We start from the raw sequence: 56,444 nt of genomic DNA, 5'->3' as shown, positions 1-56,444 counted from the left end.
TGCTCGGATCCGGCAGACCGGCCTTGGCGGCGACGGTGATTTCGCGTGCAAGCTTGGAGAACATCTTCGACCGGATGGAGTCCTGCCGACCCTTGCGGTGCATGATGTTCTTGAACTGTGAATGGCCAGCCATGGCACCCCTTCATCGCGTAATATGTCTGGAATGGCGGGCTTATAGGCACGAAACCGGGCGCGTTCAAGAAAAAAGCGGATCGACACACCATTGCCGCCGGCGGAACAAAGCCCGGCAGGGCGACGTTCTTTCCCCGACACTTGACGAGGAAAGGATTGGCAATGGTAAGTCTGACGGAAGCACGCGAGGCACCGGCACGCCAGCTGTGGGACGAGATCAACGGCGTGCATGCGGGTATGCTGGGCATCGAAGGGTCCTCCATGCACATGCAGCCGATGGCCCCGCACGCGGACCCGAAAACAAACACGATCTGGTTCTTCACCCGCACGGATACCGATCTGGTGCAGGCCATCCGGCCCGGCACCCGGGCGCATTTCTGCGTCGTCGGCAAGAACCATGATTATCATGCCTGCCTTGCCGGCGTGATCGAGGCGCGGCGGGACACGGCAAAGATCGAGGAATACTGGAGTTCGATCACCGCCGCCTGGTACGAACACGGCAAGGACGACCCGTCGCTGATCCTTCTCGCCCTGCATGTGGACGATGCGGAGATCTGGGCCTCCACCGACAACAGCCTGAAATTCGGCTGGGAAATCGCCAAGGCGAACCTGAAGGAAGACAAGACGCCAGACATCGGCATTCGCCAGCACCTGAGCTTCGCCTGACAGACGTTGGACTGTTGTCCCGATCCGCCGGAAAATCCGGCGGATCGGCCGCCGCGTCTCACAGTCCGGGCGGCACGACGATCTGCGGCTTGCGCGGCAGACTGCGCATCGAAACCGTGATCGCATCGTCCTTGCCATAGACCACGTCATAGCGGCCATCGAACATGGCGAGGAAGCGGTCGAGCGGCGGGCCGCCCCGATGCATCGGCAGGATGAGCGAGGAACGCAGCCGCTGCACCACGCGGCTCATGCTGTCCGCGCCCATGGTCAGCCCGCCATCGGTCGGTACCATCAGCACGTCGAGCCTGCCGATTTCCGTATAATGCGCATCCGTCAGCTCGTGATGCAGATGGCCGAGATGGCCGATGCACAGGCCCGCCATTTCGAAGATGAAGATGGAATTGCCGTTTTCCTCGAAACCGCCATAGGCGCGAATGTCGGTCGCGACATTGCGCACATAGGTATCGCCGACCAGAACGTTATGCACCGCCTTTTCGCCGGGCACATCGCTCCAGCCATGCAGCACATGGGCAATGCCGGCCGGTGGCGCGAGCGTGTAATGGGTGGAATGCGCCTTGTTCATCGTCACGATGTCGGGCGTGAGCGTGGGCCGATGGACGCCGGAATAGTCTGTGGCGATGACAACGCCTTCGGGGCTTTCGATCTGATAGGTGGAATGGCCGATGAAGGTGATCTTCACCTCTTCGCGCCTGGCAAGCTCCGTGGTCTTGACGGGCCTGGCACTGGCAAATGTCGCGCGGGGAATGGTTTCGGCAATGGCCTGGCACTGACTGACAGGCATCTGCGCCCGCGGGCCGGTCGCGGGATTGCCCGGCACGCCCTGGGCAAGGGCCACAACCGGTCCGAACAGGCATGCAACAACGGCGAATGCGACAGTGCGCAGCATGATGTGCCACTCCCCCTCGTCTTCCTGCGGGAAAAAGATGAGGCAGGGTCATGGGCACGTCCAGCGCGAAATCGCGCCGGATGCTCACATTCCCGTCATTCGAAGCCAGGTCCGAAGCAAAGTCGGCTGGCGATCAGCGGCCATCGCCGTCCGCGGATGCACGCGGGTCGAGCGCTACGCTTTCCGGCGTGGCAAGCGAGGTGATGGCAGCCGGGGCGGCGGTGTAATTGTCCTTCTCCGCCGAGGACCGGGCGGCACGCATGCGGCTGCGCAGGATGGCATAGACCACCACGGAGACATGCGCGACGGCGGTTACTGCAAACAGCGCATGCGGGCCGAAATGTGTCATGACCGGGCCGCCAAGCGTCGGGCCGATGATCGTGCCGATGCCAAACAGCAGAAGCAGGCCGCCGGACACCTTCACGAAATCCTCGGGCGCCGCGAAGTCGTTGGCATGGGCAACCGCGATCGGGTAGAGCGCGTTGGCGGTGGACCCGTAGATCGCAACCAGCACCACGATCACGTAGACATTCATCGGGTGCAGCAGCACGAGCAGAATGCCGGCGGTGGCGGAGATGCCCGAGAGTGCCGCCAGCACGTAACGGCGATCCATCCGGTCGGAGAGCCGCCCTGCCGGGAACTGAATGATTGCTCCGGCAAAGATGGTGATCGACACCATCACGGCGATCGCCGCCTGTTTCAGCCCGGCCTGTGCCGCAAACACGGCGACCAGCGTGCCATAGGCGCCGTTCGCGATGCCGATCATCAGGATGCCGACGAAGGAGACGGGCGAATTGCGAAACAGGCTCGGCAGATCGAGGCTGACCCGCTTCAGAGGCTGCGGCGAGGCAGCCGTCGACAGCGTGGTGGGCAAAATGGCGACGCAGTAGAGAATGCCGCAGACCATGAACAGGACCGGTGTCGAGACATCGATGATGCCCACAAGCAGCTGGCCGCCGACGACGCCGAGCAGGGTGATCGCGATATAGAGCGAGAAGATCGCCCCGCGGCTCTCGTTCGTCGCGCGCTCGTTCAGCCAGCTCTCGATGATCATCGAGGTGCCGGCGGTGCAGAAACCGGTCACGGCGCGCAACGTCAGCCAGGCAACGTCATCCACGACGATGCCGGTGACCAGCACGTTCATGCAGATGATGGCGCCGAAACCGGAAAAGGCCCGGACATGGCCGATGCGCCGCACCAAAAGCGGTGCGACGAAGCAACCGGCGACGAAACCACCCGCCCAGCTGGTGCCGAGCAGGCCGAGCACCTCGTTCGAATAACCCTCCAGCGTGCCGCGCACCGGCAGCAGCAGGCCCTGAAGGCCATTGCCGAGAAACAGGAAGAGCGTGCCGAGCAGAAGACTGAGGACGGGCAGAAGATTACGAGGCATTTGGCGGACCGCAGATATTCCGGTTCAGGTTCAGCGAACAGTAAAGCACGCCAATCGTTAAACTTGATCCGCCAGTCCCTGCAAAAGGCAATGCATTGAGACAGCAACCGACGAAACGGCAAGCGCGCCCCGGTTTGACCAGCACAACAATGGTTCCGAATCTCGCTCCCCGCAGCTATGTGTGGTGACGACAAAAAATGTCCAGCCTGTGGCTGAGGCCATTCTGCGACAGGAAAATCATGACAAAACTTATCGGCCTGCTGCTGCTTCTGGCCATGATCGTGCAGATCATCAAGCCGCTCGGCCTGCCCGGCCTGCGCCGTCGCGCCGATTTCTGGAAGCTGGCGGTGGTGGCCTTCCTTTCGTGGACCGTCATCCTGTTGCTACGCGATTTTACCTGATGCCGGCCGGCGCGCGCGAAGCGGGCCGAAATGCAGGAAGGCCGCTCGACGGGCGGTGAAAACCGGCCTATGCTTGGTTCCTAACTCCGGCGAGGTCTGATGCGCCATGCTCACCGTCTTCCTCTGCATGCTGGCCGTTGCGGTCACCTGTCCCTTCTGGTTCCCGGCCCTGATGTGGCTGTTCGGCATGATGATGGGCGTGTTCGGCGCGGCGATCGGCCTGTTGTCCGCGCTCTTTGCCCTGGCGATCGTCGGCGGCGTTCTGGCAACCGCCTTCGTCCTGCCGGCGCTGCTGCTGCTGGCCCTGGTCGTCTGGCTGCTCTTTCCGCGTCAGAAACGCCTGCCCTCCGAGTGACTTTCCTCCCGTGACGGGCGCCGGCGGCTCAGGCAATCGGCTATCGTGACAGGACACCTTCGAAGACCGGCACACAATCGCCCGCGATGATGACGGCATGCGGCCGCCCTTCGCGCTTTTCGACGCTGACCTCGATGCGGCTGGCACGCCCCATCTCCACGCCCTGCTCGACGGTGAAATCGAAGTGGCCTTCTGCGACCGGTTCCAGCGTCGACAGGAAGGCGGACAATGCCCCCGATGCACTGCCGGTTGCGGGGTCTTCCGCCACATTGTCGAGGGGCGCGAACATGCGCGCCCGCAGCCTGAAGGGATCGGCGGGATCGCGCACGTAGAGAAACAGCGGGAAATCGCCCTCCGGCATCACCTGGTTGGCCAGCACCTGCCGCACCGCATCGGCATTGGCACGGGCACGGCCGAGGGCTTCGAGATCCACCAGTTCCGCCACGGCAAAGGCAAGCCCGACCGAGACGACGCAAGGGTGATGCCGCTCGGTGCGCACATCGCGCGGCGAAAGAGACGCGCAGGCCGCCACGGTGTCCGGCGCCACGCTCTGGCGCACCTCCAGCGGGCGGGGCGCGCGGATCGCCGCCCCGGTCACCTGCCCGTTTCGACGGCGAAGCTTCACCTCCACGAGCCCGGCCTTTTCCTCAAACAACAGACGGTCGCCGACCGGCCTGCCGAACAGTTCGGACCGCTGGCCGAGCACATAGGCCGTGCCGACATTCGGATGGCCGGCGAAGGGCACTTCCGTCACCGGCGTGAAGATGCGCACCCGCGCGTGGTTGGCAGGATCCTCCGGCGGCAGCACGAAGGTGATTTCCGAATAGCCGAATTCGGCGGCAATCTGCTGCATCCTCTGGTCATCGAGACCGCGCGCATCGACGAACACGGCGAGCGGATTGCCCTTGAAACGCTCGTCGGAGAAAACGTCGACGGTGACGAACGCGGATACGGTCATGGCATGGCCTCGCTGTCCGGTCTTGCCCGGACGTCTTGTTCGGGTTCAAGGACGGCCCGTTCCAGACGAACCGGGGACACCCTTTCCGCCTTTCGGTAGCCCGGCGCACTCCATCCATCCAGCCAAAGTTTCTGACGCAACCGATCAGAAAAAGTGAAGGGCCGCCCCATCGCTGGAGCGACCCCTCTCCTCCCCTCCATCAAATCCGGGGTCTCAGCCGACCTTGTTGACGCTGGCGCCGTAGATCTGGTCGATCGTTCCGGCAATGCTGTCATTGAATTCGGCATCGGTCATCGAAACGCGCAGGCCTTCGGTGAGGCCGCGCGAGAAACTGGCGATCATGCCGTGGTTATGGCTGAGCTTTTCGCAGGCATCCACGGTGCTGTAGCCGCCCGACAGGGCGACGACGCGGACAACCGAGCCATGGGCGACCAGCGGCGCGTAGAAATCGGCAACGGTCGGGATCGTCAGCTTGAGCATGACGGTTTCGCCGGCCGGCAGCTTGTCGAGATGCTCGCCGATCACATCGCGCAGAATGGCTTCGGCCTCGACCTTGGTCGGGCTCTTGATCGACACTTCCGGTTCGATGATCGGCATCAGGCCCTGGCCGATGATCTGGCGTGCCACCTCGAACTGCTGGGCGACAACGGCTTCGATACCGGCCTTGTCCGCATGGGCGATGACCGATCGCATCTTGGTGCCGAAAATGCCCTTTTCGCGGCCACGGATCAGCAGCGCGTCAAGCTCCGGCATGGCCTTCATCGTCTGCACGCCGTTCTCTTCGGCGTTGAGGCCCTTGTCGACCTTGAGGAAGGGCACCACGCCGCGCTTTTCCCAGAGGTAGGTGGGAACGGGCTCACCATCCACGTCCCCATCCATCGTGCGTTCGAACAGGATGGCGCCGATCACCTTGTCGCCGGTAAAGGCCGGTGCGCTCATGATGCGCACGCGCATGGCATGCATCAGACGGAACATGTCCTCTTCGGTCTGATAGTCGGACTCGGAGATACCATAGAGACGCAGGGCTCCGGGTGTTGAACCGCCGCTCTGATCCAGCGCCGCGATAAATCCGGGCGCGGAACTCATCTTGTCCAACATCTTGGCATACCCCATGCTTACACTCCTGTCCCTAAGGTCGGCGCACAACGCGTTCGTATCCCGATGGATACCATCCGCGGATAACAGAAGTTTTTTAAGAGGGAAATCCTGCGCTTAGCGCTTGAAACGATTGAATTTTATTCAATCGTTTAAATTATCTAAATTGTTTAAAGGCTGTCCACAGGCGCAAGCACTCGCGCCCAGGCTGCGGATCCGCGCATCCCTGGCGCGCAGACAGACAGCCTAGATCTCATCCGCAAGACTGGCAAGATGCAGCAGGCTCAGCGAACGCAATTCACCGTCCTCGACATATTCCAGCATCTCGTCCGGCAGGTAGCGGGCGCCGGGACGGCCCTCGCGCGCAGCAGGCGAGCTGTGGCGGATGCGGCCATGTTCGATCGCATGCACGGCCTCCACCTGGAAGGCCATGACATTGCGGGTGCCGCGCACGATCAGCAGCCGGGCTTCCGCATCATTCGATGTGGACGGCATGCGCCGCAGCCAGGCCGCCAGGTCGATGATCGTGACACCGCTGCCGCGATAGGAAAAAAAGCCGGCAATGCCGTCCGCGCGGTCGCGCACCCGCGTCACATGGGCCGGTGGCATGATGATTTCGCTCGTCTCGATCAGCGGCATGGCAAACCGCCCGCCTGCGGAAAAGACGAGGAAGGGTTCCCCCTCGCCAGCCACCCGACGGCCCCCTTCGGCGGCGGTCGCTTGCGCCTTCTGCTGCGAAAGCCTGGCGATCGCCGCCAGCCCGCACAGCCGCTCCTCACCCTCCAGCTGGCGGTGATCGAGCAGCATCACATCCGTTCCGTCGGAAAGCCGCAAGATCGCCTCCAGCAGGCTGGCATCGCCGAAAATGCCGGCGGGCGGCGCATTCATCGAGGTGCGCGAGAAGCGCAGAATGTCGATGACATCATGGATCAGCAGACCGACATGGCTGTCTGCCCCGAGACGCAGGATCAATGCCGCTGCCGACCGGACGGGACGCTCGACCCGGTCGATGCCGAGCAGGAACAACGGATCGATCACCGGCACCTGCTGCTCGCGATAGATCACCACGCCGAGACAGAGATCCGACACGACGGGCGAGGCGCCAAGCTCGGCAATCGGAAGAGTGGTGGCGACCGCATCGGCCGCCACGGCAAACACATAGCCCGCCAGACGAAACAGCAGAAGCGGCTGCGAACGCTCGGCATCGCCCTCGCGCTCCCCTCCCGACGTCTCCGGCACGCTCGGCAGACCGGGATGGGCAAGCACCCGGTGGGGACAGAGAACGGAGGCCACCCGATCCTCCAGCCGCAGCGTCTGCACCACAGGGATCGCGCCGGTGCCGCCACCCTGCTCCGGTATGACCAGATCCTCCAGCTGGTCGGCGCCGACCAGATCGATATCCCCGACACCATCGGCGAGCAGGCCGAGCAGGCGCCCCTCGCAGCGCATCACCACGATCACCCGCGCTGCCACCAGCGAGACGCCGAGCAGCCGGCCAAGATCGACAACGGGGATGATCGAGCCGCGCAGCAGCAAGGCGCCACAGACCAGCGGGCACAGTTGCGGAAAGGGATGCAGTTCGTCCGGGCGCGGCACCACCTCGCGCGTATGGTCAACGGGCAGGGCAACGAGAAGCCCGCCGGCGAGGATCGTGCCATAGGCGCGCCGACCATCAAGACGGGCCGTTGTCGCGCTTGCGGCAGCCGACAGGGCAAGCGGCATCATCTGCATGGCATCCTCCCTTCGCCGGGGCTCAGGCCGCAGCCTCCGAGGTTGCCCGCGACAGATCGTGGATCAGGCGCACCACATCGCTCGACACGGTCTGCTGCGCGCCCGTGCAGTCGGCGATATCGTGGATCGACTGGCTGGTCTGGCCGACGCTTTCCACGATCCGCTCGAAAGCGGAGCGGGCATCGCGTGACCGGGCGGTGCCTTGACCGACGCGGCTGACGGATTCATCGATCAGCTTGGTGATCTCGCGTGCCGCCTGCGAGGAGCGTTCGGCAAGCTTGCGTACCTCGCCCGCCACCACCGAGAAGCCGACACCGTGTTCGCCCGCACGCGCCGCCTCGATCGCCGCGTTGAAGGCGAGAAGATTGGTCTGGTTGGCGATTTCGGAGATGACCTTGACGATGTCGGAGATCTCGTTGGAGGAGCGCTCGATCAGTTCGATGGCGGAGATGGCGTTGGCGAGTGCCGCATAGCCTTCCTCGGCGTTCTTCTGCGTCTGCGTTGCGAGCGTCGTGGCATTGGAGGCGCTGCTGGTGATCTCCTCGATCGACTGGGTCAGATCCTTCACCACCGTCTCCATCTGGCTGGAGGTGGTGCGGATCTCCCGCTCCAGCTTGACCTGATCGGTGATGTCATAGGCATATTTGATGATCCGGACGATCTGGCCCTTCACATCCATCACCGGATTGTAGGAGGCCTGGATGAAGACATCGCGGCCAAACTTGCCGATGCGGTGGAAGCGGCCGGTCTGCGTCAGTCCCTTGTTCAGGTCGATCCAGAAATCGCGATAGGCCTGCGTCTTCACCAGTTCGGCGCTGCAGAACAGCGAATGATGCTGGCCGAGCAGTTCGCGCTTCGAATAGCCCATCACGCGCTGGAAGTTCTCGTTGACGCCCACCACATGGCCTTCCAGATCGAACTCCACCACCGCTTGCGAGCGGTCGATGGCGCTGACCCGGCTCTCGAACTCGGCATTCTTGAGCTTGCTGGCGGTCACGTCCAAGGCGAACTTCACCACCTTCTGCGGCACCCCATTGGCATCGAGAATGGGATTGTAGGTCGCCTGGATCCACAATTCCCTGCCGTTCTTGCCGAGGCGATAATATTCGCCGGAATGGAATTCACCGGCCGCCAGCTTGTCCCAGAACAGGCGATATTCGTCGGATTTGGCGTAGGATACGTCGCAGAACATGCGGTGGTGTTTGCCCACGAGTTCCGCCTCGTGATAGCCGAGCAGATCGAGAAAGTTCGGATTGGCTGCGAGGATATTGCCCTTCATGTCGAATTCGATGACCGCCTGGCTGCGGCCGATGGCCTGCACCTTGCCTTCGAATTCAGCATTGCGACGGCGCTGCTCGGTAATGTCAGTGGCGAACTTGATCACCCGAACCGGCTTGCCTTCCATGTCGAAGATCGGATTGTAGGTGGCCTGGATCCAGACCTCGCGGCCGTCACGACCGACGCGGCGGTAGATGCCGCAATCCACCTCGCCGCGCCCAAGCTTCTGCCAGAAGCGCTGATAGGCATCGGTGGTGGCAAAGAGCGGATCGCAGAACATCCGGTGATGCTGATCGACAACCTCGTCTGCCTCGTATCCCAGCGCCGAGAGAAACAGCGGATTGGCGCGCAGGACATTGCCCTTCAGGTCAAACTCGACCACGGCCTGCGACCGCTCGATCGCCGTCACCTTGCTCTCCGCCTCGGCGGCCTTCAGCTTGGTGTCCGTCACGTCCATCGCGAACTTGACGATCTTGAACGGATTGCCATTGAGATCGAAGATCGGGCTGTAGCTCGCCTGGATCCAGATCCGCTTGCCGTCCTTGCCGAAGCGCTTGTATTCACCGCTTTCGTGATGGCCCTCGGTCAGGCGCTGCCAGAAGCGCTTGTACTCACCGGACCTTACGAACTCCTTGTCGCAGAACAGACGGTGGTGCTGGCCGACGATCTCGTCGGCGCCATAGCCCGTCAGGTCGAGGAAGATCTGGTTGGCGGCCAGAACATTGCCAGCCAGATCGAACTCGATCACCGCCTGCGCGCGATCGACGGCCGCCATCTTGCCGGAGGCTTCTGCCGTTGCCTTCTTCGTCTCGGTCACGTCCATCGCGTATTTGATGACGCGCACGACCTTGCCGGAGGCATCGCAGATCGGCGTATAGCTCGCCCGGATCCAGACCTCGCGGCCATTGCGGCCAATCCGCTTGAACTCGCCATCGATGAACTCGCCCCGGCCAAGCTTCTCCCAGAAGGCGCGGTACTCGTCGCTCGCCACATGGCTGCGCTCGCAGAACAGCGCGTGCTTCTTGCCGCGAACCTCCTCGAAACTGTAGCCCATCAGCTCCAGGAAATTGTCGTTGGCCGCCAGCACCGTGCCGTCCATAGAAAATTCGATGATCGCCTGCGAGCGGCTGAGCGCATCCGCCCGGCCGCGCAGATCGAGAAGATCGGTCTTGTCGGCCTCGATCCGGGTGGCAACGAGCAGCACCGTCGAGCCCGTTTCGTCGCCGCTGACGAGATGGCCAAGCAGGCGAACGGCGTCCCCCCGGGCATCGACGGCGCGCACCGCGAGATCCTGGAACTCGCCCGCCAGCGCCTTCTCCCACCAGACGCTACGCTGGCCTTCGTCCGAGATCAGAAGGTCGGCGAAGGTGTGCCGCTTCTGCTCCGCCTCGGTTCCGCCCAGCACATCCAGCGCGTGGCGGCTGAGATCCAGCACGCGGCCGCTTTGCGTATCGAATTTGATGACGAAATAGTGCTGGGCCAGGAGGTCGCAGAGGGTTTCGAACAGCGCGCGATTGGTGTTCTTGAGCGTAAGCATCGATGGGTCCCGACAGATTGCAGCCCCTCTCGTTTAACCGCAAAATATTAGCAATCCTTTATTTAGATGAATGAAAACAGCATTGCGCTTGCATCCGCCAGGGCAGGCTGGCCGCGAACGGCGAAGGCCGCCCGTCGCGAGACGGGCGGCCTTCGGACCATGACAGACAGGATCGGCTGTGCTCAGACCTTCGAGAGCACGGCCACGCCCGGCAGTTCCTTGCCTTCCATCCATTCGAGGAAAGCGCCGCCGGCGGTCGAGACATAGGAGAAGTCGTCTGCGACGCCGGCATGGTTGAGGGCCGAAACCGTATCGCCACCGCCTGCGACGGAAACGAGTTTGCCGGCAACAGTCTGGGCCGCGGCAAATTTCGCAGCGGCAACGGTTGCGGCATCGAAGGGCGCGATTTCGAAAGCGCCGAGCGGACCGTTCCACACCAGTGTCTGGGCCCGCTCAATCCAGCCGTTGATCGCCTCGATCGACTTCGGGCCGACGTCGAGCACCATGGCATCGGCGGGGATCGCCTCGATATCGACCACTTCGTTCTCGGCACCGGCCTTGAACTCGCGGGCGACGACGCCATCGACCGGCAGGATGATGGCGCACTGGGCGCTGGCGGCTTCGATCATGATCTGCTTGGCGGTTTCGGCCAGATCATGCTCGCAGAGCGACTTGCCGACATTGGTGCCGCGTGCGGCGATGAAGGTGTTGGCCATGCCGCCGCCGATGACGAGCGCATCGACCTTCTTCACCAGGTTCATCAGGAGATCGATCTTGGTCGACACCTTGGCGCCACCGACGATGGCAACGACCGGGCGGGTCGGCTGGCCAAGCCCCTTTTCGAGCGCTTCCAGCTCGGCCTGCATGGTGCGGCCCGCATAGGCCGGCATGTGATGGGCAAGTCCTTCGGTAGAGGCATGCGCGCGATGGGCGGCCGAGAAGGCGTCGTTGACATAGATGTCGCCATTGGCAGCCAGCGCCCTGGTGAAGTCCGCGTCGTTCTTCTCCTCGCCCTTGTGGAAGCGGGTGTTTTCGAGCAGCAGGATATCGCCGTCCTGCATCCTGGCCACCGCCTCGGCAGCGGCGGGACCGATGCAGTCATCACCGAAGAGAACCGCGTGATCGAGCACCTGTTCCACGGCCGGCGCGATCAGCTTCAGCGACATGTCGGCCACCGGCTCGCCCTTCGGACGGCCGAAATGGGCCAGCAGGATCACCTTCGCGCCCTTGCCCGACAGTTCCAGGATCGTCGGCGCCACGCGCTCGATGCGGGTGGTGTCGGTCACCTTGCCGTCGGAAACGGGAACGTTGAGATCGACGCGCACGAGGATGCGCTTGCCCGCGATGTCGGAGAGGTCGTCAAGGGTCTTGAAGGCCGCCATGGTCTGGATCCGTTGTTCTGGGTTGGAATTTCGAAACGGACCATACCCCACCTGACCGGTGACGCAAGGCAGTTCAGACGGGTTTTTCGTCGCGGTCGGAGGGGGCCTGCGCCGGTGCCGGGGCCGACCTTGCCGAAGCGCCCGCAGCCCCCGCGGCCACCGCCGGAACGGTCTTGCCGCGATAGCGCCGCAACGTATCCCGCACCCGGTGGGCAATTTCGCGCATGTTGATGAAGATCGGCAGCCGGGTCGCCGGCTCCACAGCCTCCAGCGAGATACCGACGGTTTCGATATGACCATGCTCGTCGATGTCGCGCACGATCAGGATGATCGAGCCGAGGCGTACGCGGTCGGCATATTCGGCATGACCGCCGAGCCGATAGGCCATCAGGTCACCGATCGTCATGGCCTGTTCGGCCACCGTCAGGAGACCGGGACCATAGGCCGCATCCAGTTCCTTGGCCGGACGCGTGGGCGAGATGGCGAAGGCGCCGAAGAAATCGGCGTCATCCTCGTCCACCGGCGCGCGGCTTGCAAACAGCCGGTCAAGCAGGCGCGAATAACCGGGCGCGATGAAGAGATAGACATAGTCGTTTTCCCGCAGCCGGCCGGCATACTGGTAGCGCATGCTGCGGCCATCACGGATGACGAGCGAGGGCATGGCCCAGCGCGGAATGCGCTCGCCACGCAGCACGGGGCTGTCCTTGATGACGCGGTAGGAGATCAGTTCGTGCGTCGCCCGGCCCGGCAGGTCGAGTTCCACCTTGTCAACCTCACCCATGCGCGGCGGAATGATGAGGCCGAGCCGCTCGGCCACCGGCCGGATCGTCCAGCCCTGCACCATCAGCGACACGAGAACGATGATGAAGGCGATGTTGAAATAGACGTGGTTGCTATCGACGCCGCCCAGCATCGGCATGATGCCGAGCAGGATCGACACGGCCCCGCGCAGGCCGACCCAGGCGACGAAGCCGATTTCCTGCTGGGTGAAATCGAAGGGCAGCAGGCTGAGCCACACCGCGATGGGGCGCGCGACGAAGATCAGGAACAGCGCAAGCCCGACCGCCGGCAGCAGGATGGCCGGAAACTGCGAGGGCGTTGCCAGCAGGCCGAGCACCAGGAACATGATGATCTGCGCGAGCCAGGTCAGCCCGTCCTGGAAGCGGGTGATGGCCTCCTTGGCAAAGATCTTGCGGTTGCCGGCGAAGATGCCGGCGACATAGACCGCCAGGAAGCCGCTGCCGCCGACGGCACCGGTGAAGGCGAAGACGAGAAGCGACAACGTCAGCACGAAGATCGGTGCCAGCCCGCGATCGACCGGCAGGCGGTTCAGCACCGCGACGATCATGATGCCGCCAAGCAGGCCGAGCGCGCCGCCAAGCCCCATCTGCTTGACGAACATGGCCAGCAGATCGAGGTTGAAGCCGCCGGCACCATGACCGGAACTGATCAGTTCCACCAGCGCCACCGTGAGAAACACGGCCATCGGGTCATTGGTGCCGGATTCGACTTCCAGGCTGGAGCGCACCTTGTCGCGGATGTGGATGCCGCCGATGCGCAGCAGGAAGAACACCGCCGCCGCATCGGTGGAGGCGACGATCGAGCCGAGCAGCAACCCTTCCAGCCAGCTGAGGCCGAGCATCAGGGAGGCCGCGAAGGCGAAGATCGAGGCGGTCAGGATGACGCCGACCGAAGCAAGCGCAATGGCGGGTGCAGCAGCGATCTTGAAGGCGTGCAGGGAGGTGCCGAAGCCGGAATCGAACAGGATGACCGCCAGCGCCAGCGAGCCGATCATGTAGGCGGCGGGATAGTTGTTGAACTGGATGCCGATGCCATCGACGCCCGCCAGCAGGCCGATCATCAGGAAGACAAGAAGAAGCGGCGCACCGAAGCGGAAGGCGAGGAGACTGGAGAAGGCCGCCGCCAGAACCAGGACGGTTCCGACCAGCAGGATGATGTAGAATGCCTCCAAGGCTTGCGCCCTCCGTTTCCCTGTCGCCGATGGCACCGCCACCGCATGGCACCGGTGACGCGAGGCGCACCGACCCTTGACCCAACTTCGACCGCCGCCTCGAAGGCCGGCGCGACCATTCTCGTCTGACCCTGCGTGAAGAGCCTTGCGCGAAGGCTCCGCCCGCGACGCGCATCGCATACGGCTCTTTCACCACCATCGGCGCAAAGGCACCGGGCGTGACCGCTTCGGGGGCAAAGCGGGGGGCAAAAAAGTCTATGCAGATCCGGCAGATGCCGGAGAATCAGGCGATGCCCCATTAGGCAGCATCAAATCCGGCAGGAGAAGGGCGGAGCGTAAAAAACATCGCGCGTGCACCCATGAAAAAAGGGCGGCCGGATAAGCACCCGACCGCCCTGACGCAAACCCCTTTCGGGATCAGATGAACTTGGCGAAGGCAACCGCCGTGTCAGCCATGCGGTTGGAGAAGCCCCACTCGTTATCGTACCAGGTCAGGATGCGCACGAAGTTGCCCTCGAGAACCTTGGTCTGGTCTAGCGCGAAGATCGAGGAATGGCTGTCGTGGTTGAAGTCACGGCTGACCAGCGGCTCGGCAGTGTAGCCGAGAATGCCCTTCAGCGCGCCGTTGGAGGCAGCGATGATGGCTTCGTTGACTTCTTCCTTGGTGGTGTTCTTCTTGGCGACGAACTTGAAGTCGACAACCGAGACGTTCGGGGTCGGCACGCGGATCGAGGTGCCGTCGAGCTTGCCCTTCAGTTCCGGCAGCACGAGGCCGACAGCCTTGGCGGCGCCGGTCGAGGTCGGGATCATCGAGAGCGCTGCCGCGCGGGCGCGGTAGAGATCCTTGTGCATGGTGTCGAGCGTCGGCTGATCGCCCGTGTAGGAGTGGATCGTCGTCATGAAGCCATGATCGATGCCGAGCGCGTCATTCAGCACCTTGACGACCGGAACGAGGCAGTTCGTCGTGCAGGATGCGTTGGAGATGACGAGGTGGTCCTTGGTCAGCTTGTCGTGGTTGACGCCGAAGACGACCGTCAGGTCAGCGCCATCGGCCGGGGCAGACACGATCACGCGCTTGGCACCAGCCGTCAGGTGGGCGGCAGCCTTGTCGCGGGCGGTGAAGATGCCGGTGCATTCCATGGCGATGTCGACGCCGAGCTCGCCGTGCGGCAGGGTCGACGGATCCTTGATGGCCGTGACCTTGATCGGCTTTCCGCCGCCAACGATGATGGTGTCGCCTTCGACCTTCACGTCGGCCGGGAACTTGCCGTGGATCGAATCGTAGCGCAGCAGATGGGCGTTGGTTTCGACCGGGCCGAGATCATTGATCGCGACGACCTCGATGTCGGTGCGGCCCGACTCGACGATGGCGCGCAGAACGTTGCGGCCGATACGGCCAAAGCCGTTAATGGCAACCTTGACAGTCATGTGCATTCACTCCCTTGAAAATGCGCTTTTAGGGTAATGGAGGGGCGCCGGGCGGGCGCCCCCGTGCTGGCTCAGAGCTTGGCTTCGGCGGCAGCCACGACAGCCTCCGCGGTGATGCCGAAATGCTTGTAGAGGTCCTTGGCCGGGCCGGAGGCCCCGAAGGACTTCATGCCGATGAAGGCGCCATCGCTGCCGATGAAGGCATCCCAGCCCTCGCGCACCGCTGCTTCGACCGCAATCTTGACCGGCGCGTGGCCGATGATCGCCTCGCGATAGTCTTCGGATTGCTCGAAGAACAGTTCGAAGCAGGGAACGGACACGACGCGGGTTGCAACACCCTTGGCTTCCAGAAGCTCGGCCGCCTTGACGGCGATTTCCACTTCCGAACCGGAGGCGAAGATCGAGACCTTCGCATCGGCGGCCGACACGAGTTCGTAGGCGCCGGAGGCGCACAGGTTGCGTTCCTCGTATTCCTTGCGCATCGGCGCAAGGTTCTGGCGGGTCAGCGCCAGGCCGGAGGGACGCGTCTTGTCGTTGAGTGCCAGCTGCCAGCATTCCGCCGTCTCGACCTCGTCGCACGGACGGAAGACGAGCAGATTCGGAATGGCGCGCAGGGCTGCGACATGCTCGACCGGCTGGTGGGTCGGGCCGTCTTCGCCAACGCCGATGGAATCATGCGTCCAGACATGCACCACGCGGATGCCCATGAGGGCGGCGAGACGCACCGATGGACGGCAGTAATCGGAGAAGATCAGGAAGCCACCCGAATAGGGGATGAGACCGCCATGCAGCGCGATGCCGTTCATCGCCGCGGCCGTCGCATGCTCGCGAATGCCCCAGTGCATGTAGCGGCCCGAGAAGTCGGTCGGCGTGATCGCCTTCATCTGGCTGGTCTTGGTGTTGTTCGACGGCGTCAGGTCCGCCGAACCGCCGAGCGTTTCCGGCAGCAGGCCGTTGATCACTTCCAGCACGTCCTCGGAGGCCTTGCGTGTGGCAACCGTCGGCGGGTTGGCGGCAATCTTCCGCTTGAAGGCGTCGATGGCGCTGTCGAAGCCGCCCGGCAGATCGCCGGCAAAGCGACGCACGAACTCGGCGCGGGTTTCAGCCGCGGTCGTAGCCAGACGCTCTTCCCATTCCTTGCGCGCCTTGGTGGAGCGCAGGCCCGCCAGACGCCAGGCGTCCAGCACGTCGGCCGGAACGACGAAGGCTTCCGATTCCCAGTTCAGCGCCTTGCGGGCGGCCGCGATTTCCTCGGCGCCGAGCGGCGAGCCGTGCACCTTGTGGGTGCCCTGCTTGTTCGGCGCGCCGAAGCCGATGATCGTCTTGGCCGCGATCAGCGTCGGGCGATCGGAGGCCTGGGCCTTCTCGATGGCCGCCGCAATCGCATCCGGATCATGGCCGTCGATCTCGATCGTGTTCCAGTGCACCGCCTTGAAGCGAGCGATCTGGTCGGTGGAGTCCGACAGGGAGACCGCACCGTCGATGGTGATGTTGTTGTTGTCCCAGAAGACGATCAGCTTGTTGAGCTTCAGGTGGCCGGCAAGCGCGATGGCTTCCTGGCTGATGCCTTCCATCAGGCAGCCGTCGCCGACCAGCGCATAGGTGAAGTGGCTCTGCAGGTCGGAGCCGAATTCCTGGGCGAGCTTGCGCTCGGCAATCGCCATGCCGACGGCATTGGCAATGCCCTGGCCAAGCGGACCCGTGGTCGTCTCGATGCCCGAAGCATGGCCGTATTCCGGATGGCCGGCAGTCTTGGAGCCGAGCTGACGGAACTGCTTGATGTCCTCGATCGTCATGTCCTCATACCCGGTGAGGTAGAGGAGCGAATAGAGGAGCATGGAGCCGTGGCCGGCCGACAGGACGAAACGGTCGCGGTCCGGCCAGAGCGGGTTCTTCGGGTCGAATTTCAGGTAGCGGCTGAACAGAACCGTCGCGATGTCCGCAGCACCCATGGGCAGGCCGGGATGGCCGGAATTGGCCTTCTCGACGGCATCCATGGCAAGGAAACGGATCGCGTTCGCCATCCGGTTATGTTTTTCGGGAGAGGTCATGGCTAGTCCGCTGGTTCGCAGTGTCAATCACGGTCCCTGAAAGGACCACATGAGGCGCGGTCGATCCTTATCAGGTGCGACGGCCAAGTCAACAAACGGGAGGGATGCAGGCGGGTTCCCGCGCGTTTTGCCGCGCCCGGCAAGACCGCCGCGAAAGACGGCGCAGAAGCCCCGGCCGGGAGCAGAAAACCGTGTTGATCCACAGGCATGAACGCCCCGCCCGCTCCGGTTTTATTGACCCTGTGAACCACGATGCTTAGTGTCGATGGTCAAATCAGGAGCGGATGCACGCGATTCGAGCGTGGACCGTCGAGGCCGGGTAGCCCCAGAATGCCGGTGGACAAGATCTTGAATGCAGCCCTTTCCGAACTCCGGGACGCCGTGAACGGCCTGGAAAATGCCATAGACATGCGCATGGAACGCCAGCGCGAGGCTGCCGACGTGGAAAACGAAGTGCGCCGCGTGCATGCCGACCGTGCACGGCTTGCACAGGAACTCGATCAGGCGGAATTTCGGGCGAACCGGCTGGAAGAGGTGAACCGGGAAGTTTCGCGGCGGCTGGTGACGGCGATGGAAACGATCCGCGCCGTCCTTGATCGATAGTTTCAGAGGCCCGCTTCGCGAGGTCCGGTTTGACAGGCAAGAGGCAGGCATGGCGCAAGTCACGGTAATGATCGACGGCAAGGCCTACCGCATGGCCTGCGAGGAAGGCCAGCAGGCGCATCTTGAAAGCCTTGCGCTGCGGTTCGACCGCTATGTCAGCCACCTCAAGAGCCAGTTCGGCGAGATCGGCGATCTGCGCGTCACGGTCATGGCCGGCATCATGGTGATGGACGAACTGTCGGAGGTCAGCCGCCGGCTTTCCGCGGTGGAAGCCGAGCTTGCCGTGCTGCGCCAGAGCCATGACGGCGTGGAACAGCAGCAGCAGGCAAGTGACCATGCGGTCGCAGCAGCCCTCAGCGAGCTTGCAAGCCGTCTCAACGGAATCACCGCCAAGCTGAATGCCCGGCCGACCGCGCCAACGAATTGATGAATGACCTCTGGCGCAACGTTCGAACCTCTCCTATATTGCGTTTGCGGTCTGCGCTTCCCGACAGGAACCACAATCCCTGGGGCCATACTCGATCCAAAGGGAGCTGTCCCTGACCAGGCCCGTGGGCCTGGACACACGGTGCCCACCTACGTTTGTAGGCACCCAGGATCGTAAATCTCCATCGGTCGCCGTGGATCGCACCTCTTCTTCCCCTGCCCTGTTGCCAGTCAATGGCTCCGGCTGAGACAGCCGGCTGCGGGTAATGTTCGCGCAGGCGGCCTGCTTGACATCCGCCGATTGCGATCCATTTTACCGCTCAAGGGGTTAGGGTTCCGCGTACCATGCCATTTTCCAACACGAAGTTTGCGCGCTCGTCGCTGCTGATGCTGCTTGTCGGCGCAGCGGTTCTGGCGGCCATTGTCACGGCCTCCTTCATTCTGTCGCGCATGACGCAAAGCTATTTCAACGACGTGGTGAAGCTGCGCGATCTGCGCTCGGCCTCCTCCGACATGATGCTGTATCTGCGCGCTGCGGAATCCGGCCAGCGCGGCTATGTTCTGACCCGCGACAATGCCTTTCTGACACCCTATACCGCGGCAACAGAGGGCATGAACCGTCAGCGCGAACGGCTGCGGAAGAGCTATGCCAGCCAGTCCGTGGTTACCTTCCCGCTGGACCAGTTCGAAGCGCTGCTGGACAAGAAGCTCGAGGAGATGAAATCGACGGTCGATCTTGCCCGCGACGGCCAGTTCGATGCCGCAGCCGACATCGTGCGCAATTCGAGCGGACGCGAGATCATGGACCAGATGAGCGCACAGCTCGTGACCATGGTGCGCGATCTCGACCGGCGCCTGAATTCCGGCATCCAGGACCTGCGCGACACCGCCGATGCACTGCAATGGTTCACGCTGGGTGGCGGCATCGTGATCATGCTCGTGGTCGGCGGCGCAATCGTGGTCGTTGCCCAGCATGTGCGGGAACTCTCACGTGCCCACCGGGCGGTGGAGGAACTGAATACGGGCCTTGAGGAACGCGTCACCGAACGCACCGAGGACCTGATCCAGGCCAATCGCGAAATCCAGCGCTATGCCTATATCGTCTCGCATGACCTCAGGGCACCGCTGGTCAACATCATGGGCTTCACCAGTGAACTCGACCAGACGCTGAAATCGATCCGCGCCTATGTGCTCGCCGGTGACCGCCCACCGAGCGAGGAGGACATCCGCCAGGCGCGTCTGGCGGTGGAAGAAGACCTGCCGGAGGCGATCGGCTTCATCCGCTCGTCCACCAAAAAGATGGATGGGCTGATCAATGCCATCCTGAAGATTTCGCGCGATGGTCGCCGCGAGCTGAAGCCGGAGCCCGTCGATCTCAAGGATCTGATGGAGGCAACGGCAAACAGCATCAACCATCAGGTGACCGAGGGCGGCGGTGCCGTGACGATCGCCCTTGGCGGCGCGAGCCGTCTGATCACCGACCGCTTTTCGCTGGAACAGATCTTCGGCAATCTGTTCGACAATGCAGTGAAGTACAAGCATCCCGATCGCGCGCTCAGCCTGACCGTGCGGGCCCAGCCGGCCGGACGCGGCATGCTGCGCATCGAGGTGACAGACAATGGCCGCGGCATCGCGCCGGAAGATCACGAGCGCATTTTCGAACTTTTCCGCCGCTCCGGCCTGCAGGACAGCCCGGGCGAAGGGATAGGACTTGCCCATGTGCGCTCTCTGGTGCGTAATCTCGGCGGCGAGATCACCGTCCAATCCACGCTCGGCAGCGGGTCGACCTTCATCATCCGCCTGCCGACCGATCTTTCCCAGTATGTCAGGAGTAACGGGTCATGAAGGCAGCAGGCCGAGAAGTCACCATCGTGATGGTCGAGGATGATGAAGGCCATGCGCGCCTCATCGAGAAGAACGTGCGCCGCGCCGGCGTCAACAACGAGATCATACCGTTCACCAACGGCAATGCGGCCCTCGATTACATCCTCGGACCGGATCGCACCGGCGACAACATTCAAGGTCGCTACATCCTGATCCTGCTCGACCTCAACCTGCCGGACATGTCCGGCATCGACATTCTGGAGAAGGTGAAATCCAACCCGCATGCCAAGCGGCTGCCGGTGGTGATTCTCACCACCACGGACGACGAGCGGGAAATCCAGCGCTGCTACGATCTCGGCGCCAATGTGTACATTACCAAGCCGGTGGACTACGACAGCTTTGCCAATGCCATCCGGCAGCTCGGCCTGTTCTTCTCCGTCATGCAAGTTCCCTGAGGATCCGTTCCGCCGATGCCGCAGACCATACTTTACGTCGATGACGATGTTGCGCTCGGGCGCCTCGCCCAGCGCTCGCTCGGTCGGCTCGGCTATGCGGTGGACCATGTCACGGATGGTGCGGCATGCATGGCCGCGCTTCAGGCACGCCACTTCGATGCGGTGGTGCTCGACCATTATCTGAGCGCCGAAACCGGCCTTGATATCCTGCGCCGCTTCCGCGAACTGGGCTATAGCGTTCCGGCAATCTATGTCACCGGTTCCAGCGAGGCGACGATCGCCGTGGATGCGCTCAAGAACGGCGCATCCGACTATGTGATCAAGACGGTGGGCGAGGAATTCTGGTCGCTGATGGAAAGCGCGCTGCGCCAGGCGATCGCGACCGCCGAACTCAGGCGGGAAAAGGAGCGTGCCGACCAGGAGATCCGGCTCGGCAAGGAACGGGCGGAGGTGCTGCTCGCCGAAGTGAACCACCGCGTCGCCAACAGTCTGGCGCTGGTCGCCGCCCTGATCCGCCTGCAGGCGACCAACAGCCGCGACGAGACGGTGCGCGCGGCGCTCAGCGAAACGCAGGCGCGCATCACCGCAATTGCCGGCATGCATCGCAGCCTCTACACCTCCGAAGACGTGCGGCAGGTGGAGATGGACAAGTATCTGAGCACGCTCGTCAAGGAGGTGCAGGGTTCCGTCAATGTCGGAAGCCAGGGGCCGTCCATCCGCCTCGATGCCGATCCGGTGGTGCTCGCCTCCGACCGTGCGGTCTCCGTCGGGATGATCGTCACCGAACTTCTCACCAATGCGATCAAATATGCCTATCCGCCCGGGCGCGAGGGCGAGGTGCGGGTGACACTGACGCGCAGCCCCGATGGCCGCGCACTTCTGGCGGTGGAAGATGACGGCGTCGGCATCGAGGAAGGCTCGGTTCCGAAGGGCACCGGGCTTGGCAGCCGCATCATCCGCTCGATGGCAAGCACGCTCGGCTCGGCCATCCGCTACGTGCCTTCCCAACCCGGCACGCGGGCGGAATTGTGCCTGGAACTCGCCGCCGAACCGGCATGATACCGCGCGATGTTCGCGTCCATGCGTTGCAATGCGCTCCCCGCAAGGCTACATTGCCCCCACTGTCAGCCGCAGCCCGCCGGAAACCTTGTTTTTCCTTCCGGTGTTGACGCGGCAGGATTGGCCGGCTGATCGTGCCGATCCGGGAAGAACCGCAGTTGTGCGGATCTTCTTCCCTGGCGTTAACCCATGAGCGTCTCTTGATAACCGAAATTGTTATTGTCGTATTGCTGACCCTCCTCAATGGCGTTCTCGCCATGTCGGAACTGGCGGTGGTTTCGTCGCGCCCCGTGCGCCTCAGAGTGATGGCGGACCAGGGCAACAAGGGCGCAGCGCTGGCGCTGCGTCTGGCCGAGAATCCCGGCCGCTTCCTCTCCACCGTACAGATCGGCATCACGCTGGTCGGCGTGCTTTCGGGCGCCTTCTCAGGCGCAACCCTGGGTGCTCGTCTCGCCGGCTGGCTGCAGGACCAGGGCCTGTCCGCCGGGCTCGCCGATGGTCTCGGCGTCGGCTCGGTGGTCGTCGCCATCACCTATCTCTCGCTGATCCTCGGCGAACTGGTGCCGAAGCAGATCGCACTGCGCGCCCCGGAATCGGTCGCTGCTCGCGTCGCCCCCGCCATGCTCGTTCTGTCGCGCTTCGCCCTGCCGCTGGTCTGGCTGCTCGATGCCTCAGGCAAGGCCGTTCTCGGCCTGCTTGGCCAGCGCGGCCAGTCGGAAGAGCGGATGACGGACGAGGAAATCCGCAGCGTGCTCGCCGAGGCGCAGAGCGCCGGCGTCATCGAGACGGAGGAATCCGCGATGATCTCCGGCGTCATGCGACTGGCCGACCGCACCGCGCGCGGCCTGATGACGCCGCGCCGCGATGTCGAGGTGATCGACATCGAGGACGACATGACGGAAATCCGCGCGCAGCTGCGCGCCACCCAGCGCACCCGCCTTCCCGTGCGCAACGGCTCCTCCGACGAGATCCTGGGGGTCCTGTTCCTCAAGGATTTCTACGAGGCGCTCGGCCAGGGACGCGATCCGGACATCCTCAACAACATGCGCGAAGCCCCCGTGGTTTCCGACCTCACCGGCGCGCTCGACGTGATCCAGGCGCTGCGCAAGGCACCGGCCCAGATGGTGCTCGTCTATGACGAATACGGGCACTTCGAGGGCATCATCACCTCCGGCGACATTCTGGAGGCCATCACCGGCGTCTTCCAGGAAGACGAGGTGGAGGAGCCTCCGGTCGTACAGCGGGAGGACGGCTCCTATCTGGTGGCAGGCTGGATGCCGATCGACGAATTTTCCCACCAGATGGGCTTTTCCATGAAGGAGGATCCCGATTACGAAACGGTAGCGGGTTTCGTGCTGGACGAGTTGAAACGCCTGCCGGAACTCGGCGAAGGTTTCAGCCGCAACGGCTGGAGCTTCGAGGTGGTGGATCTGGACGGCCGGCGCATCGACAAGCTTTTGGTGCGCAGGCTGGCAGACGCCGCATGAGCGATCTGGTCGACCCTCAGGCCGCACCTTCGGTCGATCCTTTGTCTGCCAAGGCGCGGTTGCGCGGCGAACGGCTTGCCGCGCGCAATGCCCTTGCGCCCGACGACCGCATCGAGAAAAGCCTGCAGCTTGCCGAGCATGGGCAGGCGGCCCTGACGGTTCAACCCGGCACGATCGTCTCCGGCTTTCTGCCGATCCGCTCCGAGGCGGACATCCGTCCCCTCCTCTCGGCGCTGCGCATGGCCGGCGCACGCATCGCGGTCCCCGTGATCCTCGACAAGGAAACCATCGTGTTTCGCGAACTGGTGCCGGGCGCGGACCTGGTGCCGATGGGCTTCGGCACCTATGGCCCGGGACCGGAGGCCGCCGTGCTCGACCCCGAGATCATGCTGATCCCGTTGTCTGCCTTTGACGCACAGGGCCAGCGTATCGGCTATGGCGGTGGCTATTATGACCGTGCCATTGATCGTTTGCACAGGAAAGGCAGGCATCCCGCACTGATCGGCATTGCCTTTGATTGTCAGGAGGTGGCATCTGTTCCGGCAGAACCTCATGACATCAGGCTGGACGCGATCCTGACGGAAAGCGGCTTTAGGCCATTCAACAGTTGATCGGACAGGCATGCGACTTCTCTTTCTCGGCGACATGGTAGGCAAGACGGGCCGGACGGCCGTCTGGGAGCGCCTGCCTGGCCTCGTTTCCGACCTGAAGCTGGATTTCGTCATCGTGAATGGCGAGAACGCCGCAGGCGGCTTCGGCATCACCGAGGACATCTTCCTCGAAACCATAAATGCCGGCGCCGACGTGGTCACCACCGGCAACCATGTCTGGGACCAGAAGGAGGCGGTGGTGTTTGCCGGCCGTCACGACCAGTTCCTGCGCCCTGCCAACTATCCGGCCGGAACCCCCGGTCGCGGTTCCGGTCTCTATTATGCCCGCAACGGCGCGCGCGTGCTGGTCGCCAACATCATGGGCCGCGTCTTCATGCATCCGGAGCTCGATGATCCCTTCAAGTCGGCGGAAGCCATCCTCGCCGCCTGCCCGCTGAAGGAACAGGCGGATGCCATCGTCTTCGATTTCCACGCGGAAGCAACCAGCGAGAAGCAGTGTTTTGGCCATTTCGTCGATGGCCGCGCCAGCTTCGTCGTCGGCACCCACACCCATGTGCCGACCGCCGACCACCAGATCCTCACCGGCGGCACCGCCTACATGTCGGATGCCGGCATGTGCGGTGATTACGATTCCTCGCTCGGCATGGACAAGGAAGAGCCGCTCAACCGCTTCATTTCCAAGATGCCGAAGGGCCGGTTCGAGGCCGCGAACGGCCCCGCGACCATCTGCGGCGTCGGCGTTGAAATCTCGGATACGACGGGTCTTGCGGAAAAGATCGCGCCGCTGCGCATCGGCCCGCGGCTGACGGAGACGATTCCCGATTTCTGGCGCTGAACGAGGAGACGGCCATGAGCATCTTCGACGACGACAAGCCTGCAAAACGCCCCGCACACGAGATCGGCTGCGATCTCTCGATGCTTTCCGTCGAGGATCTTGAGCAGCGGATTGCCCTTCTTCAGGCGGAAATCATCCGGCTTGAGGGCGAGCGGCAGCGCAAGGATGCAGGCCGCAAGGCAGCCGAAAGCCTGTTCAGACGTTGAGCCGGAGGATACGAATTCCTATCGGCATCCGGAAAATCCGGTGGCATTTTAAACGCATGTTAAGCAATCCCGACGATGATCGGGACTGTCCGGTTCTGCCGGACTCAGACAGTTTCACCTTTGGGTTTCCTTGCTGTGAAGTGGTCTGATTCTCCCTGTTTTACCTTGAGAGCCGCTCCTGCGGCTCTTTTTTTTGGCGCCCTGTGTAAACTGTGGGAATTAACCCTTCCTTAAGAATTGCCTTGCGGATTTCCGCTACTGGTAGCATCTTCTGAGCCACGAACTGCGGTGTACGGAACTTTCGTCCGTCTCCGCCATTGCTCAACAAGTTGATGCGTTAGCAGGAATATCTCGATGTCAGAACAGGTATTGAATACCGTCAGTTTCGCCGGCCGTGCCGCTAACTCGTCGCAATTCAAGGCGCTCTACAGCGAGGGCATGGCGCTGGTGGAAGAAACCGCTGCCTATCTCGACGGCCCGGGCCGTGCTGCCTCGAAGGTTCTGCCGCGTCTCGCAACGGTGCTCTATGCAGCCGAATCGATGCGCCTGACCACCCGCCTGATGCAGATGGCCTCCTGGCTTCTGCTGCAGCGCGCCGTCAACAATGGCGAGATGAGCCGTGACCAGGTCGTGGTCGAAAAGAGCAAGGTTCGCCTTGACGGCTTCAATGTCGACCGCATGGCGCCGGGCTGGGGCGATCTGCCGGAAGCCTTCCGCGATCTCGTCGAGCGGTCGCTGCGCCTGCAGAACCGCGTTGCCCTGCTCGACCGCGAAATCTATCGTCCGAACGAAACCATCGTTCCGGACAACGAAAACAGCGTGCGCGCCCAGCTCGATCTGCTGCGCACCGCCTTCAGCCCAAGCTGACACCGGTTTTCCTGATCCATCTTGAAGAAGCGGGCTTTTCGTCCGCTTTTTTTGTTGCGCGCGGGCGTCCAACGGGACGAGAGGCATGCGAGCCGCTTGCCTGAGCGGGCCTGTCATGGTTAGTGCCGCAACACCAGTGCGTCGCGAGCCCCTCCATGCCGTCATTTCTGCCTCGATACCAGACCCGTCAGACCATCGTACGTTTGCTCTCGATCATGGCAAGCGCCAAGGAGATCAACCAGTATCTCAAGCGCTTCTCGCAGGTGGATGCCAAGCGTTTTGCGGTCGTCAGTCTTGATGACGCGGTGCTGCAGGATGATCTGGAAGCCATCGCCTCCTCGCTGTCTTTCCTGCAGGATGTCGGTCTCACCCCTGTCATCCTGATGGGCGCGGGGCGAAAGCTGGAAGAGGAGCTGTCCGCCATCGGCGGGACCGCCGGCGGGGACGCAACCCGCAGGACCGTCTCTCCGGACGCCCTCGCGCGGCTGCGTCGCACCTTCCAGGACCTCAATCTCCAGCTCGTGGAGGCCCTTCAGCACAACGGTGCGCGGGCAACCTCCGTCATGGGCGGCGTCTTCGAGGCGGATTACATCGACCGCGACGCACTTGGCCTGATCGGCCGGGTGACGTCGGTCAACCTCGCACCCATCGAATCCAGCCTGCAGGCCGGCTCGATCCCGGTCATCAGCAGTCTCGCCGAAACGGCAGGCGGCCAGATCCTGAAGATTGGCTCCGACTGCGCGATCAACGAACTCGTACAGGTTCTGCAACCTTTCAAGATCATTTTCCTGACCGGCGCCGGCGGTCTGCTTGATGCGACCGGACGCATCATCGATTCGATCAACCTTTCCACCGAATACGGCCAGTTTGCCCGGCAATCCCTGTCCGGCAGTGCGATCCCCTTCGAGATCGGACAGATGAAGGACATGCTGGAGCGCCTGCCGCTGGAATCCTCCATCGCGATCACCAGCCCGGCCAATCTCGCCAAGGAACTCTTCACCCACAAGGGCTCCGGCACGCTGGTACGCCGCGGCGAAAACGTGCTGCGCGTCACCCGCTGGGACGACCTCGATCTGGTAAAGCTGCGAGCCCTCATCGAATCGAGCTTCGGCCGGCAGCTTGTGGATGACTACTTTGAACGCACCAGCCTGCTGCGGGCCTATGTGAGCGACAATTATCGCGCCGCCGTGATCCTCAGCGAGGAAAACGGCATCCCGTATCTCGACAAGTTCGCGGTGCTGGACGACGCACAGGGTGAAGGCTTGGGGCGCGCGGTCTGGAAGGTCATGCGGGACGAGACGCCGAAGCTGTTCTGGCGCTCCCGCCACAACAACCAGGTGAACATCTTCTATTACGCACAGTCGGACGGCTGCTTCAAACAGGAGAAGTGGAAGGTCTTCTGGTACGGGCTTGAGACCTTCGGGCAGATCCAGGCCTGCGTCGACCATTGCGCGGCGCGGATGCCGACGCTTCTCTGATCCGCTGCGAGCCGAGCGACCGGCTTGCAATCATCAGGCAACACCCCCTCACCTTGTTTCGGCCAGGGGGATGCAAAAGCCATGACCGGTTTTGATGACCGTGGATGAAAGCCGCTTACGGCTTGCCGATGGCGGCTTCGTGAATGGTGGCGGGCTTGCGGGCCACCGGCTTGGCGGGCGCCTTTGGCTTGGCAGCCACGTCAGCCGGCGGCAGGTGCCGGTCCATCATGTCCTTCATCTGCGCATCGCGGGCCTGCGCCGTCTTGCCGCCCAGCACCACGCCGACCAGACGATGGCCGCCGCGCGCGACAGACGTGACAAGGTTGTAGCCGGAGGCCTCGGTATAGCCAGTCTTGATGCCGTCCGCACCGGCATAGGTGTTCAGCACGCCGTTATGGCCGCGCAGCTTCATGCCGCGAAACACCATGCTCTTCTGGGAGAACAGCTTGTACTCCTCCGGAAAATCATGAATCAGCGCCTGACCGAGACGCGCCATGTCGGCGGCCGTCGTCACCTGATCGGGATCCGGCAGGCCGGCGGGATTGCGGAACACGGTGCGGCCCATGCCGATCGCGCGTGCCTTCGCCGTCATCATCTGGCCGAAGCCGGCTTCCGAACCACCCAAAGTCTCGCCCATGGCGACGGCCGCATCATTGGCGGAGAGCACGATCATGCCCGTCACCGCCTCGCGCACGCTTACCGTCTTGCCGGCGCCGATCGCGAACTTGAACGGCTCCTTGCCATTGGCATTTTCCGACATGGTGATGCGCGTATCCCAGGTGAGACGCCCGTTATGCAGCGCCTCGAAGGTGAGGTAGAGCGTCATCATCTTGGTGAGCGAGGCCGGATAGTTCAGGGCGTCGGCATTTTCCTGTTCCAGCACCGTGCCGGTGGTCATATCGACCAGGACACGGGCCTCGCCGCTGAAGGCTGGCAGTGCTGCGGCAGACAGAAGCAGGCCGGACAGCATCAGGCGGGGCAGGAAACGCGACAAAGACAGCATGGAAACCTCGTAAACGAAAAGCGCGCCCGCCATTGCCGCAGGCCGGCCGGGCGCTCTAAGCAAAAAACCGCCCGAAGCTTTGGGCTTCGGACGGTTCGGATACGGTTGTCAACACCGCCGGGACGCCGCCCGGCGAGGGCATCAGAGACCGAGGCCTGCGAAGCGCTTGTTGAACTTGGAAACGCGGCCGCCGCGGTCCAGCAGCTGCTGGCTGCCACCGGTCCAGGCCGGGTGCGACTTGGAATCGATTTCCAGGTTCATAACCGCGCCTTCCGACCCCCAGGTCGAAAAGGTTTCGTATTCGGTGCCGTCGGTCATGACGACCTTGATCTTGTGGTAGTCCGGATGGATGTTGGCCTTCATGACACTCTTCCTGCTGTGCGGGGTCCATTTGTCGCAATTGCAGCGAGAGACCCTATTCCATAAATGAAGCCGTAGACCGGTCCGGCGACGGCTTCCCAATTCGATGCGGAGCCTATACAGGAAGGACTTTGAAAGCACAAGTACCCGCGCCGGAGAGTTGACGGGGCAGATCACGGGGGCATCGTGACCGATACCGCACCAACCAACGAGAAGAAACGCCGCACGCCGCAACCTCTTCTCCGCCTGATGCCCTATGTGCTGCGTTACCGGTCGATGGTTGGCGCCGCGGCCCTCTTCCTGCTTCTGGCCGCGGCCACCACGCTGGCCCTGCCGACCGCCGTCCGGCGCATGATCGACCACGGTTTCGCTGCCGCCGACGGCCAGTTCATCAACAGCTATTTCGCCATGCTGCTGGCCCTGGCCACGCTGCTCGCCGTGTCCAGCGCACTGCGCTACTACTATGTCATCACCATCGGCGAACGCGTGGTGGCAGATCTGCGCCGCGAGGTGTTTTCCCGCGTCACGGCGCTCTCTCCCTCCTTCTTCGACGTCAATCAGTCCGGCGAGATCGTCTCGCGATTGACGGCGGACACGACGCAGATCAAGTCCGCCTTCGGCGCCTCGGCGTCGCAGGCGCTGCGCAACCTGATCCTCTGTCTCGGCGCGATGGGGATGATGATTCTCACCAGCCCGAAGCTTTCGGCGCTGGTGCTGGGCGCTATCCCGCTGATCGTCTTCCCGCTGGTCGGCTTCGGCCGCTCGGTGCGCGGGCGCTCGCGCATGGCGCAGGATACATTGGCCGCCACCTCCGCCTTTGCCTCGGAAACCATTGCCGCGACCCGCACCGTGCAGGCCTTCGGCGCCGAGGAAAGCGCCACTGCCCGTTATGGCGACGCTGTGGAGGAGGCCTATCATGCCGCCCGCGCCGCCATCCGCTCGCGCGCCTTTCTCACGGGCTTTGCCATCCTCCTGGTGTTCGGCAGCATTGTCGGCGTGCTCTGGTATGGCGCGCAAAGCGTGCTGGCCGGCACGATGACGGCCGGCACGCTCAGCCAGTTCGTGCTCTATTCGGTGCTGGCCGCAAGCTCGCTCGGCCAGCTCTCGGAAGTCTGGGGCGACCTGTCGCAGGCCGGCGGCGCGGCTGAACGGCTGACGGAACTGTTGCGCGAAGTGCCGGCGATCCGCGACCCGGAACAGCCGGTCGCCCTGCCTGCCCCGGCGCGCGGCGAGGTGTCGTTCGACACTGTCTCCTTCTCCTACCCCTCCCGCGTCAGCGCCATTACCGTGCACGGCCTGTCGTTTTCGGTGAAGGCCGGCGAAACGGTGGCGATCGTCGGTCCTTCCGGTGCCGGCAAGAGCACCGTGCTCTCGCTTCTGATGCGCTTCTATGACCCGACGCGCGGTGCCGTGCGGCTCGACGGGGTGGACATCCGGCAGGCACGGCTGGCGGACCTTCGCGCCCGCATGGCCATCGTGCCGCAGGACGTGACGATCTTTGCCGCCTCGATCCACGACAATATCGCCTTCGGCCTGCCGAATGCCAGCCGTGAGGCGGTGCGGCAGGCGGCGGTCGCCGCCCAGGCCGATGAATTCATCTCCCGCCTCGACAAGGGCTACGACACGCTCGCCGGCGAGCGCGGCGTCACCCTCTCAGGCGGCCAGCGCCAGCGCATCGCGATTGCCCGCGCCATCCTGAAAAACGCGCCGGTCCTGTTGCTCGACGAGGCGACCTCCGCCCTCGATGCGGAAAGCGAAACGCTGGTGCAGACGGCGCTGGACGGGCTGATGAAAAACCGCACCACGATCGTGATTGCCCATCGCCTTGCCACCGTGCTGAAGGCCGACCGCATCCTGGTGATGGAAGACGGACAGATCGTCGAGGAAGGCACGCATGCCGAACTGGTGGCCCGCAACGGCCTCTATGCCAGCCTGGCCCGGCTGCAGTTCGATGCCGGCGCGCAAGGGTTTCTCGCGGCGCAGTAACGCGCCATCCGATCCGATGTGTCGATTTTCACCCATCGGCTGTGGCAGATGGGTGGAAAACGAAACATGGCGCGGAGCCGCCGCCAAATCTTCCGTTTCACTGTCGCATTTCCAGTGGGCGATTGCCCCTGCATCCCCCAGATTCGCGAGCGTCCGACGCCGGGTGTCGAGGAGAACGCCTTGCCGGCCGTCATCATCCCGGGAGGAATGCTGCATGTCCCTGTTCAAATCCATTCTCGCGGCCGGTGTGCTTGCCGCAACCGCTCTTGCCGGCGCGGCCCATGCCGCGTTTCCGGATCGCACCGTGACACTCATCGTACCCTTCGCCGCCGGCGGCTCCACCGATGTGGTCGCACGGGTGATTGCTGAACGCATGTCCGCCGATCTCGGCCAGCCGGTCGTCGTCCAGAACGTGGCCGGCGCCGGCGGCAGTCTCGGCGCCGGCAACGTGGCCCGCGCGGAACCGGACGGCTACACCATCCTGATGGGAACGGTCGCCACCCATGCGCTGAACCCGCTGATGCTGAAGACCAAGCCCTATGATGCGGAAAAGGATTTCGCGCCGATCTCGCTGCTGGTCGTGGTGCCGAATGTGCTGGTGGTCAATCCGCAGCTGCCAGCCAAGACCGTTGCCGAACTGCTGGCGCTGCTGAAGGCCAATCCGGACAAGTACAGCTATGCGTCATCGGGCAACGGCACGCCGCTGCATCTGTCCGGCGAATTGTTCAACAGCATGGCAGGGGTAAAGATGCAGCATGTGCCCTACAAGGGCTCCGGCCCGGCGCTCAACGATCTCATCGGCAATCAGGTGTCGATCATGTTCGACAACCTCCCCTCCTCGTCCGGGCACATCAAGGCGGGAACGCTGCGGGCGCTGGCTGTCACCACGGCGGAACGCGCGCCGTCCTTCCCGGACGTGCCGACCATGGCGGAAGCCGGCATTCCCGGCTACGAGACCTATACCTGGAACGCGCTGTTTGCGCCTGCCGGCACGCCGAAGCCGGTGATCGACCGGCTGAACGCCGCCGCCAAGGCGGCACTCGCCAATCCGGGCGTCGTCGGCCGCATGAAGGATTTCAGCGCCACCATCGTTGCCTCGACCCCGGAAGCTCTTGGCGCGCATGTGAAGGCGGAGGTCGCGAAATGGGGACCGGTGGTGCGCGCCGCCAACGTGCAGATGGATTGACGGTCGGCCAGGGGCGGCGGCAACAGCCCGCCGCCCCTGGCCTTACCGCTCGGTCAATTTCAGCTCGATACGGCGGTTCTGCGAGCGGGCATCCGGCGTATCCCCTTCGGCGATCGGCTGGTATTCACCAAATCCGGCCGCCACCAGGCGGTTGGCGGGAACACCCTTGGAAATCAGATATTTGACCACCGAGGTCGCACGCGCGGACGAAAGCTCCCAGTTGTCGCGGTAGCGCCCGGCGCCGGAGAGCGGCGAATTGTCGGTATGCCCATCGACACGCAGCACCCAGTTGATCTCCGCCGGGATTTCCTGGGCCAGTTCGATCACGGCGCTTGCAAGCTTTTCCATCTCCGCACGACCGGCCTCATCCAGGTCGGCGCCGCCCACCGGAAACAGCACTTCGGACTGGAAGACGAAGCGGTCGCCGACAATGCGGATGTTCTGGCGGTCGGACAGGATTTCGCGCAGCCGCCCAAAGAAATCGGAGCGGTAACGGTTGAGTTCCTGCACGCGCTGGGCCAGCGCCACATTGAGGCGGCGTCCGAGATCGGCGATCTTGGCCTGCGAGACGTCATCCTTGGCTTCGGAGGCCTGAAGGGCGGCTTCGACAGCGGCGATCTGGGCGCGCAGGGCGGCGATCTGCTGGTTCAGCAGTTCCACCTGGCTCATGGCCCGCGCACTCACCTGCTTTTCCTGATCGAGCTGTTCGGAGAGCGTACCGATGCGCTGGTTTGCCGCGTCGCTGGTGCCGGCGCCGCGCTCCAGAAGCGCCTGTAGCCGGGAGCGTTCGCTTTCCGACTGCGCGAGCGAGGCCTGCAGATTGGCAAGGGCATCGTCGGAATCCTGCTTGCCGCTCTTTTCCAGCGCCAGAAGCTGGGTCAGCTCGGCGATCTGGCTGTTGAGACGGGTCAGCACCTCGTCACGGCCGGAAATCTCGCGCCCCAGAATGAACTGCGCCAGCACGAACACCGTGAGCAGGAACATGATGGCAAGCAGAAGCGTCGACAGGGCATCGACGAAACCCGGCCAGTAATCGACGCCACGCTCGCGCCGGCGGTTGCGGCCAAGCGCCATGGATCACTTCCCCCCGATCTTGTCGGAGAGACGGTCCAGCGTTCGGCGCATGGCCTTGGATTCCTCCTGCTGCGCCTCGATCCAGTCGCGCAGCATCTGCTGCTCGTTGCGCATGTTCTTGACGAGGCCCTGAATGCCTTCGGCGAGGTTGTTCATGGCGGCCAGCGACTTCTCATGCTGGGCCGCCTCGCCCTTGGTCTGGGCGGCGATCAGCTTGCGCAACTGGTCGGCAACACGGCGCAGTTCGTCGGAGGCATTGTCACCCGCTACAGGGCCGGAGACCGCGAGTTCGGTGCTCACATCCGTCACGGAAGACAGCCAGTTTTCCAGCTCCGTATAGAAGCGGTTCTGCGCGCGCCCTGCCTGCAGATCGAGAAAGCCGAGGATCAGCGAGCTGGAAAGGCCGAGCAGAGACGAGGAAAACGCCGTTCCCATGCCGGAGAGCGGTGCGGTAAGTCCGCTTTTCAGCGCAGCCAGGATATCGCTGTTGTTGCCGGAATTCGGATCGAGCCCCTGGATCACCTCGCTGATCGAGCCGATGGTGCCGATCAGGCCCCAGAAAGTGCCGAGCAGGCCGAGGAACACGAGAAGGCCGATCAGATAGCGGGAAATGTCGCGCGATTCGTCGAGCCGCGTGCCGATCGAATCAAGGATCGAGCGCAGCACGGTGGCCGACAGCGCCAGCCTCTGGCTGCGACCGAGCAGCGATGCCATCGGCGCGAGCAGACGCGGCTGGCGCCCCACCCGGTCTGCGCTACCGGCGGCGCGGAAGGAATTGAACCAGCGCACTTCCGGAATGAGGCTGATGACCTGGGAGAAGATCAGGAGCACACCGATCGCGAGAACGCCGAGAATGAGACCATTGAGGCCGGGATTGGTGACGAAGGCGGTGTGGGCCTGACGATAGAGGATCGCCACGATGAAGCCGATGATGATCAGGAAGAGCACCATGGTCCACAGGAAGGGCACCGGATTGGACAGCTTGTACCCTTGTGGCCGGGGTGCCAATTCAGAACCGTTCACATCCCCGAGGGTGTCATTCGCCATGGGTTACGCAAGCCTCCGCATCACATTGCGCCGGAGGCTAGTGCAAAAATGAGACGAATTGAAGTGACGCAGGCTCGGAAACCATCGAGATTTCCAAGCCTTTCATCATCCCTTCACGAATGGACGAGACCCGTGGCGGTTGCCTGCAGGCGCAGAAGGACACCGGCGACCAGACGGCCACCGGGACGGAGAGGCCGCTTCAGACCGTCGTTCAGCGGGTGGGAATTGGCCGGTTGGCCACTTCGACAAGCTGCTTGTGGATCAGTTCGTTGCCGGCGGCCACGCTGCCATCGGTCAGCATGTCATTGCCGCCCTTGAAATCGCTGACGAAGCCGCCGGCTTCGCGAATGAGGATCAGGCCGGCAGCCATGTCCCAGGGGGAGAGACCGGTTTCCCAGAAGCCGTCGAGGCGCCCGGCCGCCACATAGGCAAGATCCAGCGCCGCTGCGCCGAAGCGACGCACGCCGGCCACTTCGCCCATCACATGCCGCAGTTCGACAAGGAACTTGCCGTGATTGCCGCGACCGAGATGCGGCACGCCACAGCCGATCACGCAATCGGAGAGCACACGACGGGCTGCCACGCGGATGCGGCGATCGTTGAGGAAGGCGCCGCCGCCCTTTTCGGCGGTAAAGAGTTCGTCCGTTGCCGGATTGAAGATGACGCCGGCAACGATCTCGCCATTGCGCTCGAGGCCGATCGAGACGGCGAACTGTGGAATGCCGTGCAGGAAGTTGGTGGTGCCGTCGAGCGGATCGACGATCCAGCGATGTGCGCCGTCGGTGCCCTTCTCCTCATCGCCTTCCTCGCCCAGGAAACCATAGGTGGGACGGGCCTTCATCAGTTCGTCATGCACGATCTTCTCGGCCTTCAGATCGGCCTGGGAAACGAAGTCGCTTGGCCCCTTCACCGACACCTGAAGGTTCTGCACTTCGCCGAAATCACGCGAGAGCGACTTGCCGGCCTTCATAGCGGCCTGAACCATGACATTGAGAAGGGCTGAACGAGCCATCGAGGGAATCCTTGGGGTATGGGGCGGCTGTCCCTGTCCGACAGGAACGAACGACGATCTGAACTTTTCTGAATAGGGGGGTTCAGAACCACAAAACCCCGAGGAATTCAAGTCACGCGGGTCCGAAGCAGCGCGAAAGGTGGCGTTGAGGGTGAACGCGCGACTATTCCTGACCCATCAGCCGGGACGAAAGCGGTTGGCCGCTTCGATCGCCTTCTTCTGCTGATCATCCTCGATGCCGAGGTAGAAATCCTCGAGAGAGGGATCCGGCAGACCGGCGCGGCGTGACAGCACGTACCACTTGGCCGCCTCCACGGGATCGGGCCGCGTGCCAAGCGCATTGACGTAGAGATGGGCAAGCTTGTTCTGCGCCACCACGTTGCCGCGCATGGCGGCGACCTTCATCCACTGGAAGCCCTGGTCGTAGTCGCGCGGACCACCGACGCCGTTGACCAGCCAGATGCCCATGTCAAGCTGGGCGGTATCGTAGCCGGCGCGCGCCGCCCGCTGCAGCCATTCGCGCGCCTTGCCCTTTTTGGCCGGATCCAGATCCTTGATGGCGATGTAGAGCTGCGCCACCGCATATTGCGAGTCGGCCACGCCCTGTTCGGCAGATTTCTCGTAGAAGGGCAGCGCCAGCTTCAGGCCTTTGTCGCCGGGATTGTCGGCAATCAGGATCTGCGCCCAGTTGAACTGGGCAGACGGGTTGCCGGCCTCGGCGGCGCGGCGCATGTAATCGTCGGCCTTGGTCTTATCGCGCGTCACATAGCGACCTTCCATCAGCAAAAGAGCATACTGGAACATCGCGGAGGGATCACCGCGCTCGGCGGCCTGACCATACCAGAAGGCGGCCGCCTTGCGATCATGCAGGATGCCGAGCCCGCGGCTCATCATTTCCGCAACCAGCGTCTGGGCCGCGGCATCACCGGACTGGGCGCGCGGCAGCGCCTTGTCGAGTGCCGTCACGTACAGCCCGCGCTGGAAGGCGCCATAGGCCTCGTCGACCGGCCCGTGATAGGGCTTTTCCGCCGGGGCCGGCGGCAGCGTTGTTCCCATGCGCTCGTAAAGCGTGATGCCCGAGGAGGGAAAGGGATCATCGCCCGGCCGGCCAGACTTCTGGTCGGCGCCATCCGTTGCGCCCTCCGGATTTTCCGGCGCCTTCTCGAAACCGCCGGTCGCGGGCGCGACCGGCCGCGTCACGGCCCGTTCCGTGCCCTGCGCCGCCGCAAGGCGCGCGCATGGCACCGCCGCCAGCGAGGCGGACAGAAGGACGAGAGAGAGGCTGGGCAGACCGGATATACGACGCATGCCGCCCTTCAAGCGCCAAACCGTGGCGCTTTTTCGTCCAGAATCGCATTGATTTCGGAAACCGCGGCGGCGGTACCGGCCGGATGTTCGAAAACGGCGCGGCGAAGGGCAACGAATTCAGCGCCCGTTTCAGCAACAGCCAACGCGGATTCGACCGCAGTGCCGCCCATGACCACGCAGGGAATTTCCACCATCGCAGCCCACCATTCGCCGAGATCGAGGTTCTTCGGATGCGCTTCCGGCTTGATGTCGCCATCCAGCTTGCCGAAGAAAATGTAATCCGGCCGAACCTCGCCCACTTCGAGCGCCGTATGGCGGTCTGCGGCAGAGCCGGCACCGACAATCAGCTTCGGGGTGAATTTTTCCACCGCGTCGGCCAGTTCCTCCACCTTGCCGGTGACATGCAGGCCGTCAGCCCGGGCGCGGCCCGCGACACGGCTGTCGCCGGCAATCATCGCCGCGGCTCCGGCTGCCTGGACGAGCGGCACCAATCGCTCGGCGCGCTTCTGGAAGTCGGAATCGCTGGCGCCATACTGCGGCAGGATGACGGAGGCCACATCGCCGCCGCGCAGCGCATGCTCCAGCTTTTCCGCCAGCGCGGCGTCGTCAGCCTCATCGGGCACGATCAGAACGAGGCGGCAGCGATCTTCCGGCAGTGTCATGGGTCCAAATCTCCTTGCGCCCGACGCGGGTCTGCGCCGGCAGGGCGCGTGCGACGGCATGCTTGCGGCGGCCGAGTCTCGATCAGGTTCCTGCAGGGGTTGAAATGCAAGTTGATCCTGGCAAGGCTCGTCTTCCCGTCACAAGTCCGATAGACCGGTCAGGCCTTCCGATCAACAGTCATCCGCAAGCATGTTCGGCTTCGACCTTCCCAGCCTCACCTTCTTTGCCGCCGCCGTTCCGGCGGTCGCCCTCGTGGGCCTCTCCAAGGGTGGCCTCGGCGGCGCCTTTGCGCTGATCGGCGTGCCGCTGATGGCGCTCGTTGTCAGCCCTGTCGATGCGGCCGCCATCTTCCTGCCCATCCTCATCCTGATGGACATGGTGGCACTGTACGCCTGGCGCAAGCATAACGACCGCAAGCTGCTGCTGGCCTTCCTGCCGGGCGGCATGGTGGGGGTCGCGCTCGGCTGGGCAACCTCTGCCTTCGTGCCGCCGGATGCGCTGCGCTTCGTGATCGCGGTCTCGATGATCCTGTTTTCCGCCCGCTATTTCTACCAGACCTACGGCCCGGGCGCCGGAACACCGGTGCCGGCCAGTGGCCACCGCACCGGCCCCGCCCTGTTCTGGGGCACGCTGTGCGGCTATGGCAGCTTCGTCGCCCATGCCGGCGGCCCGCCCTTCCAGATCTATGCGCTGCCGCTGAAGCTCGACCCCAAGGCATATACCGGCGCGAGCGTGCGTTTCTTCGCGCTTGTCAATGCCATCAAGGTCATTCCCTATGTGGCACTCGGCGCGCTTGACCGGCAGAACCTGCAGCTGTCGGTCACGCTTCTGCCGGTCGCGCTGATTGCCACAATGGCCGGCGCGGTGATCGTCCGACGGCTGAAACCGGATGTGTTCTATCCCCTCGCCTATGGCCTCGGCCTGCTCGCAGCGCTGAAGCTCCTTTGGGATGCACTGCCGTTCTGACCGAGCCGAGCGCGCCGGCCGACCAGCCTTCGCAGATGTCACAAAACTATCGTCAAGACCTCGTCTGGCGCGAACAGACAAGATCGCACGGCGCTGCAAGTAAAGCGAAAGAGGCGTCACAGATATTGCGGCGCACAAAAATAGTCTTGCTCGTCCAGCTTACTTCGCGTAGGTTGTGGACATGACAAGCTTTGACCCTTTTGCAGCCATTGCCGATCCGAACCGGCGTCATTTGCTGGAAGAGCTTCGGCGCGCCCCGCGCACCGTCAACGAACTGGCAGAAGGCTTGCCCATCAGCCGCCCTGCCGTTTCGCAACACCTGAAAGCGCTGCTTGACAGCAACCTCGTCAATGTAACGGCAGAGGGCACGCGACGTATCTATTCGCTAAACAGCAAGGGTTTCAACAAGCTCAACCTTTGGCTGGATCAATTCTGGAAGTAACGCCGCCCGAGACACTATCCGGAGACTGACCAGAAACGCCTCGCTGCCTTGCGCGGATCAGGCGCACGTGGACGGCGGAAGGAAATCCGTGAGGATTGATTGACAGCAATCGCCGCGTGGTTTCGCCTGATATTTAACGTCCGCCGCCTGCGGCAGCCCACCTGGAGCGCCACGGCGGCGAGACAGACATCACATATCGATGTCAGACACTCATAACGCGTTCGAATGCTAGTGGCGCGTCGCCTCCTTCAGCCGCTCCATCTGATCCTTGAGCTTGAGCTTGCGACGCTTGATGTCCGCGATCATGCGGTCATCGGAGGATGGGGACGCAAGTACGGCCTGGAGCTCCTCCTCAAGAGCACCATGTTTCTTTTCGAGCGATGCGATATGAGCCTGAATGGTCATGTGGCACGTCCTTCCCTTTTTCCTGCCACCAGCTCCCCATGAGCCCGTGGCTTCAGGTTTGCGAAGGAATTGTGACATGAAGCGCACCCTTTGTCGAAGGCGAAATCGTGACATCTCGGGGGCCATTCCTTGGAACTCGTTAAGCGCAAATGAAGGCATCCCGTCCCTGCCCCGTCACAGCACAGCGTGCAACACCGTGCAGCGATACGATTAGGCGTTGATTAATCGGCTTCTTTCTGGCTCGATTGACACCCGAGATTTGCCGTTCACCGCTCTAGTCGTTCGCAAGGTTTGATGGTAGGAGCTTGCGGGCATTCCCCGGCGCGACAAAGACCGGAATTTAAAGTGGGGACGAAACATATGGCCGATCAGGAACAGGCGGACATCAGGCTGGCACTGGCGCGGCTCCGTCAGGAGCACGAAGACTACGATGCGGCCATCAACGCCATGATCGAGACCGGATGCGAAGCCCTGCGCATCCAGCGCATGAAGAAGAAGAAGCTTGCCATCAAGGACAAGATGAGCCAGCTCGAAGACCAGATCATTCCCGACATCATCGCGTGAGGACGGAGGACGCAAGATTGCCGCAGGAGAGACCGCCGGTTGCCATCATCATGGGAAGTCAGTCCGACTGGGAGACCATGAAGAATGCCGCAGACACGCTGGATGCGCTGGATGTGGGATATGAGGCCAGGATCGTCTCCGCGCATCGCACCCCCGATCGGATGGTAGCCTTTGCCAAGGGCGCCCGCGAGGAAGGCTTTCAGGTGATCATTGCCGGCGCCGGCGGCGCGGCACACCTGCCCGGCATGGTGGCTGCACTGACCCCGCTGCCGGTGTTCGGCGTGCCCGTCCAGTCGAAGACCATGTCCGGAATGGACAGCCTCTATTCCATCGTCCAGATGCCGGCCGGAATTCCTGTCGGAACGCTTGCGATCGGCCGCGCCGGCGCCGTCAATGCGGCTCTGCTGGCGGCCGCAGTGCTTGCCCTTTCCGACGACGATCTGGCAGACCGGCTTGACGAATACCGGACCCGCCAGACGGCATCCGTTGCAGATTATCCCATCGACGAGGCGCCATGACGCTGTCCACCCTTGGCATTATCGGCGGCGGCCAGCTCGGCCGCATGCTGGCAATGGCCGCAGCCCGGCTGAATTTCCGCACGATCATCCTCGAGCCGCAGTCCGACTGCCCGGCCGCCCAGGTGGCGAACCGACAGATCGTGGCCGCCTATGACGACCGCGCGGCGCTTGATGAACTCGCCGCCGCCTGCGACGTGATCACCTACGAATTCGAAAACGTGCCGGTGGCGGCCGCCGAACATCTGGCGCAAAGCCGGCCGGTCTATCCGCCGCCGAAGGCGCTCGACGTCGCCCAGGACCGGCTGACGGAAAAGCGCTTCCTGAACGGCTGCGGCATCGAGACGGCACGGTTCCATGCGATCGATTCCCAGGAGGATCTGGAGCGGGCGCTTGCCGATTTCGGCGGGCGCGGCGTGCTGAAAACCCGCCGGTTCGGCTATGACGGCAAGGGCCAGCGCGTGTTCCGCTCGGCGCAGGACGATGCGGCCGGCGCCTATGCCGCGATGGGAAGCGTGCCGCTGATCCTCGAAAGCTTCGTCGCCTTCGAGCGCGAGGTTTCCGTAATTGCCGCGCGCGCAACCGACGGCACGGTAAAAGCCTTCGACGTGGCGGAGAACGTGCATCGCAACGGCATTCTCCACACCTCCACCCTGCCGGCCCGAATCGGCCCCGACACCGCCGAGGCCGCCATGCGTGCCGCCGAGCGCCTGTTGACGGCGCTCGATTATGTCGGCGTGATCGGCATGGAATTCTTCGTCATGGCCGATGGCACGCTGATTGCCAACGAGATCGCGCCGCGCGTGCACAATTCCGGGCACTGGACGGAAGCCGCCTGCGTGGTCTCGCAGTTCGAGCAGCATATCCGCGCCGTGACCGGCCTGGCGCTTGGCAACCCCGCACGCCATTCGGACTGCGTGATGACGAATCTGATCGGCGACGACATGGCCGCGGTGCCGCACTGGCTCGCCACCCCGGATGTGCTGGTCCATCTCTACGGCAAGAGCGAGGCCCGGCCCGGCCGCAAGATGGGCCATGTGACCCGGCTTTTGCGGTGAAATCCCCTGCCCCGCCGGCCCCCGCGGTTGACAGAGGTGTGACGAACCTGTATCAGCCTCCCATCCTAAAGAAGGGCGCCTCCGGCGCTCTTTTGATTGTCAGAGACATGAGTGGGCCAGGCGCCCGTCGAATACGCGGATCAGAACAATGAAGATCAAGAACTCGCTCAAAGCGCTTAAGGCCCGTCATCGCGATAACCGTCTGGTTCGCCGCAAGGGTCGCGTTTACATCATCAACAAGCAGAACCCGCGCTTCAAGGCTCGCCAGGGCTGATCTGCGGTTGGGCCAAGGCTCACCGGATCACTTTGTCGAAACCTTTCGAATCTGGGTTTCCCATCAGGCGCATGCGGTTTAACATCACCGCATGCGCTTTTTCTATTTTGTTCCCGTTCTGATTCTGGCCGCGCTGGCTGCATCCCCTGCCCCGGCAGAGGAGCCCGTAACGGATGCCACGGTTGCATCCGCTCCAACGCCGGAGACATTGGAAAGCAAGCTGTTCGACGCGCTGAAGCGTGAGCGTGATCCGGAGAAAGCCCGCAGCATCGCCAGCCAGATCATGGCCAGCTGGAAGGATTCCGGCAGCGCGACCGTCGCCTTCCTGATGCAGTGGGCCGACACCTCCATCGATCAGAAGAAGAATGCCGCCGCCCTCGATTTCCTCGATCAGGTGACGGTACTGAAACCGGACTATGCGGAAGCATGGAACCGGCGCGCCACCCTTCATTACGCCATGGGCGACACACGCAAATCCATGGCTGACATCAACGAGGTGCTGAAGCGCAATCCGCGCTACTTCCCGGCCATTGCCGGCATGGCCACCATCCTGACGGAGTCCGGCCAGGACGAACTGGCGCTGAAGGCCTGGGAACGGTATCTCGACATCTATCCCGCCGAGCGCGAGGCACAGCAGGCCGTGGAAAAGCTGTCCGAAAAACTGGCCGGCAACCGCACCTGACGCCCGCAATGCCCGTCCTAATGCTTCTCCTGCTCTCTCTCGTCGCCCTCGTTGTCGCTCTTGCCTTCGGCTTCACCGCCTGGCAGACGCTGCGGATCGAACGCCGCTTTCCCAACATTGGCGAGATGACGGATGTCGGTGGCTATCGGCTGAATGCGCTGCATGTGCCGGCGGGTCCGACGCCGGATCTGCCACCCATCGTCTTCATCCACGGCGCAAGCGGCAATCTGCGGGATCAGGCGGGCGCCTTCCTCACGCCGCTCAAGGGCCGCGCAGACCTGCTGTTCGTGGATCGCCCCGGCCACGGTTATTCCGAGCGTGGCGGCCCGGAAAACGACTGTCCCGACGGGCAGGCCGCGGCCATTGCCCGGTTGATGGCAGCCAAGGGAATCGAGCGGGCGATCATCGTCGGCCATTCCTTCGGTGGAGCGATTGCCGCGAGCTTTTCGCTGTTTCATCCGGACAGGACCATCGGCACGCTGTTTCTCGCGCCCGCCACCCATCCCTGGCCGGGCGGCATCGACTGGCATTATCGGCTGACGGCAATGCCGGTGATCGGCTGGCTGTTCAGCCATACGCTGGTGATGCCCTCGGGCCTCGCAATCATGGACAAGGCCACCCTCGGCGTGTTTGCCCCGAATTGCCGCCGCGCGCGCTATCTGGAGGATGGTGCGCCGGCACTGGTGCTGCGGCCGAGAACCTTCCGCCACAATGCCCGCGACGTCGCGAACCTGCTCGCCTATGTCACCCGCATTGCCCCCCGTTACCGCGAGATCGAGACGCCCGCCGTGATCATCACCGGCGATAGCGATCCGATCGTGCTCGCCGACATCCACTCCACCGGGCTGAAGCGGGATATCGCCCGCGCGCAGCTCGTCTGGATAAAGGGTCTCGGCCACAAGCCGGATTATGTGGCGACCGATCTGGCGATTGCCGCCATCGAGACGCTGGCAGGCCAGGATCGCGATCTGCAGGAGATGGCACGGCAGGTGGAACAGCGCATCGCTGCGGAAAACACCGAACCCTGAGCACCTTACCGCTTCCCATAAAAAAGGGAGCCGAAGCCCCCTTTTCATCCGTGTGCCGGCAGGACCGGATCAGACGCCCGACTGGCCGTCCGGGCCGATATAGGCGATGCGCAGCATGTTGGTGGCGCCCGGCGTGCCGAGCGGAACGCCAGCGGAGATGATGATGCGGTCGCCCGGCTTGCCAAAGCCTTCCGACGCCACGATCCGGCAGGCCTTGTTGACCATGTCGTCGAGATCCGTCGGCTCCTGAGCCACGACGCAATGCATGCCCCAGCAGACGGACAGACGGCGGGCAGTCTGGACGATCGGCGAGAGCGCGATGATCGGCACCTGCGGACGCTCGCGCGAAGCGCGCAGGCCGGTCGTGCCCGACGAGGTGTAGGTAACGATGGCCGCGAGGTTCAGCGTCTCGGCGATCTGGCGGGCGGCGAGCGAAATGGCGTCGGCGCCGGTCGCTTCCGGCTGCGGGCGCTGCGCATAGATGATGTTGGAATAATAGGGGTCGCGCTCGACGGTGCTGGCGATCGAGGCCATGGTCGAGATGGCTTCCACCGGATACTGGCCCGAGGCCGATTCGGCCGAGAGCATGATCGCATCGGCGCCTTCGAACACGGCGGTCGCGACGTCCGACACTTCGGCACGGGTCGGAACCGGGGCAGTGATCATCGATTCCAGCATCTGGGTGGCAACGACGACCGGCTTGCCGGCGCGGCGACACGCACGCGTCAGCTGCTTCTGCAGCCCGGGCACCGCTTCCAGCGGCATTTCCACGCCAAGATCGCCGCGCGCCACCATCAGCGCATCCGACAGTTCGATGATTTCCTCGATGCGATCGATCGCCTGCGGCTTTTCGATCTTCGACATCAGGCCGACACGGCCGCGCGAGATCTTGCGCACTTCGGCCAGATCTTCCGGGCGCTGCACGAAGGAGAGCGCCACCCAGTCCACCTCTTCCGTGGCAAGCACGGCGTCGAGATCGGCGCGGTCCTTGTCGGTCAGAACGCCGACGCCAAGCAGGGTGTCGGGCAGGCTGACGCCCTTGCGGTCGGAAATCGAGGTGCCGGCGACAACGGTGCAGACGATGCTCTTGCCATCGCACTGTTCGGCGCGCAGCTGCAGCTTGCCGTCATCGATCAGCAGGCGATGGCCGGGCTTCACCGCTTCCAGAATTTCCGGATGCGGCAGGAAGACGCGGGTTTCATCGCCCAGCGTCTCGTTGTTGTCGAGCGTGAAGGTCTGGCCGGGCTCCAGCGTCACCTTCGTATTGGCAAACTTGCCGACGCGCAGCTTGGGACCCTGCAGGTCGGCGAGAATACCGATCGGGCGGCCGTTGCGGGCCTCGACGGAGCGGATACGGGCAATCAGCGTGCGCATCAGGTCATGGCTGGCATGGCTCATGTTGATGCGGAAGAGATCGGCGCCGGCCAAATGCAGCTTTTCGATCATCGCCTCTTCGGAGGACGCAGGTCCGAGGGTTGCGAGGATCTTCACTTTGCGGTTGCGCTTCATCAGTTCTGGCCTTCTTGCGTGCCCGGCGCATCAGAGAGCTGGACCATCCAGCTTCCCTGGCGACCGGTGTCATATTCCTTGAATCCCATGCGCTGGTAACCCCGCGCAAAGCAGTCGCCGACACCCACGATCTTGAACTCGTTCTCCGCGACGCACATGTTCACGTCGCCCGTCCAGCGGCCGCCGCGCGCGGCATCCTCGGCATAGAGATAATAATAGCGAGACTGCAGCTCGCCCTCGATCAGCGTGGCGCAGCTGGAGGCGGGAACCTGCCACCAGCCCTCCGAGATCCAGCCATCACCCGCGCGGTAGCCGATCGCCACCCCGACCAGATTCGGCGTGCCGTTGCAGACGCGGAAATCCGCATGCGCGACATTGGCAAACAGGATGACGGGAGCACTGACCACGGCAAGGGCAAGCGACGGCAGCAATCTCAGAGAGATTTTCGACAATAGGCTTTTCGACACGGCTTCCGTTGGGACTCCATGAGATTTGATATGCACTGTCTTCGCCCGCCGCCTTTCGAAAGTCAATGAAATCTAATCGATTATAATCGCTTGGTTACCGGTTGACTTCACAGGGTTTCGGCTTGCGCCGCCACCCCGCAGCGTGCGAACAGCAATGCCAGACACATGCAAATTTCGGCAAGCGGATGGCAATGCAGGCATTCTCCTCTCATGAAATCATAGCCGGTCATCATGACAGGGGCATGGTGCTTCTCGCGGACCACGCGATGAACCGCCTGCCCGCGCCCTATGGCACGCTCGGCCTCGATGACGCGGCCTTTGCGCGGCACATCGCCTATGACATCGGCGTGGAAGGGCTGACCCGGCGGCTTGCCGCGCGGCTCGGCGTGCCGGCCGTCCTCTCCTGCTTCTCGCGGCTGCTGATCGATCCCAATCGCGGCGAGGACGATCCGACCCTGATCATGCGCATCTCCGACGGCGCGATCATTCCCGGCAACCACCCGATTTCCGAGGCGGAGTGGCAGCACCGCCTCGACACCTATCACCGGCCGTATCACCGAGCAGTGGAAACGGAAATCGCCGCGGTTGCGGAAGCAAGCGGCAAGGCTCCGCTGGTGCTGTCCCTGCATTCCTATACGCCGGCCTGGAAAGGCGTGCCCCGCCCCTGGCATGCCGCCGTGCTGTGGGATACCGATGACCGCGCCGTTCTGCCGCTGCTGTCCGGCCTTCGCGCGCCCGGCGATATCCTTGTCGGCGACAACGAGCCCTATGACGGCGCGCTGAAGGGCGATACCATGTATCGCCACTGCATGGTGAAGGGCATTCCCCATGCGCTTCTGGAGGTGCGTCAGGACCTGATCGGCGATGAGGCCGGCATCGCGGCCTGGGCCGAGCGGCTGGCACCGATCTTTTCCACCCTGAATGCCGATCCGGCCCTGCACGAATACCGTATTTTCGCCTCACGCACCGGGCCCTATGCCTGAGCGACGCCACCGACACGGAGGATACCGATGAGCGACCTGACCGAACAGCAGCGCCTGGAACTGGAAGCGGCTGCCTTCCGCCGTCTCGTCGCGCATCTGCGCACGCGCACCGACGTGCAGAACATCGACCTGATGAATCTCGCCGGCTTCTGCCGCAACTGCCTCTCCAACTGGTATCGCGAGGCCGCCGAAGAGCGCGGCCTGCCCGTCAGCAAGGATGCCTCCCGCGAGATGGTCTATGGCATGCCCTACGAGGACTGGAAGCGGCTTTACCAGAACGAGGCGAGCGACAGCCAGAAAGCCGCCTTCGCCGCGAACAACCCGCACAAATGAAGGCGGCTTGCCGCGAAACGCCTTGACCTTGCCTTCCGTTCACGGCAGGTGACTGCACCCACTCAAATTGTCCGAAAGACAGGAGGCCCCGATGTCTGATGCCCATGGCGTCGCCCGCGACCAACTCCGCGCCTTTGTCGAGCGCATCGAACGACTCGAAGAGGAAAAGAAGACCATCGCCGACGACATCAAGGATGTCTATGGCGAGGCAAAGTCCATGGGCTTCGACACGAAGATCCTCAAGAAGGTGATCGCGCTGCGCAAGAAGGACGAGCAGGAGCGCATGGAAGAGGACCTGATCCTCGACACCTACCTGCAGGCGCTCGGCATGGTGGTTGCCCCGGACGAAGACGCCGCCTGAACGGCGACGTTCACGCAAAAACCGGACCGGAATGCAAAAATCCCGTCCACGCCTGCCGGTGTGGACGGGATTTTGTTTTTGGAGACGGCCGTCAGCCAGCCCGCAACAGGTCAGGGCTTGGCTGTGTTTCCACCGCTGAAGCGGTTGGGATCGATGTTCGCCGTAGTCGACACGGGCTTGAAGCCCTCGCCATAGGCAGCCGAATATTCGCTGCTGATCGCCCGGGTGATCAGGCGCGGCGCCTTCATCGAGGCAACCGCGTCGGTCCGCTTGGTGGCAGTGGCCCAGGCGGCCAGCATATTACCGGTCAGAACCTTGGTGCCGGGATTGGCGGGGGTTCCGCCCAGCTTCGTCACCGCGCCACCCTTGACCACCTTGCCAGGAGTGGTGGCTGGCGACGGTTTGGGGGGATCAAAGCCATCGTTGAAGATCATGCGGCCCACCTCGTCATTGGCAGAGGGCTGCGCGGCCGAGGCGACTTCGACATTGGGATCAGCCGTGGACTGAACGGATGCGGGCTGATGCGCGGCGGTTCGATAATAGTTGGCGCTGCGGGCCACCTCGGCCAGCATGCCTGGCGTCAGCACCGGCTGACGGGAGAGCGGCGGAACCGCTTGCGGTCCCGTCGCGACTTCGGCAGACGACAAAGCCGCATCCGGACGATGCGCCGGCAGCGGCACGGCGGCCAGCATGGCGGCACCGGTTTCGGTGCTGTTGACGGAGGCGGTCACGATTCTGGCAGGCTCGGCTTCGCCCTGCTGGCGGCGCGGACCAAGAAGCGTGGGCACCGGCACGACCATGCCGGCCAGATCGACCGGGCGAGCTTCATCCGGCCGCGCCATCGGCGTTGCGGGCGTTGCCGGAAGGGCCGCCTGCAGCGCCTCCTGCGCCGCATTGCGCGACGAGGGCAGAAGCGCCGTGGCAAGACCGCCGCCCTGCGGCGCCTCGCGGAAGGCCGGGCGCGCCAACGGAACCGGGGCGGTCATGTCAGGAGAAAGCGCGGCAACGGCTACGGGAGCCTGAGGCGGTGCGGCCTGAACGGGCGCGGCCTGCATCGGCCTTGCGGGGGTGGAGGGCTGCGCGGGCGCGCCTTCCTCATCCGCCTCGGCCGCGGCCTGAACGGGCGCACGGGCGCCAGCGGCTGCACGCGGTGCCGGAGCGGAAATGGTTTCGGCATCCTCATCTTCGTCGCCGCCGCCAAACAGCATGGCCATCAGCGTATCGCCGCGCTTGCGCTGGCTGGAGGAGCCGACACTGCCGGCCGTACCGGCGATCTGGATCGAATCGGCGCCGACACGACGCTTGTAATCGGCAACAGCCTGCTCGTAGCCCGGCAGCGGCTTGCCATCGGCGGGAATGTGCATGGTATTGCCGTTCGGGAACAGCTGCACCAGTTCATCGCGCTGCATGCGCGGCCAGGCACGCACGCTGCCGACATCAAGATGCACGAAGGGCGATCCGGAGGTGGGATAGAAGCCGACGCCGCCCACCTGCAGCTGCATCGCCGTGCGGCGCAGCGTGGCAAGCTTCACGCCCGGAATGAAGAAGTCCATCGCCTTGCCCTGCATGTGCTGGCTGTTCTTCGCCACGCCCTTGGTGCGCGACCGCAGCATGCCGTTGGTGGTGGGAGAACGATAGGCAGAGACGACATGGATGTAATCGGTGGCGCCGACGCGGCGATAGACTTCCCAGACCAGATCGAACAGGCGCGGGTCCATGCGGGTCGGTTCGTTGCGCCGCCAGTCCCGCAGGAACTGGTTCAACTGCTGCAGGCCCTTCGGATCGAAACGGCCATTCCGCTTGAAGGTGATTTCCGCATATTCGCCCGTGTGGACGAAATAAAGTTTCAGGCTCCGGGTCTCACCCGCAGCCGCGGCCTGGCCGACCTGCACCGACACAGCAGTGACGCTGAGCGCCAGCGAGAGGAAGGCAACCGCGACGCGCTTCAAGAAGGCTTGAAGCAAGCGCCTGACAGGCCGCCATCCGTTGTCACCCGAAGGCGTTGAAACTGCATACTGATACGGCAAGTCGTTCCCCGTCTGACAGACAACATCAGGCGTTGTCTCACATGACCGTGAATTGCGGTTACACGATGGCAAATCTGCCACACGTTCACAAGCCCTTCCTTCATAGTCAACAAATCCCTACCGAAAGGTTGACGAAGGATGACCGAACATACTTGCCCGAGAATGAATATGCGAATTTTCGAAGGCAGGCTCAGTGGGTGTGAGGCGGCGTGGGGGTTACGCCGCCTCCTTCAAAGGGTCGTCAGGATCGATCCCGTAATCCTTGAGCTTGCGGTAGAGCGTCGAACGGCCAATGCCGAGCTTGCGCGCCACCTGACTCATCTGGCCGCGATAGAATTTCAGCGCGAAGCGGATGAGTTCCTCCTCCACATCGGCAAGCTTGCGAACCTCTCCTGTCTCGTCGGTGCTCACGATGATGTTCTCAGGTCCCCCGAACATCGGATGCGCGAGCGCCGATTCGGCGCGGGATTGGCGATAGGCCTCGGCAAAGCCGGCGTCTGATTCGTCGGCGTCGTCGGCATTGAGCGGCTCTGCCGCGGTTGCCAGAAGTTCCGGGCTCTGGAAGTCCGGGATCTGGGCGGCGATCTGCGGAAAATCCTTTTCCGTCAGTTCCGGCCCTTCGGCCAGCACCACGGCGCGGAAAATGGCGTTTTCCAGCTGGCGGATATTGCCCGGCCAGTCATAGGCGGTCAGAAGCGCCAGCGCACCCGGACCGACATGCAGCGCATGCTCCAGTTTCTGTTCTCCCGAAAAACGCTCGGTGAACACGCGGGCGAGATGCGGAATATCCTCCTTGCGCCGGCGCAGTGCCGGAATGGTGATCGGGAAGACATTGAGCCGGTAGTAGAGGTCTTCGCGGAAGCGGCCGGCACGCACTTCCTCGATCAGGTCCTTGTTGGTGGCGGAGACGAGACGCACATCCACCTTCTGCGTCTTGCCGGCACCGACGATCTCGATCTCGCCCTGCTGCACGGCGCGCAGAAGCTTCACCTGCACGTCAAGCGGCAGGTCGCCGATCTCGTCGAGGAAGAGCGTGCCGCCATCGGCCTCGACGAACTTGCCCACATGGCGTTCCGTCGCACCGCTGAAAGCCCCCTTCTCATGGCCGAAGAGCACGCTTTCCACCATGTTGGAGGGAATGGCACCGCAATTGACGGTGATGAAGGGCTTGGAGGCACGCTCGCCGCCGGCCTGGATGGCACGCGCGATCATTTCCTTGCCGACGCCCGATTCGCCTTCCAGCACCACGGGAATGTTCGATTGCGCAGCACGCTGGGCGAGATCGATGACCCGAAGCATTTCGGGGCTTGCCGAGACGATGTCGCCGAAGCTGACGCTGGTGCCGCGATCACCGCGCACCGCCCTTACCTTCGCCTCGCGATGATCGACCTTGAGCGCATTGGAAATCGAGGCTGCGATCCGCTCCGGCGACACGGGCTTCACGACGAAATCGAAGGCGCCGGCCCGCATGGCCTGAACGACGGTATCGATGCCGCCCTGGCCGGTCTGGACGATCACGGGAGTGTCGATCCCCATCTCGCCCGCCGCCTGAAGGAAACCGAGGCCATCGAGTTCCGGCATCATCAGGTCCAGCACGATGACGTTGAACTGGCTTGGATTGCGCTTGAGGAACTCCAGCGCGATCCGGCCGTTCTCGGCCAGATGGGCGGCATGCCCGTAGCGCTCCACGGCGTTCTTCAGGAGGCGCCGCTGAACGGGATCATCGTCGACAACAAGAATATGGGCCGTCATGCTCGCTCCAGAATCATGTCTTTGTCCCACAGCGGGACCCAGTATGCAAGGTTGTCTCAGGCAGGCTTAAACATCCCGTTTTGAGAAATGCTTGCATTTTACCCGCCAGCCATGAAAACAACCAGAGACCCGAATATATCAGAGATTACAAGGGAGCCAGATCGTGTTATCCGCCTTTTCCGCCAGTCACAGCAACCTTTTCAGGCATATTCCCTTTGTATCGAATGGAGCCACCTCCGCAAGTCCGTCCGATGCCGATCTTGGCGATTTGCCGAGCTGGAAGCTCGAGGATCTCTATCCAGCGCGTGACAGTGCCGAATTTGTTAACGATCTTGCCCGCTCCATGGAGATGGCCCTTGCCTTCGAGGCGAAATGGAAGGGCAGACTTTCAGACGCCGCCGCCCGCACGGGCGCCGAGGGACTGGGAGCGGCAATTGCCGAATACGAGGCGCTGGACGATCTCGTCGGCCGCATCGGCTCCTTCGCCGGCCTCACCTATTATTCGGATACGGCAAGCCCGGCCAACGGCAAGTTCTTCGGCGACGTGCAGGCAAAGCTGACGGATCTCTCCGCCCATCTCCTGTTCTTCCCGCTGGAGCTGAACCGCATCGAGGATGCGGTGCTCGAGGCCTGCCTGAAAGCCGATGAGGCCGCTGCCCATTATGCGCCCTGGCTGCTCGACCTGCGCAAGGACAAGCCCTTCCAGCTGGACGACCGGCTGGAACAGCTGTTCCTGGAAAAATCCATGACCAGCGCCGGCGCCTTCAACCGCCTGTTCGACGAGACGATGGCAGACCTGCGCTTCGAGATCGACGGGGAGACACTGCCGCTCGAGCGCACGCTGAACCTTTTGCAGGAACCGGAAGAGGGCAAGCGCCGCAAGGCTGCCGAAGCCCTCTCCAAGACCTTCGGTGAAAACCTGCGTGTCTTCACGCTGATCACCAACACGCTCGCCAAGGACAAGGAAATCGGCGACCGCTGGCGCGGCTTCGAGGACATTGCCGATTCCCGCCATCTCGCAAACCGCGTCGAGCGCGAGGTCGTGGATGCGCTGGCGGCAGCCGTGCGCGAGGCCTATCCGCGCCTCTCCCATCGCTATTACGCGATGAAGGCGAAATGGCTCGGCATGGAGCAGATGAATTTCTGGGATCGCAACGCGCCGCTGCCGGAAAGCCCCACCGCGCTGATCCCCTGGAATGAGGCCAAGGACACGGTGCTGTCGGCCTATGGCCGCTTTGCGCCGGAAATGGCGGCGATTGCCGGCCGCTTCTTCGAGGAGGGCTGGATCGATGCCCCCGCCCGCCCCGGCAAGGCGCCGGGCGCCTTCGCCCATCCGACCGTGCCCTCCGCCCACCCGTATGTGCTCGTCAACTATCTCGGCAAGCCGCGCGACGTCATGACGCTCGCCCATGAACTGGGGCATGGCGTGCACCAGGTGCTGGCCGGCGAACAGGGCGCGCTGATGTGCCAGACACCGCTGACGCTCGCCGAAACCGCCTCCGTGTTCGGCGAGATGCTGACCTTCCGCGCGCTGCTGGAGCGCACCACCGACCGGCGTGAACGCAAGGCCATGCTCGCCCAGAAAGTGGAGGATATGATCAACACGGTCGTGCGACAGATCGCCTTCTATGATTTCGAGCGCAAGGTGCACACGGCGCGACGCGAGGGCGAGCTGACCGCCGAGCAGATCGGTGAACTCTGGCTTTCGGTGCAGAGCGAGAGCCTGGGACCGGCAATCCGCATCTCGGAAGGCTATGAAACCTGGTGGACCTACATCCCCCACTTCATCCACTCGCCCTTCTACGTCTACGCCTACGCCTTCGGCGACTGCCTGGTGAACTCGCTCTACGCCGTCTACCAGAACGCCGAAAGCGGCTTCCAGCAGAAGTATTTCGAGCTGCTGAAGGCCGGCGGCACCAAGCACCATTCGGAGCTGCTCGCCCCCTTCGGCCTCGACGCCACCGATCCGGCCTTCTGGAGCAAGGGGCTTTCGATGATCGAGGGGCTGATCGACGAGCTGGAACAGGCCTGATTGCATCTTGACAGCATCTTCCCGCACAGGCTGAATTGGCCGAAACGGGGGGGATGCCATGGATCTGGATCAGCGATACGGCAGTGCCGTCCCGCCGCAGGCGCACGGCCTGCGGCAAGGGGAAGACATGTTCGCCCCCAGGTCGCTGGTCATGCTGGCAGAGACGGACGATGCGCCGGGTATCGTCGGTTTCATGCGCGCCGTTCAGGAGAGTTGCGCGCTTTCAGGCTTTTTAAGCGGCGGCGTTACCATCCTGTGGATCATCGATCGGGAGGGCGCGCTCCGCATCGCCGTCGAGGAAGCGTTTTCAGACGGTGACCGGCGAATACCGCTCATTAACGACATCAAGGCTATGCTGCAGCAGTCAGGATGGAGCAAGCTCGGCCACCCGTCCTTGCTCAATGAAGACAAGCTTGGACGGATCGCAGGCGAGGCAACCTTTCTGCCGGGGGACAATGTCTGGGAGATCAACAATCTGTCAGGCCGCTATGGATTGGGACTGGATCGCACCGCTACCCATCTTGAAAATGTCGCAGGCATCTTGCGTGCCTCTGGGCTGAGGATCATAATCGATTTCAATCAATTGAGGATGGCGTAATGGCGTTCCCGGACGACGGGCCATACATCTCCCGCAAACTGCGCTTTTCCGGCGCGCAGAGAGACCGCCTCAGATCGCGCTTCACGGGGGATAAAACTGCGACCCGGCAGTTCATCGATGAACTGTGGGATACCATCGCTCCGGACATGCCGGGCGCTGGCTGGCCGGACGAGGATTTCTATGTTCTTGGCGTGCAGGTCGCCGATATCCTGCCGCATATGTCGGTGGGCGAAATCACCGCCGCCTTTCCGAACATCCAGACCCACGCACTCTACAATCCGCGGCTGGCATCGTTTCTGTTTGGCTTTGGCGGGCAGGAATTCGGCAGGCTGGCCGATCCGGACGCGATTGCCGATATGGTGCGGCAACTCGATACCGAATCGTCATACCGGGTCGCTGCCGCGGTGGCTGGCTGACGGGCGCCTTGCCGGTGGAACGCGGGCACGCTATGAGCCCGCCACCTTCCGGCCGAGATTGGTGAAACGATCCCTTGCAAGCGCCCTCCCCTTCCGCCTACGCCCTGTTCCGCGATGACCGGGCCCAGAAGAGCCTGCTCTTCACGCAGCCGGTGGAGATCGTCGTCGCACGCCGTGCGGACGAGATCCTGCCGGCGCTGGCACGGCTGGAGGCGGCACGGCGCGCGGGGTTCTGGCTGGCCGGCTACATCTCCTATGAGGCAGGGCATATCTTCGAGGAGAAGCTGCGGCATCTGATCGTCGCCAATCGCGAGACGCCGCTGATCTGCATGGGTCTGTTCGAGCACCCCGCAACGCCCGACCATCCGCTGGCAGCACCGCCGGACGGGACGATGGCGGAGGACGAAGCCGCCCCGTTCCTCACCGAGCCGCGGGCCGCCTGGGATTTTCCGGCCTACCGGACACGCTTCGACATCCTGCACCGGCATCTCAGACAGGGCGATTGCTATCAGGCGAACCTCACCATGCCGATCACCGCGCGCTTCCGGGGCGATCCGCGCCGCGCCTTCTGGTCGCTCGTCGAGCGCCAGCCGGTCCGCTACGGCGCGCTGATCGATCTGGAGGCGGAGCGCAGCGGCCCCGTCATCCTGTCGCGTTCGCCGGAACTGTTCTTCAAGGTCGATGCGGCGCGGATGATCGAGACGCATCCGATGAAGGGGACAGCAGCCCGCGGCACCGATGCGGCCGAAGACGAGGCGATCATTGCCGCCATGCTCTCGGACGAGAAGACCCAGGCCGAAAACCGCATGATCGTCGATCTGCTGCGCAACGACATCTCGCGCATCACCGAGGTCGGCACGCTCTCCGTGCCCAAGCTGTTTGCCATCGAGACCTATCCGACCGTGCACCAGATGGTCAGCCACGTTCAGGCGAAGCTTCGGGCGGAGATCGGCCTGCCGGAGATCCTCGACGCGCTGTTTCCCTGCGGCTCGGTCACGGGCGCGCCCAAAATGTGGGCCATGCAGATTCTCGGCAGACTGGAGACGGGCCCCCGCGACGTCTATTGCGGGGCGATCGGCTGGTGCGATCCGGCCGGACCCATGCGTTTTTCAGTGGCCATCCGCACGCTGACCCTTTTCAAGACGGGCAATGCCGTCTTCAATGTCGGCGGCGGCATCGTGTTCGATTCGAAGGCCGAGACGGAATATGAAGAATGTCTTCTAAAAGCGCGCTTCGCAGTAAACCGGCAGCGGATTTCCTGCTGATCGAAACGCTGCGCTGGGAACCGGAACAGGGCTTTCTGAGGCTCGACCAGCATGTGCGGCGCCTGACGCGCTCGGCCGATGCGCTGGGCTTTCGCGGGCCGCAGCAGGTGCTGGAGCAGCTGAAGGAGCATGTGTCGGGTTCCGACCCGATGCGCGTGCGCCTCACGATGACTTATCGCGGCAAGATCGAGGTGACGGCCACGCCCTTCGTGCCGGAACCCGAGGGCAAGGTCTGGCGCCTGCGGATCGCCAGTCACCGGATGGTGTCCGACGATGCGCTCTACCGCCACAAGACGACGCGGCGCGAACCCTACGAGATCGCACGCGCCGAGTTTTCGTCCGAGGAGGCCGACGAGGTTCTGCTGCTCAACGAGCGCGGCGAGGTATGCGAGGGCACCATCACCAATCTCTTCGTCGAAGCGGCGGACGGGCAGCTGGTGACGCCGCCGCTCAACAGCGGCCTGCTGCCGGGCGTGCTGCGCGCCGAACTGATCCGCGAGCGCAGGGCCCGCTCGGAAGTGCTGCTGCCGAAGGATCTGGAGGGCGCCAAGCTCTTCGTCGGCAATTCGCTGCGGGGCCTTATCCCCGCCGAGCTTGCCGCTGCCGGCTGAGACCGTACGCGTGCGCCCCACCTCCAGGAAAACGCCATGCCCACCTATACCCCCTATGACGGCTCCGCGACGCCCTTCACCATAGGGCTTGCGCAGCTTGATCTGGCCGACTGGATCGAGCCGGATGGCGATCTTGCCGCCTATCTCGCGGAAAAGCGCCGGTTGCTCGCCAGCCACCGCGACATGATCTTCAAGGCCGAGGCCGGCACGGAAGGGGCGCAGGCCGAGGTGCTGGCGCTGCTTGCCGCCTACCTGCCGGAGCGTCATCCGGGCATTTACCGTAGAACGGAGGACCGCATCGAGATCGAGGCCGGACCGGCGGTGACCCTTGCCGATGCCGCCCGGCCCGCCCTCGAAACCGCAGGGCTTCTGGTGCAGGACGATCTCGTCCTGATGCGCCGGGGAGATGCCGGCTGGCGCATCGCCGCCGCCTTCGTCGCCTTTCCCTCCTCCTGGTCGCTCGAGGAAAAGTTCGGCCGCGTGATGGACGAGGTGCATGCGGAGGTGCCGGATTTCCAGGGCGGCAGCCGCAATGCGGACCTCATCAACCGCATGTTCGACCGCCTGCCGGCCGATCGCGCCGTCAAGCGGCTCAACTGGTCGCTGAACTGGACGGACGAATTGTTCCTGCCCAAGGCGAAGAGCCAGCGGGTGATGCCGGACCTGCCGCCGGAGGAGGCGGTGCTGCGTGTCGAGCGCCAGACGCTGCGCAAGCTGTCGGAGAGCGGCGACATCCTGTTCACCATCCGCATCTATCTCGATCCGATCGCAGCCCTTGCCCGCGAGGCGGACGGCGCAGGCCTGATGCGCGCCCTTGCCCAACAGCTTGGCGCAATGAGCAAGGAACAGGCCGCCTACAAGGGTCTGTCGCGCAAACGCGAGGCGTTGATCACACGGCTGACGGAGGAGGCCGAAAGCCTCCAACTTTCACAGGTTCTGCCATAGGCCTGTTGTGTTCGCCCTCTTTATTGTGTGAGCGATTTGTGGTCTAGACGCCGCATACGCGCACGTAACCTTGCCGCAACACGGCCCTCACTGCTTGAAGATCCGAGGGACCGAAGGAGCTACAGATGACTGAAACCACCCATCCGGTTTATGCCGAAATCACCGGTCCGATCGTCATGATCGGCTTCGGCTCCATCGGCCGCGGCACGCTGCCGCTGATCGAGAGGCACTTCAAGTTCGACAAGAGCCGCATGGTGGTCATCGACCCGCGTGACGACGACAAGGCGATCCTGGAACAACACGGCGTAAAGTTCATCCAGGCGCATGTCACCAAGGACAATTATAAGGAGCTGCTGAAGCCGCTGCTGACCGAAGGCGAAGGCCAGGGCTTCTGCGTCAACCTCTCGGTCGATACCGGCTCGCTCGATCTCATCAAGT

At 63.5% G+C, this 56,444-nt stretch carries 57 protein-coding genes and 1 other RNA gene (2 of these 58 cut by a window edge); 35 read left to right on the top strand and 23 right to left on the bottom strand.

Annotated elements, in window-relative coordinates; genetic code table 11:
* A protein-coding gene (locus F3H95_RS06470; protein WP_143126177.1) for a YebC/PmpR family DNA-binding transcriptional regulator crosses the window boundary here: on the bottom strand, nt 1-133 show its beginning. Its footprint begins 614 nt before the window's first position; only the first 133 of its 747 coding nucleotides appear in the window; it begins with the start codon at nt 131-133; its stop codon lies beyond the left edge, outside the window.
* Nucleotides 134-294: 161 nt separating this feature from the next.
* On the opposite strand from F3H95_RS06470, the gene F3H95_RS06465 reads away from it, so the two are divergent.
* A complete protein-coding gene (locus F3H95_RS06465; RefSeq protein WP_143126176.1) occupies nt 295-798 on the top strand; it encodes a pyridoxamine 5'-phosphate oxidase family protein in 504 nt (167 codons plus the stop codon).
* Nucleotides 799-856: 58 nt separating this feature from the next.
* Here F3H95_RS06465 and F3H95_RS06460 read toward each other — a convergent pair whose 3' ends face one another.
* Nucleotides 857-1,705 (bottom strand): MBL fold metallo-hydrolase, encoded by an 849-nt coding sequence (locus tag F3H95_RS06460; protein WP_149745322.1) that lies wholly within the window; start codon nt 1,703-1,705, stop codon nt 857-859.
* Between the two features lie 133 nt (nt 1,706-1,838).
* Entirely contained in the window at nt 1,839-3,095 is a 1,257-nt protein-coding gene (locus F3H95_RS06455) for an MFS transporter (RefSeq protein ID WP_143126174.1), read from the bottom strand.
* A 239-nt stretch (nt 3,096-3,334) separates the two neighbouring features.
* On the opposite strand from F3H95_RS06455, the gene F3H95_RS27095 reads away from it, so the two are divergent.
* On the top strand, nt 3,335-3,496 hold the full coding sequence (locus F3H95_RS27095) for a hypothetical protein (protein ID WP_185969878.1): 162 nt from the start codon (nt 3,335-3,337) through the stop codon (nt 3,494-3,496).
* Nucleotides 3,497-3,602: 106 nt separating this feature from the next.
* Entirely contained in the window at nt 3,603-3,851 is a 249-nt protein-coding gene (locus F3H95_RS06450; protein ID WP_149745321.1) for a hypothetical protein, read from the top strand.
* Nucleotides 3,852-3,891: 40 nt separating this feature from the next.
* On the opposite strand, the gene F3H95_RS06445 is transcribed toward F3H95_RS06450, so the two are convergent.
* The 8 genes from F3H95_RS06445 to tkt form a co-directional block, all read right to left on the bottom strand.
* The gene (locus tag F3H95_RS06445) at nt 3,892-4,809 is read right to left on the bottom strand and encodes a PhzF family phenazine biosynthesis protein (RefSeq protein WP_149745320.1); all 918 of its coding nucleotides are present in this window, start codon (nt 4,807-4,809) and stop codon (nt 3,892-3,894) included.
* A 213-nt stretch (nt 4,810-5,022) separates the two neighbouring features.
* Nucleotides 5,023-5,922, bottom strand: coding sequence for a fructose bisphosphate aldolase (locus F3H95_RS06440; protein ID WP_149745319.1), 900 nt, complete (start codon nt 5,920-5,922; stop codon nt 5,023-5,025).
* Between the two features lie 228 nt (nt 5,923-6,150).
* Nucleotides 6,151-7,635: a chemotaxis protein CheW gene (locus tag F3H95_RS06435; protein WP_149745318.1), complete on the bottom strand. Its 1,485-nt coding sequence runs from the start codon at nt 7,633-7,635 to the stop codon at nt 6,151-6,153.
* 22 nt (nt 7,636-7,657) lie between these two features.
* A complete protein-coding gene (locus F3H95_RS27620; RefSeq protein ID WP_149745317.1) occupies nt 7,658-10,450 on the bottom strand; it encodes a PAS domain-containing methyl-accepting chemotaxis protein in 2,793 nt (930 codons plus the stop codon).
* Nucleotides 10,451-10,632: 182 nt separating this feature from the next.
* Complete coding sequence (locus tag F3H95_RS06425) at nt 10,633-11,832, bottom strand: phosphoglycerate kinase (protein WP_149745316.1); 1,200 nt, start codon at nt 11,830-11,832, stop codon at nt 10,633-10,635.
* A gap of 73 nt (nt 11,833-11,905) precedes the next feature.
* Nucleotides 11,906-13,804, bottom strand: a complete 1,899-nt coding sequence (locus F3H95_RS06420; protein WP_149745315.1) for a potassium/proton antiporter — start codon at nt 13,802-13,804, stop codon at nt 11,906-11,908.
* A 417-nt stretch (nt 13,805-14,221) separates the two neighbouring features.
* Nucleotides 14,222-15,232, bottom strand: a complete 1,011-nt coding sequence (gene gap / locus F3H95_RS06415) for a type I glyceraldehyde-3-phosphate dehydrogenase (RefSeq protein WP_143126167.1) — start codon at nt 15,230-15,232, stop codon at nt 14,222-14,224.
* 71 nt (nt 15,233-15,303) lie between these two features.
* Nucleotides 15,304-17,283 (bottom strand): transketolase, encoded by a 1,980-nt coding sequence (gene tkt / locus F3H95_RS06410; protein WP_143126166.1) that lies wholly within the window; start codon nt 17,281-17,283, stop codon nt 15,304-15,306.
* Between the two features lie 330 nt (nt 17,284-17,613).
* On the opposite strand from tkt, the gene F3H95_RS06405 reads away from it, so the two are divergent.
* The 12 genes from F3H95_RS06405 to F3H95_RS06350 all read left to right on the top strand — a co-directional run bounded on the left by F3H95_RS06405 (nt 17,614) and on the right by F3H95_RS06350 (nt 27,134).
* Nucleotides 17,614-17,886: a DUF4164 domain-containing protein gene (locus tag F3H95_RS06405; RefSeq protein WP_143126165.1), complete on the top strand. Its 273-nt coding sequence runs from the start codon at nt 17,614-17,616 to the stop codon at nt 17,884-17,886.
* A 49-nt stretch (nt 17,887-17,935) separates the two neighbouring features.
* Nucleotides 17,936-18,313: a cell division protein ZapA gene (locus tag F3H95_RS06400; RefSeq protein WP_143126164.1), complete on the top strand. Its 378-nt coding sequence runs from the start codon at nt 17,936-17,938 to the stop codon at nt 18,311-18,313.
* Between the two features lie 45 nt (nt 18,314-18,358).
* Nucleotides 18,359-18,517: non-coding RNA, 6S RNA (gene ssrS, locus F3H95_RS06395), on the top strand.
* 140 nt (nt 18,518-18,657) lie between these two features.
* Nucleotides 18,658-20,157: an ATP-binding protein gene (locus F3H95_RS06390; RefSeq protein ID WP_143126163.1), complete on the top strand. Its 1,500-nt coding sequence runs from the start codon at nt 18,658-18,660 to the stop codon at nt 20,155-20,157.
* A complete protein-coding gene (locus tag F3H95_RS06385; RefSeq protein WP_143126162.1) occupies nt 20,154-20,591 on the top strand; it encodes a response regulator in 438 nt (145 codons plus the stop codon). The genes F3H95_RS06390 and F3H95_RS06385 overlap by 4 nt, the downstream gene beginning before the upstream one ends.
* A gap of 15 nt (nt 20,592-20,606) precedes the next feature.
* A complete protein-coding gene (locus F3H95_RS06380) occupies nt 20,607-21,650 on the top strand; it encodes a histidine kinase dimerization/phosphoacceptor domain -containing protein (RefSeq protein WP_149745314.1) in 1,044 nt (347 codons plus the stop codon).
* 200 nt (nt 21,651-21,850) lie between these two features.
* Nucleotides 21,851-23,137, top strand: coding sequence for a hemolysin family protein (locus tag F3H95_RS06375; RefSeq protein WP_143126160.1), 1,287 nt, complete (start codon nt 21,851-21,853; stop codon nt 23,135-23,137).
* A complete protein-coding gene (locus F3H95_RS06370; RefSeq protein WP_149745313.1) occupies nt 23,134-23,748 on the top strand; it encodes a 5-formyltetrahydrofolate cyclo-ligase in 615 nt (204 codons plus the stop codon). The genes F3H95_RS06375 and F3H95_RS06370 overlap by 4 nt, the downstream gene beginning before the upstream one ends.
* A 10-nt stretch (nt 23,749-23,758) precedes the next feature.
* Nucleotides 23,759-24,583, top strand: a complete 825-nt coding sequence (locus F3H95_RS06365) for a TIGR00282 family metallophosphoesterase (RefSeq protein WP_143126158.1) — start codon at nt 23,759-23,761, stop codon at nt 24,581-24,583.
* 14 nt (nt 24,584-24,597) lie between these two features.
* Nucleotides 24,598-24,789 (top strand): DUF1192 domain-containing protein, encoded by a 192-nt coding sequence (locus tag F3H95_RS06360; RefSeq protein ID WP_143126157.1) that lies wholly within the window; start codon nt 24,598-24,600, stop codon nt 24,787-24,789.
* 354 nt (nt 24,790-25,143) lie between these two features.
* Nucleotides 25,144-25,656: a DUF1465 family protein gene (locus tag F3H95_RS06355; protein WP_143126156.1), complete on the top strand. Its 513-nt coding sequence runs from the start codon at nt 25,144-25,146 to the stop codon at nt 25,654-25,656.
* A 155-nt stretch (nt 25,657-25,811) separates the two neighbouring features.
* Nucleotides 25,812-27,134 (top strand): acetylglutamate kinase, encoded by a 1,323-nt coding sequence (locus F3H95_RS06350; RefSeq protein WP_149745312.1) that lies wholly within the window; start codon nt 25,812-25,814, stop codon nt 27,132-27,134.
* 115 nt (nt 27,135-27,249) lie between these two features.
* Here F3H95_RS06350 and F3H95_RS06345 read toward each other — a convergent pair whose 3' ends face one another.
* Together F3H95_RS06345 and rpmE are read right to left on the bottom strand one after the other, a co-directional pair.
* Entirely contained in the window at nt 27,250-28,137 is an 888-nt protein-coding gene (locus F3H95_RS06345) for a D-alanyl-D-alanine carboxypeptidase family protein (RefSeq protein ID WP_143126154.1), read from the bottom strand.
* Between the two features lie 141 nt (nt 28,138-28,278).
* The gene (rpmE, locus tag F3H95_RS06340) at nt 28,279-28,500 is read right to left on the bottom strand and encodes a 50S ribosomal protein L31 (RefSeq protein WP_143126153.1); all 222 of its coding nucleotides are present in this window, start codon (nt 28,498-28,500) and stop codon (nt 28,279-28,281) included.
* 183 nt (nt 28,501-28,683) lie between these two features.
* On the opposite strand from rpmE, the gene F3H95_RS06335 reads away from it, so the two are divergent.
* Nucleotides 28,684-30,483: an ABC transporter transmembrane domain-containing protein gene (locus F3H95_RS06335; RefSeq protein ID WP_280177828.1), complete on the top strand. Its 1,800-nt coding sequence runs from the start codon at nt 28,684-28,686 to the stop codon at nt 30,481-30,483.
* Nucleotides 30,484-30,697: 214 nt separating this feature from the next.
* Complete coding sequence (locus tag F3H95_RS06330; RefSeq protein ID WP_149745311.1) at nt 30,698-31,669, top strand: tripartite tricarboxylate transporter substrate binding protein; 972 nt, start codon at nt 30,698-30,700, stop codon at nt 31,667-31,669.
* Nucleotides 31,670-31,711: 42 nt separating this feature from the next.
* On the opposite strand, the gene F3H95_RS06325 is transcribed toward F3H95_RS06330, so the two are convergent.
* From F3H95_RS06325 to F3H95_RS06305, 5 genes are all read right to left on the bottom strand, one after another.
* Complete coding sequence (locus F3H95_RS06325; RefSeq protein ID WP_149745310.1) at nt 31,712-32,743, bottom strand: peptidoglycan -binding protein; 1,032 nt, start codon at nt 32,741-32,743, stop codon at nt 31,712-31,714.
* A gap of 3 nt (nt 32,744-32,746) precedes the next feature.
* Complete coding sequence (locus F3H95_RS06320; RefSeq protein ID WP_149745309.1) at nt 32,747-33,790, bottom strand: flagellar motor protein MotA; 1,044 nt, start codon at nt 33,788-33,790, stop codon at nt 32,747-32,749.
* Between the two features lie 211 nt (nt 33,791-34,001).
* Nucleotides 34,002-34,802, bottom strand: coding sequence for an inositol monophosphatase family protein (locus tag F3H95_RS06315; protein WP_149745308.1), 801 nt, complete (start codon nt 34,800-34,802; stop codon nt 34,002-34,004).
* 177 nt (nt 34,803-34,979) lie between these two features.
* Entirely contained in the window at nt 34,980-36,110 is a 1,131-nt protein-coding gene (locus tag F3H95_RS06310) for a tetratricopeptide repeat protein (protein WP_143127742.1), read from the bottom strand.
* Nucleotides 36,111-36,118: 8 nt separating this feature from the next.
* Complete coding sequence (locus tag F3H95_RS06305; protein WP_149745307.1) at nt 36,119-36,772, bottom strand: thiamine phosphate synthase; 654 nt, start codon at nt 36,770-36,772, stop codon at nt 36,119-36,121.
* Between the two features lie 190 nt (nt 36,773-36,962).
* Here F3H95_RS06305 and F3H95_RS06300 point away from each other — a divergent pair, with 190 nt between their 5' ends.
* Nucleotides 36,963-37,739: a sulfite exporter TauE/SafE family protein gene (locus F3H95_RS06300; protein ID WP_143127740.1), complete on the top strand. Its 777-nt coding sequence runs from the start codon at nt 36,963-36,965 to the stop codon at nt 37,737-37,739.
* Nucleotides 37,740-37,920: 181 nt separating this feature from the next.
* On the top strand, nt 37,921-38,181 hold the full coding sequence (locus F3H95_RS06295; RefSeq protein ID WP_143127739.1) for a metalloregulator ArsR/SmtB family transcription factor: 261 nt from the start codon (nt 37,921-37,923) through the stop codon (nt 38,179-38,181).
* A gap of 228 nt (nt 38,182-38,409) precedes the next feature.
* Here F3H95_RS06295 and F3H95_RS06290 read toward each other — a convergent pair whose 3' ends face one another.
* Nucleotides 38,410-38,586: a DUF465 domain-containing protein gene (locus F3H95_RS06290; protein WP_143127738.1), complete on the bottom strand. Its 177-nt coding sequence runs from the start codon at nt 38,584-38,586 to the stop codon at nt 38,410-38,412.
* Nucleotides 38,587-38,946: 360 nt separating this feature from the next.
* Between F3H95_RS06290 and F3H95_RS27430 the strand changes: the two genes are divergently transcribed.
* The 6 genes from F3H95_RS27430 (at nt 38,947) to F3H95_RS06260 (ending at nt 42,707) form a co-directional block, all read left to right on the top strand.
* Nucleotides 38,947-39,150, top strand: a complete 204-nt coding sequence (locus tag F3H95_RS27430; protein ID WP_143127737.1) for a DUF465 domain-containing protein — start codon at nt 38,947-38,949, stop codon at nt 39,148-39,150.
* A 50-nt stretch (nt 39,151-39,200) separates the two neighbouring features.
* Nucleotides 39,201-39,668 (top strand): 5-(carboxyamino)imidazole ribonucleotide mutase, encoded by a 468-nt coding sequence (gene purE, locus F3H95_RS06280; RefSeq protein WP_143127756.1) that lies wholly within the window; start codon nt 39,201-39,203, stop codon nt 39,666-39,668.
* Nucleotides 39,665-40,723, top strand: coding sequence for a 5-(carboxyamino)imidazole ribonucleotide synthase (locus tag F3H95_RS06275; protein WP_149745306.1), 1,059 nt, complete (start codon nt 39,665-39,667; stop codon nt 40,721-40,723). The genes purE and F3H95_RS06275 overlap by 4 nt, the downstream gene beginning before the upstream one ends.
* Nucleotides 40,724-40,871: 148 nt before the next feature.
* Nucleotides 40,872-40,997 (top strand): type B 50S ribosomal protein L36, encoded by a 126-nt coding sequence (gene ykgO, locus F3H95_RS06270; RefSeq protein WP_003497670.1) that lies wholly within the window; start codon nt 40,872-40,874, stop codon nt 40,995-40,997.
* 91 nt (nt 40,998-41,088) lie between these two features.
* On the top strand, nt 41,089-41,679 hold the full coding sequence (locus tag F3H95_RS06265) for a hypothetical protein (protein ID WP_149745305.1): 591 nt from the start codon (nt 41,089-41,091) through the stop codon (nt 41,677-41,679).
* Nucleotides 41,680-41,687: 8 nt separating this feature from the next.
* Nucleotides 41,688-42,707, top strand: coding sequence for an alpha/beta hydrolase (locus F3H95_RS06260; RefSeq protein WP_244617903.1), 1,020 nt, complete (start codon nt 41,688-41,690; stop codon nt 42,705-42,707).
* 69 nt (nt 42,708-42,776) lie between these two features.
* Here the strand turns inward: F3H95_RS06260 and pyk are convergent, their stop codons facing one another.
* Both pyk and F3H95_RS06250 read right to left on the bottom strand, forming a co-directional pair.
* Nucleotides 42,777-44,216: a pyruvate kinase gene (gene pyk, locus F3H95_RS06255; protein WP_143127734.1), complete on the bottom strand. Its 1,440-nt coding sequence runs from the start codon at nt 44,214-44,216 to the stop codon at nt 42,777-42,779.
* On the bottom strand, nt 44,216-44,647 hold the full coding sequence (locus tag F3H95_RS06250) for a DUF1036 domain-containing protein (protein ID WP_244617935.1): 432 nt from the start codon (nt 44,645-44,647) through the stop codon (nt 44,216-44,218). The genes pyk and F3H95_RS06250 overlap by 1 nt, the downstream gene beginning before the upstream one ends.
* Nucleotides 44,648-44,874: 227 nt before the next feature.
* Between F3H95_RS06250 and F3H95_RS06245 the strand changes: the two genes are divergently transcribed.
* From F3H95_RS06245 to F3H95_RS06235, 3 genes are all read left to right on the top strand, one after another.
* The gene (locus tag F3H95_RS06245; protein ID WP_149745610.1) at nt 44,875-45,666 is read left to right on the top strand and encodes an N-formylglutamate amidohydrolase; all 792 of its coding nucleotides are present in this window, start codon (nt 44,875-44,877) and stop codon (nt 45,664-45,666) included.
* A 27-nt stretch (nt 45,667-45,693) separates the two neighbouring features.
* Nucleotides 45,694-45,999 (top strand): DUF1244 domain-containing protein, encoded by a 306-nt coding sequence (locus F3H95_RS06240; RefSeq protein ID WP_149745304.1) that lies wholly within the window; start codon nt 45,694-45,696, stop codon nt 45,997-45,999.
* 91 nt (nt 46,000-46,090) lie between these two features.
* On the top strand, nt 46,091-46,360 hold the full coding sequence (locus F3H95_RS06235) for a DUF2312 domain-containing protein (RefSeq protein ID WP_149745303.1): 270 nt from the start codon (nt 46,091-46,093) through the stop codon (nt 46,358-46,360).
* 110 nt (nt 46,361-46,470) lie between these two features.
* Here F3H95_RS06235 and F3H95_RS06230 read toward each other — a convergent pair whose 3' ends face one another.
* Both F3H95_RS06230 and F3H95_RS06225 read right to left on the bottom strand, forming a co-directional pair.
* Nucleotides 46,471-48,258 (bottom strand): DUF882 domain-containing protein, encoded by a 1,788-nt coding sequence (locus tag F3H95_RS06230; protein ID WP_244617934.1) that lies wholly within the window; start codon nt 48,256-48,258, stop codon nt 46,471-46,473.
* Nucleotides 48,259-48,603: 345 nt separating this feature from the next.
* Complete coding sequence (locus tag F3H95_RS06225) at nt 48,604-50,139, bottom strand: sigma-54 dependent transcriptional regulator (RefSeq protein WP_143127730.1); 1,536 nt, start codon at nt 50,137-50,139, stop codon at nt 48,604-48,606.
* Between the two features lie 208 nt (nt 50,140-50,347).
* Here F3H95_RS06225 and F3H95_RS06220 point away from each other — a divergent pair, with 208 nt between their 5' ends.
* The 7 genes from F3H95_RS06220 to F3H95_RS06190 all read left to right on the top strand — a co-directional run.
* Nucleotides 50,348-52,171, top strand: a complete 1,824-nt coding sequence (locus F3H95_RS06220; RefSeq protein WP_149745609.1) for a M3 family oligoendopeptidase — start codon at nt 50,348-50,350, stop codon at nt 52,169-52,171.
* Nucleotides 52,172-52,229: 58 nt separating this feature from the next.
* On the top strand, nt 52,230-52,769 hold the full coding sequence (locus F3H95_RS06215) for a hypothetical protein (RefSeq protein ID WP_149745301.1): 540 nt from the start codon (nt 52,230-52,232) through the stop codon (nt 52,767-52,769).
* Nucleotides 52,769-53,185, top strand: coding sequence for a hypothetical protein (locus F3H95_RS06210; RefSeq protein WP_149745300.1), 417 nt, complete (start codon nt 52,769-52,771; stop codon nt 53,183-53,185). Before F3H95_RS06215 ends, F3H95_RS06210 begins: the two co-directional genes overlap by 1 nt.
* Nucleotides 53,186-53,259: 74 nt before the next feature.
* Complete coding sequence (locus F3H95_RS06205; protein WP_149745299.1) at nt 53,260-54,450, top strand: aminodeoxychorismate synthase component I; 1,191 nt, start codon at nt 53,260-53,262, stop codon at nt 54,448-54,450.
* Complete coding sequence (locus F3H95_RS06200; protein WP_143127726.1) at nt 54,399-55,061, top strand: aminotransferase class IV family protein; 663 nt, start codon at nt 54,399-54,401, stop codon at nt 55,059-55,061. The genes F3H95_RS06205 and F3H95_RS06200 overlap by 52 nt, the downstream gene beginning before the upstream one ends.
* A gap of 36 nt (nt 55,062-55,097) precedes the next feature.
* A complete protein-coding gene (locus F3H95_RS06195; protein WP_149745298.1) occupies nt 55,098-56,006 on the top strand; it encodes a DUF3445 domain-containing protein in 909 nt (302 codons plus the stop codon).
* Nucleotides 56,007-56,131: 125 nt separating this feature from the next.
* Nucleotides 56,132-56,444 carry the 5' portion of a homospermidine synthase gene (locus F3H95_RS06190; protein ID WP_143127724.1) on the top strand. 1,133 nt of this gene lie beyond the right edge of the window, so 313 of the gene's 1,446 nt are visible here — the first part of the coding sequence; it begins with the start codon at nt 56,132-56,134; its stop codon lies beyond the right edge, outside the window.

It is taken from the genome of Rhizobium sp. RU35A (genome assembly GCF_900156005.1).
Classification (GTDB): domain Bacteria; phylum Pseudomonadota; class Alphaproteobacteria; order Rhizobiales; family Rhizobiaceae; genus Neorhizobium; species Neorhizobium straminoryzae.
Note: the sequence above shows the minus strand (reverse complement) of the source record. Positions and strands in the feature narration are given on the sequence as shown.

Coding starts and splice junctions, on each gene's coding strand:
- F3H95_RS27620 (WP_149745317.1), bottom strand. CDS start 10,450: ATGCTTACGCTCAAGAACACCAATCGCGCGCTGTTCGAAACCCTCTGC.
- F3H95_RS06290 (WP_143127738.1), bottom strand. CDS start 38,586: ATGACCATTCAGGCTCATATCGCATCGCTCGAAAAGAAACATGGTGCT.
- pyk (WP_143127734.1), bottom strand. CDS start 44,216: ATGAAGCGCAACCGCAAAGTGAAGATCCTCGCAACCCTCGGACCTGCG.
- F3H95_RS06425 (WP_149745316.1), bottom strand. CDS start 11,832: ATGGCGGCCTTCAAGACCCTTGACGACCTCTCCGACATCGCGGGCAAG.
- ykgO (WP_003497670.1), top strand. CDS start 40,872: ATGAAGATCAAGAACTCGCTCAAAGCGCTTAAGGCCCGTCATCGCGAT.
- F3H95_RS06235 (WP_149745303.1), top strand. CDS start 46,091: ATGTCTGATGCCCATGGCGTCGCCCGCGACCAACTCCGCGCCTTTGTC.
- gap (WP_143126167.1), bottom strand. CDS start 15,232: ATGACTGTCAAGGTTGCCATTAACGGCTTTGGCCGTATCGGCCGCAAC.
- F3H95_RS06435 (WP_149745318.1), bottom strand. CDS start 7,635: ATGCAGATGATGCCGCTTGCCCTGTCGGCTGCCGCAAGCGCGACAACG.
- F3H95_RS06315 (WP_149745308.1), bottom strand. CDS start 34,802: ATGGCTCGTTCAGCCCTTCTCAATGTCATGGTTCAGGCCGCTATGAAG.
- F3H95_RS06225 (WP_143127730.1), bottom strand. CDS start 50,139: ATGACGGCCCATATTCTTGTTGTCGACGATGATCCCGTTCAGCGGCGC.
- F3H95_RS06465 (WP_143126176.1), top strand. CDS start 295: ATGGTAAGTCTGACGGAAGCACGCGAGGCACCGGCACGCCAGCTGTGG.
- F3H95_RS06260 (WP_244617903.1), top strand. CDS start 41,688: ATGCCCGTCCTAATGCTTCTCCTGCTCTCTCTCGTCGCCCTCGTTGTC.
- F3H95_RS06295 (WP_143127739.1), top strand. CDS start 37,921: ATGACAAGCTTTGACCCTTTTGCAGCCATTGCCGATCCGAACCGGCGT.
- F3H95_RS06450 (WP_149745321.1), top strand. CDS start 3,603: ATGCTCACCGTCTTCCTCTGCATGCTGGCCGTTGCGGTCACCTGTCCC.
- F3H95_RS27430 (WP_143127737.1), top strand. CDS start 38,947: ATGGCCGATCAGGAACAGGCGGACATCAGGCTGGCACTGGCGCGGCTC.
- F3H95_RS06245 (WP_149745610.1), top strand. CDS start 44,875: ATGCAGGCATTCTCCTCTCATGAAATCATAGCCGGTCATCATGACAGG.
- F3H95_RS06460 (WP_149745322.1), bottom strand. CDS start 1,705: ATGCTGCGCACTGTCGCATTCGCCGTTGTTGCATGCCTGTTCGGACCG.
- F3H95_RS06320 (WP_149745309.1), bottom strand. CDS start 33,790: ATGGCGAATGACACCCTCGGGGATGTGAACGGTTCTGAATTGGCACCC.
- F3H95_RS06195 (WP_149745298.1), top strand. CDS start 55,098: ATGCCCACCTATACCCCCTATGACGGCTCCGCGACGCCCTTCACCATA.
- F3H95_RS06300 (WP_143127740.1), top strand. CDS start 36,963: ATGTTCGGCTTCGACCTTCCCAGCCTCACCTTCTTTGCCGCCGCCGTT.
- F3H95_RS06390 (WP_143126163.1), top strand. CDS start 18,658: ATGCCATTTTCCAACACGAAGTTTGCGCGCTCGTCGCTGCTGATGCTG.
- tkt (WP_143126166.1), bottom strand. CDS start 17,283: ATGACCTCTCCCGAAAAACATAACCGGATGGCGAACGCGATCCGTTTC.
- F3H95_RS06455 (WP_143126174.1), bottom strand. CDS start 3,095: ATGCCTCGTAATCTTCTGCCCGTCCTCAGTCTTCTGCTCGGCACGCTC.
- F3H95_RS06265 (WP_149745305.1), top strand. CDS start 41,089: ATGCGCTTTTTCTATTTTGTTCCCGTTCTGATTCTGGCCGCGCTGGCT.
- F3H95_RS06210 (WP_149745300.1), top strand. CDS start 52,769: ATGGCGTTCCCGGACGACGGGCCATACATCTCCCGCAAACTGCGCTTT.
- F3H95_RS06355 (WP_143126156.1), top strand. CDS start 25,144: ATGTCAGAACAGGTATTGAATACCGTCAGTTTCGCCGGCCGTGCCGCT.
- F3H95_RS06380 (WP_149745314.1), top strand. CDS start 20,607: ATGCCGCAGACCATACTTTACGTCGATGACGATGTTGCGCTCGGGCGC.
- F3H95_RS06325 (WP_149745310.1), bottom strand. CDS start 32,743: ATGGCGCTTGGCCGCAACCGCCGGCGCGAGCGTGGCGTCGATTACTGG.
- F3H95_RS06215 (WP_149745301.1), top strand. CDS start 52,230: ATGGATCTGGATCAGCGATACGGCAGTGCCGTCCCGCCGCAGGCGCAC.
- F3H95_RS06350 (WP_149745312.1), top strand. CDS start 25,812: ATGCCGTCATTTCTGCCTCGATACCAGACCCGTCAGACCATCGTACGT.
- rpmE (WP_143126153.1), bottom strand. CDS start 28,500: ATGAAGGCCAACATCCATCCGGACTACCACAAGATCAAGGTCGTCATG.
- F3H95_RS06445 (WP_149745320.1), bottom strand. CDS start 4,809: ATGACCGTATCCGCGTTCGTCACCGTCGACGTTTTCTCCGACGAGCGT.
- F3H95_RS06330 (WP_149745311.1), top strand. CDS start 30,698: ATGTCCCTGTTCAAATCCATTCTCGCGGCCGGTGTGCTTGCCGCAACC.
- purE (WP_143127756.1), top strand. CDS start 39,201: ATGGGAAGTCAGTCCGACTGGGAGACCATGAAGAATGCCGCAGACACG.
- F3H95_RS06405 (WP_143126165.1), top strand. CDS start 17,614: ATGCCGGTGGACAAGATCTTGAATGCAGCCCTTTCCGAACTCCGGGAC.
- F3H95_RS06305 (WP_149745307.1), bottom strand. CDS start 36,772: ATGACACTGCCGGAAGATCGCTGCCGCCTCGTTCTGATCGTGCCCGAT.
- F3H95_RS06385 (WP_143126162.1), top strand. CDS start 20,154: ATGAAGGCAGCAGGCCGAGAAGTCACCATCGTGATGGTCGAGGATGAT.
- F3H95_RS06240 (WP_149745304.1), top strand. CDS start 45,694: ATGAGCGACCTGACCGAACAGCAGCGCCTGGAACTGGAAGCGGCTGCC.
- F3H95_RS06365 (WP_143126158.1), top strand. CDS start 23,759: ATGCGACTTCTCTTTCTCGGCGACATGGTAGGCAAGACGGGCCGGACG.
- F3H95_RS06370 (WP_149745313.1), top strand. CDS start 23,134: ATGAGCGATCTGGTCGACCCTCAGGCCGCACCTTCGGTCGATCCTTTG.
- F3H95_RS06400 (WP_143126164.1), top strand. CDS start 17,936: ATGGCGCAAGTCACGGTAATGATCGACGGCAAGGCCTACCGCATGGCC.
- F3H95_RS06440 (WP_149745319.1), bottom strand. CDS start 5,922: ATGGGGTATGCCAAGATGTTGGACAAGATGAGTTCCGCGCCCGGATTT.
- F3H95_RS06360 (WP_143126157.1), top strand. CDS start 24,598: ATGAGCATCTTCGACGACGACAAGCCTGCAAAACGCCCCGCACACGAG.
- F3H95_RS06200 (WP_143127726.1), top strand. CDS start 54,399: ATGTCTTCTAAAAGCGCGCTTCGCAGTAAACCGGCAGCGGATTTCCTG.
- F3H95_RS06345 (WP_143126154.1), bottom strand. CDS start 28,137: ATGCTGTCTTTGTCGCGTTTCCTGCCCCGCCTGATGCTGTCCGGCCTG.
- F3H95_RS06275 (WP_149745306.1), top strand. CDS start 39,665: ATGACGCTGTCCACCCTTGGCATTATCGGCGGCGGCCAGCTCGGCCGC.
- F3H95_RS06310 (WP_143127742.1), bottom strand. CDS start 36,110: ATGCGTCGTATATCCGGTCTGCCCAGCCTCTCTCTCGTCCTTCTGTCC.
- F3H95_RS27095 (WP_185969878.1), top strand. CDS start 3,335: ATGACAAAACTTATCGGCCTGCTGCTGCTTCTGGCCATGATCGTGCAG.